This window comes from Flavobacterium salilacus subsp. salilacus, from assembly GCF_004634195.1.
Taxonomy (GTDB): Bacteria; Bacteroidota; Bacteroidia; order Flavobacteriales; family Flavobacteriaceae; genus Flavobacterium; species Flavobacterium salilacus.
In genome coordinates, this window is sequence record NZ_SKBP01000003.1 from 1 (window position 1) to 56,350 (window position 56,350).

The following is a 56,350-nucleotide window of genomic DNA, read 5'->3' on the forward strand; positions in this document are numbered from 1 at the left end:
AGAAGCCACCAATGCCGCAGGCTGTACCAGCTTCCCTATAGACCCGGTAACCGTAACACAAAGCGGACCCGCAAGCCAAGCACTTACAGCGTATGTAGTGAGCAATGCCTTTAGTGATAACCAAACGATTACCATCAGTACTGAAGGGTATGGTGAATATGAGTATCAATTGGATTATGGCCCATGGCAGGATAGTAATGTATTTACGAATGTAGCACCGGGATTGCATGAGGTACATATCAGAGATACAGGAGCATGTTCGGAGCATATTGTAACGATAACGGATGTGAGTATCATTGATTATCCAAGATTCTTTACTCCGAATGGAGACGGTTACAATGATTACTGGAACATTTATGGATTATCTAACCAGGGCGGTGCGGAGATATACATCTTTGACCGTTACGGCAAGCTGATCAAACAAATCAGTTCGCAAAGTGAAGGATGGGACGGTACCTACAACGGCAGTCCATTACCAGCAGATGACTACTGGTTTACGGTAACCTTCAATGAAGAGACAATCAGTATACAGCCATTGAGAGATGCAAGCGGAGCCATTGTGAATGACCCTGTAACCAATGAACCGATTATGGTGGAAGTACCCTTAGAGGTTACTCGAGAGTTTAAGGCGCACTTTGCAATGAAACGATAAACTTGTAATTCTATTTTAAATACCAAAAACAAAAACGGTTGCCAATTGGCAACCGTTTTTTTATTACATAAGGATGATACATAAAAAAGCCCAACCTAAAGTCGGGCTTTTTTAAAAATATGATTTAAAGGAAATTTATTTACTGTTATATTGTTTTATAGCTTCTTTTAAAATGGCTATAGATTGTATAAGGTCTTCTTTCTTTAGTACATAGGCTATCCGTATCTCGGTAGTACCTACGTTTGGCGAAGAGTAAAAACCTGCTGCGGGTGCTACCATTACAGTTTCGCCGTTAAATTCAAAGCTTTCGAGCAGCCATTGTGCGAATTTGTCAGCATCATCTACAGGTAATTTTGCTATGCAATAAAATGCTCCTTTTGGTGTAGCGACTTTAACGCCTTCTATTTCGCTGAGTCCTTTTATGAGGGTGTCGCGCCTGTCTTTATATTCTTTTATTACTTCATCAAAGTATTCTTTGGGAGTATCCAGTGCCGCTTCGCTTGCTATTTGTGCCAGCGTTGGAGGGCTTAGTCGTGCTTGTGCAAATTTCATGGCTGCAGACATTACTGCTTTGTTTTTTGAAACAATACAGCCTATTCTTGCTCCGCACATACTATAGCGTTTTGATACAGAGTCTATCATTATAGCGTGTTCTTCTATACCCGGTATATTCATGACAGAGTAGTGCCTGTCTCCATCATAAGTAAATTCGCGATACACTTCGTCAGCAATAAGGAAAAGGTCATGTTTTTTTACCAGTTCTGCCAGTTGCTGCATTTCTTCTTCTGTATATAAATAGCCTGTTGGATTACCGGGATTGCATATCAGTATTGCTTTTGTTTTGGGTGTTATCAGTTTTTCAAAATCGGCAATAGGGGGTAAGGCAAAGCCATTTTCAATAGTGGAAATAACCGGTACTACATTAACGCCTGAAGCTACTGAGAAGCCATTGTAATTAGCATAAAAAGGTTCGGGAATGATAATTTCATCGCCTGCATCCATAGTACTGCCCATTGCGAAAAGCAAAGCTTCAGAGCCTCCTGTGGTTATAATTATGTCCGCTTTATCAACCTGTATTTCGTGTTGCTGATAATAGTTTGCCAGTTTTTTTCTATAGCTTTCAAAGCCTGCTGAATGGCTATATTCAAGTATTTCGGGTATATTGTTTTTTACAGCATTAAGTGCTACTTCGGGTGTTTTAATGTCGGGTTGTCCGATGTTAAGGTGATAAACTTTTAAGCCTCTTTGTTTAGCTGCTTCTGAGAAAGGAACTAATTTTCGTATGGGTGATTCAGGCATTTGTTGCCCTTTTATGGATACTTTAGGCATAACGTAAAATTTTTATAAATGAGTTGGGCAAATTTGCAATAAATTTTACATATTTTATAATTTTTGCTTTATCAAATTTTATATAATTATACATATGTTGTTATAAATATAAAAAGCCCATGCTTAGCATGGGCTTTTTATATTGAGATGATTTTTATTATTGATTGGGTAACGCTTTTTTCTTTTCGAGAATGTTTACCGTTTCGGGAGATTTTACCTCTCCTTTTATTTTTACGGCTACTGTTCCGTTCTCATAGTTAACGGCGTTAGACATTATGGTTATCGTTTTTCTGATAGGACCGGGCTTCATGTTGTATTTAATCTCTATTTTACCTGTTTTTCCCGGCATAATAGGGTCTTTTGGTTTAGAGGGTATAGTACACCCGCATGTAGATTTTACATCTTTTATAATAAGCGGTTCATTACCGGTGTTGGTAAATTCAAATTCGCGTATGCCACTGTCTTCATCTTTATATACAGTTCCATAGTCAACAGTATCAGACTTAAATTCAATTTTTGGTCCCGTTTGTGCGTATGTAGCAGCACTGATTAGTATAGTAGCTATTAAACCTAAAATTTTTTTCATAACCTAAGTTTTTAATGTTCATGTAAAAATACTCTCTTTAATTTAAAGTGCAAATATTACTTGTGCTTTTTTTTAAATTCTACTTATATAGTTACTTTTGCATACGTTAGAACAAAAATTACACCACGATTTTTGGAATACATTATAGATTAACTGATTATGACAATTCCATCGCAATTTGATGCCAAAGTGGCAGAACAGAAATGGTATGACTACTGGATGAAAAATAATTATTTTCATTCAGAGCCCGACCAAAGACAGCCTTATACTATAGTAATACCGCCACCTAATGTAACCGGAGTATTGCACATGGGGCATATGCTTAATAATACCATACAGGATGTACTGATTCGCCGTGCGCGCCTGAAAGGATTTAATGCCTGCTGGGTGCCGGGTACTGACCATGCCTCGATAGCAACCGAAGCAAAAGTTGTTGCTAAACTGAAAGCGGAGGGAATCAACAAAAATGATCTTACCCGTGAGGAATTTTTAAAGCATGCTTGGGAGTGGACTGATAAATATGGCGGAGTAATACTGGAACAGCTTAAAAAACTGGGCGCATCGTGCGACTGGGAGCGTACTAAGTTTACTATGGATGATGACATGAGCGCATCGGTAATCCGTTCGTTTGTAGATTTATATAATAAAGGTTTGATATACCGAGGTTACCGAATGGTAAACTGGGATCCTGAAGCGAAAACTACGTTATCTGATGAAGAGGTTAATTATGAAGAGCGTCAGGGAAAACTGTATTATTTACGATATAAAATTGAAGGTAGTGAAGATTACCTTACTATAGCCACAACGCGCCCCGAAACGATATTGGGTGATACCGCCATTTGTGTAAACCCTAATGATGAGCGTTACAGCCACCTGAAAGGTAAAAAAGCCATTGTACCTATAGTTAATCGTAGTATCCCGATTATATTTGATGAATATGTGGATATGGAGTTTGGTACAGGTTGTCTTAAAGTAACTCCTGCGCATGATGTTAATGATAAAGAGCTTGGCGAAAGGCATAATCTTGAAATTATAGACATTTTTAATGACGATGCTACGCTGAATAGTTTTGGGTTACATTATGAGGGTAAAGACCGCTTTACAGTTCGTGATGAGATAGCCAAAGAGCTTGAGGCTGCCGGGCATATGGAGAAAGTTGAAACCCATATTAATAAGGTAGGGACATCTGAAAGGACTAAGGCGGTTATAGAGCCACGACTTTCTGACCAGTGGTTTTTGAAAATGGAGGATCTTGCCAAGCCGGCTATTAAAGCGGTTTTGGAAACAGAGGAAGTAAAACTGTACCCTAAGCGTTTTGATAATACCTATCGTCATTGGATGGAGAATATTCGGGACTGGAATATATCGCGCCAGTTATGGTGGGGGCAACAGATACCAGCCTACTACTATGGTGAGGGTAAGGAAGATTTTATAGTTGCCGAAACGAAAGAGCAGGCACTGGAATTGGCTAAGGCTAAAACAGGAAATAATGCACTTACTGTTGAAAACTTAAAACAAGACCCTGATGCATTAGACACTTGGTTTTCGTCTTGGTTATGGCCTATGGCTGTTTTTGGTGGTATAATGAACCCTGATAACGAAGAGTTTAAATATTATTATCCTACTAACGACTTGGTTACAGGTCCTGATATTCTTTTCTTTTGGGTGGCACGAATGATTGTTGCCGGATATGAATATACGGGAGAAAAGCCTTTTAATAATGTGTATCTAACAGGATTGGTGCGTGATAAACAACGCCGTAAAATGTCGAAATCATTAGGCAATTCACCCGATCCGCTTGACCTGATTGAAAAATTTGGTGCCGATGGTGTTCGTGTAGGGTTATTGCTTAGTGCATCGGCAGGTAATGATATTATGTTTGATGAAGAGCTTTGTAATCAGGGTAAAGCCTTTTCCAACAAAATATGGAATGCGTTTCGCCTGATAAAAGGGTGGGAGGTAAGCGATACAGAGCAGCCCGACCACAGCAGGAAAGCTGTAGCGTGGTATGAAGCTAAGTTGCAAAAAACACTTGCCGAGATTGAAGACCATTTCGAAAAATACAGAATATCCGACGCCCTGATGGCAATATATAAACTGGTATGGGATGATTTTTGCTCGTGGTTCCTGGAGATGATTAAGCCTGCATACCAAGCTCCTATAGACAGGGTTACTTATAATAAAGCTATCGAGATGCTGGAAAATAACCTGAAACTGTTGCATCCGTTTATGCCATTCCTTACTGAGGAGATATGGCAGTATATTACTGAAAGGAAGCCGGAAGATGCGCTTATCGTATCGGAATGGCCGGAACTTAAAGCTGTTGATAATGATATTATAGCAGGTTTTGATGTTGCCGCCGAGGTAATTTCGGGTATCAGAACGATACGTAAGGATAAAAATATTCCGTTTAAAGATGCTATATCGCTTAAAGTGGTAAATAATGATAATACATCAGATTATTTTGATACTGTAATAATCAAATTAGGCAATATAGATACCCTTGAATATGTAAGCGATGCTGTAAACGGTGCGCTAACGTTTAGGGTAAAATCTAACGAATACTTTGTTCCTGTAGCGGGTGCTATAAATGTAGAAGAGGAAATAGCAAAGCTAACCGAAGAGTTGAATTATAATAAAGGTTTCCTGAAATCGGTACAGGCAAAACTGAGTAATGAGAAGTTTGTAAATAGCGCACCTGAAAAGGTGGTAGCCATGGAAAAGCAAAAAGAAGCTGATGCATTGGCTAAAATAGCGACTATAGAACAAAGTTTAGCTGCTCTTGCTAATTAGGAAGATAAAACGAATTATACATAAAAAAAGGGCTGCCATTGGCAGCCCTTTTTTTATGTATAATTCGTTTAAATCAGTTATAATAAGTTATCTCTCTTTTTTCAATAAATTTATTTTCACCATTTATAATAATTATTTTTTCTGTCCAGTTACCCTTATCGTCATAAGTATATATATATGTTCGGGTATCTACAGCATTTTCGGTACTGTCTGTCATAATTAATTTTTCCAGAAGTCCCTTTTCATTATAGGTATAACTCACTTTCATATAAAGTTCATTATTTTTTTCTACACTTAGTGCTGTTTTGTTGCCTTTATCATCATACATAAAACGTTCAATAGTTTGAGTATTATCAAAGTTATCTATAGTGGTTTTTATTTCAAGCTCACCTTTTGGGTTATAGCTCATTTTTTCCATATATTCTATTTCTCCGTTTCCGTTGGTAACTTTTTTAACAATTAGCTTATCATTGTTATATTCATATTCCGTGGTATATATTATGTTGGAGTCTTTATCATATCGGGATTCTGCTACTTTTTGATTCTTATTGTTGTATTTATAGAGGTTTTTTATCTGTATAAATTCAGTACCCAAATAAAGGTTTTCCCCAGTAAGATTTCCGTTTTTGTCATATACATAGGATATCTTGTCTATAGGATTGTTTTGCCGGTTGTAGGTTGTTTTTTCTGCAAGTTTTCCTTTTTTATATTCCATCGCTTTACGATCAATCTGGCTATTGTCAGGATTTCTTCGCGTAATGGCGGTATTATGTTTTCCTGTTTCATCCCAAGAAAATTCGGTTTTAATACCCGGATTGTTATTTACATATTGTATTTGTTCCAATTTTTGCTCCCTCCCGTTATAGGTAATTTCCTCATACGGTCCGCCCTGTGCATTTAGTTTTTTTTCCAGTATCAGCATACCTTCTTCATTAAAAGTAAGCTCAGTATCATGATCTGTAGGATTTTCATGCTTTACTCTTCCCGGTTCGAGATTATTATTTATTAGCTCGTTCGATTTTGTAAAAACAGATTTTACGCTGCCTTCCAGTTTATAGAAAGCCCAGTCTGTAGTAGTTCTGTCAAGTGGCTTTACTCCTTTATCATTACAGGCAGTCAGTAATAATACAATTGCAGCAAACGGATATATGTACTTCATTTTAAATTATAGTTAAGTATTTCAAAAATCTGCTTTTTTTTTCAAACGGACAATAGTATATAAAAGAAAATCCGCCATGGAGGCGGATTATTCTCTATTCTTGATTATACTATTTAGCTATGGCAGCATCATATTTTTTACCCACAGCTTCCCAGTTTATTACATTATAAAAAGCTTCAATATATTCAGGTCTTCTGTTTTGGTAGTTCAGGTAGTATGCATGTTCCCATACATCAAGAGCAAGTACGGGCTTGCCTGCTATACCTGTATTTGGCATCAATGGGTTATCCTGGTTAGGCGTATCGCCTATTGCCAGCTTTCCTGTTTTATCAACAACAAGCCATGCCCAGCCCGAACCAAACTGTTTTGCGGCAGCATCAGAAAACTGGTTTTTAAAGTTTTCAAACGAACCAAAATCTTTGTTTATAGCCTCTGCAAGCGCGCCCTTAGGCTCTCCGCCACCGTTGGGGCTCATAACTTCCCAGAAAAGGGTATGGTTATAATAACCGCCACCATTATTCCTTACGGCTGTATTGTTCATATCAAGCCCTTGCAGTATTTCTTCGATGGTTTTGTTCTCAAGGTCAGTACCTTTTATGGCGCTGTTCAACTTATTAGTATAGCCAAGGTAGTGCTTAGAGTAGTGCAGTTCCATAGTTTTAGCGTCAACATGCGGTGCAAGAGCATCATACGCATAGCCTAATTTAGCTATCTGAAACGTGCCTTCGTCAGCTTTTACATCATCAGGATTACCCATTGCAGGAGCTTCTTCCTGTGGTGTTTCGGGTACTTCAACCACTTCTTTCAAATTATCTTTTTCTTTACATGATTGTAACGACGCTATTATTACTAACGCTGAAAGGAAAACTTTTACTTTTTTCATAATTACATTTATTTAATTACCGAGTTAATAGTTTCTATATATAATTTCTTTGCTTCGTCTGCCGATAAGTGTTTTACCTGCATCCAGGCATTCATTTTAAAACCGTCTCTCAGGTCAAAAGTTTGAAATTGCCGTAACTGTTCTTTTCCTTGTGTTGCCTGCTTATAGTAGGCATATATCCTTAACATAACATCGGGCGGTAATGCCTCGGTCATATTGGATGCTTTTTCATAAGCCTCCAGAAAAAGGGTATCAAGATCCTTCTCCTGCATCTATTCTTTTATTGCTATTATTGTTTTTCCTCCTATGGCTTTATCGTTCAGGTTTACCTTTATAGCTGTACCGAGAGGTAAAAACAAATCTACACGCGAACCGAATTTTATAAACCCCGCATCCGTTCCCTGTATTACCTGCATATCTTTTTTAGCATAGTTTACAATACGCCTTGCCAATGCTCCGGCAATTTGGCGGTACAGTATTTCACCAAAAAAGTGATTTTCTATTACCACTGTAGTACGCTCGTTTTCTTCGCTCGCCTTCGGGTGCCATGCCACGAGGTATTTACCCGGATGGTATTTGCTGAACTTTATAAGCCCACCGATAGGATAACGTGTTACATGGACATTGATAGGCGACATAAATATAGATACCTGTAACCTCTTGTCTTTAAAATACTCAGGTTCAAATACTTCTTCTATAACTACAACTTTACCATCTACAGGCGCTATTACATGGTGGTCGGCTATGGTTACCACACGTTTTGGGTTTCTGAAAAACTGCAATACCAGTATCAGGAATATAAATGCAGCAACTTGTATTGTTTTTAACAGCCATATATTTGTGATATACTTATCTGCCAGTATTACGGCTACTAAAGTTACTGCTAAGGTAGCAATAATGATTTTGGCTCCTTCTTTATGAAACATAATTTATGATTTGATAATACAAAAATAAGAAAGGTATTGCAAATATGATGCTATCCAACCTATCTAATATTCCGCCGTGTCCCGGCATTATATTGCCGCTGTCTTTTACTCCGGCAATTCTTTTAAATTGTGACTCTACTAAATCGCCCAAACTCCCGAAAATTACGAGTATTACAGCCGTTCCCATCCATACTATTGGCGATAAAAACAGGTAGTACCGGCTAATGATATAGCTTGCAATAATGGTAAATATTAAACCGCCCGCAAAGCCTTCTATAGTTTTTTTAGGCGATATACGTTCGTAAAGTTTATGTTTACCCAGTGTTTTACCCACAATATAGGCAAAGGTATCATTTGTCCACATTAAAATAAACATTCCTGTTATTATATACGGATTATATTTCCCCTCTATGAACGGAAGTTTTATAATGAGTAAAAAAGGAATAATTACATAGCCTGTAATAACTGCAAGTTTACCCCTTTTATCTCGCTGTGCGGGAGTGCCTTTTTTAAAAAGAGATACCAGCAGCGGAACTAAAATAAATATAGATGCAGCAACGAGCAATATGTTATTAAGAGGTTCATTATTGATGAGATAGCCAAAAATAAAAAAGCCTGTTACTGCCATGCCTATAGGCGCAATAACGTTAAGTTTTACTAAACGGCAAAACTCTGTTACGGCAATAATTAAAAAAATACCGAATAATATTTCAAAACTAACAGGCGAGTAGAGGGTAGCCGCTAAAAGCAGTATAATATATATAATGCCCGAAAGTGCCCTAACGATGCTTTCATTCATGTTACAGGTCTTCTAACAGCAGGAGGTAAAGATTTTTTGCAGAGCTTCCATAGTGCAGGAAATCTTCTTCTTTTGCTTTTTCAAAATATTTAATAGTAGTGATGTTAGTAGGATATTCTTTACTGTACTTATTTTTTATTACCCTGAGCCCATCACTTTTAGTAGTTACAATTTGGCTGGTAGTGGCAAATATTACAATGTTTGCAGGCAATTCGTTGGGTTTGTTTTGTTTTATTTGATTGGATGATAAGAGTACCGATCCTTCATCGGCTATTAGGTTTTCGCATCCTGCTAATATAAATTTAGGTTCTTTAGGATTGTCATACGTCAATTTGTTTTCATCCAAAAGGCTAAATAGTTTTGGGTCATAGCACAAAGCCTCGCATTCAAACCAATCATTCTCTTCGAGTATGTTTAAAAACTGCTCATGAACCTCTGACAGACCATCGCAATAAAGAAATTTACCGCCATTTTTTTTGAAATTTGATGTAAACATCTCATCAGCAGGTAATTGTTCTTTAGGGAGAAAAGGACTGGATTCCAAATTTTTTTCTTCATTTGTAACATCATTCGCACCGCCAAAAATTTTTTTGAAAAGACTCATATACTATAAAATTCCCTTTATTTATTCAGAAGTAACCCAAAGATAAAAAAATCTTAATTCAATCATGTGATTGAATTAAGATTTTTATAAATTTTTATGTTATAATTAGTCTTAAACTTCTGTAATGACCTCTGCTTCTGTACTATCGAAAGGACGTTTTCCAAAAATTACTTCAAGGTCATCTTTAAATATAACTTCTTTCTCTATCAATATATCAGCAAGCTTAATCAGTTTGTCTTTATTTTCTCCTAATATGGTGATGGCTCTTTGATATTGCGTTTCTATTAAAGTAGATATTTCCTCATCAATAGTCCTTGCTGTTTCTTCAGAGTAAGGTTTAGAAAAATTATACTCAGTTTGTCCGCTGGAATCATAGTAGGTTATGTTACCCAGCTTGTCATTAAGCCCATAAATGGTAACCATAGCGCGCGCCTGTTTAGTAACCTTTTCTAAGTCGCTCAATGCCCCTGTAGATATTTTATCAAATATAACCTTCTCGGCAGCACGTCCTCCCATAGTAGCGCACATTTCGTCAAGCATCTGTTCAGGTCGCACTATAAGGCGTTCTTCTGGTAAGTACCATGCTGCGCCAAGGCTTTGCCCACGCGGCACTATTGTTACTTTTACCAAAGGGTGAGCGTGTTCCAGCATCCAGCTAATGGTGGCATGACCTGCTTCGTGTATGGCAATGGCTCTTTTTTCCTCTTTAGATATAATTTTGTTTTTCTTTTCAAGACCACCTACAATCCTATCTACCGCATCAAGAAAATCTTGTTTATCTACTGCTTTTTTATCTTTTCGGGCAGCAATAAGTGCAGCCTCGTTACATACGTTAGCTATATCAGCGCCCGAAAAACCGGGAGTTTGTTTCGCTAAGAAATCAGTATCAAGGCCTTCCGATTTTTTAAGAGGTTTTAAATGTACTTCAAAAATCTCTTTTCGTTCACGGATGTCCGGCAGGTCAACATAAATTTGTCTGTCAAAACGTCCTGCACGCATTAATGCTTTATCCAGTACATCTGCACGATTAGTTGCGGCAAGTACTATAACATTTGTATTTGTACCAAAACCATCCATCTCGGTAAGTAACTGGTTCAGTGTATTTTCACGCTCATCGTTAGAGCCGGAGAAGTTGTTTTTACCTCTGGCACGACCTACGGCATCAATTTCATCAATAAATATAATAGCAGGTGATTTTTCTTTAGCTTGCTTAAACAAGTCACGCACTCTGGATGCACCTACACCTACAAACATCTCTACAAAGTCAGAACCTGATAGTGAGAAGAAAGGTACTTTGGCTTCGCCCGCTACTGCTTTTGCCAGTAAGGTTTTTCCTGTTCCCGGAGGTCCTACAAGTAGTGCTCCTTTCGGTATTTTACCACCTATATTGGTATATTTTTCAGGATTTCGCAGGAACTCTACAATTTCCTGTATCTCCTCTTTAGCTCCTTCAAGTCCTGCAACATCTTTAAAGGTAACTTTGATATCATTTTTCTCGTCAAACAGTTTTGCTTTTGATTTACCGATATTAAAAATTTGTCCGCCACCTCCGGCAGCACCTCCGCCAGACATACGGCGCATCATAAATATCCATAATGCCACAAGTATAAGTATGGGCAGCAACGTTAGTAAAACATCGCCCCACATACTTTCCGGCTCAGGGTTATAATCATTTATTTTACCTGCCTGCAAAGCTTCGTCCAGTTTTTTCTGGAAAAGTTCAGAGTTACCGATTTCAAGGGTATAATGCGGACCTTTTTTATTAGGCTTATCAAAAATATCTTTACTTACTTTTTCGTGCTCTTTTTTGGTAAGAGCCTCTTCTTTAAGAAATACTTTGGCTGTAGATTTATTAAAAACTACTTTATCTACCTCATTGTCGTCCATAAATTTATAAAATTTAGACAATGATGTAGGTTTAGGGTCGTTCCACGTAGTGCCGCCTCCAAAAAAGTTTATAGCAAGGAATATTACTAATATTCCTCCATAAATAAGCCATGGGCTTACACGGGTTTTATTGGGTTTATTATCTTTTGACATGAATAGTTATATGCTTGTTAATAGTTGTTTCCTATAGATGTAATTCTTGCATCACCCCACAGGCTTTCTATATTGTAGTATTCTCTTACGTGTTTCTGGAAAACATGAACCACAATGTTCACATAATCCATAAGTACCCACTCGCCGTTATCTGTACCTTCTACATGCCACGGCTTGTCTTTTAATTCTTTTGAAACTGTTTTTTGAATGGAATGAACAATCGCGTTCACTTGTGTATTAGAAGTACCGTTACAAATTACAAAATAGTCGCAAACGGTGTTATCAATAGCTCTTAAATCCAGAATATCTATATCATTTCCTTTTACCTCTTCTATGCCCTTGATGATATTCGTTAGCAAATCATCGTTACTTATACTTTTTTTCGCCATTTAAAAAATTTATATATATCGCAAAGTTATCATTTTTTGTATTTACTTTTGAACCTTAATGCAAGTTTAAAAGGTTATTCCTTATTATTTTTAATGAATATAATCAAACTCAGTGCCATTCATTCTACCAACGACTATTTAAAAGAGTTATCCGCTATGCGGCACGTGGATAACTTTACTATTGCAATAGCAGAACACCAAACGCAGGGCAAGGGACAAATGGGCACCCGATGGGAAGCAGAGCACGGTAAAAACTTAACCTTTAGCGTATTGGTGAAAGATTTACTGCTTGAAATAAACGCTATTTTTTATCTTAATGCCGCAGTAGCCGTTAGTATTGTTGAGACGCTCGAAAAATTTAATATGCCCGGACTGGCTATAAAATGGCCTAACGACATTTTGGCAGGCAATAAAAAGCTGGGCGGCATACTTATAGAAAATAACATTAGGAGTAATGGCGAAATACACTCGGTAGTAGGTATAGGCATTAATGTAAACCAAACTGAATTTGAAGGGTTGCCTAAAGCAACATCATTAGCTTTAATTGCTGCAAAGGAGTTTGATAAAAACGATGTAATGATTGCCGTTGCCGAAAACCTGAAGCGAAACCTGTCGCTATTATTACATAAAGATACTGATGCCATATGGGATAAATACTTGCTAAAGTTGTATAAAAAAAATGTTCCTATGACTTTTGAAAGAGAAGGCATGAGGTTTATGGGTATAATAAAAGGGGTGTCTAAAAGTGGCAGCCTTGAGGTGCAACTGGAAGACGATAGTATTGCCCATTATAAAGTAAAAGAAGTACAATTATTATACTAAGATGGATTTATAAGTCTTGTTCCTCCTCCTCATCTTCAAACTCGTTAATAAGAAAATCAATCACAAGTTCTACAATATCACCATTTTCATTTAATCCCCAGTAGGCAGGGTAGTAGCCATCGCCCCAACCGGAGGAAAACATTATGGCATTATTATCAGAATCTTTATTAGGGCGGTGGTCGTTCCAGTCGCCTAAAGCTCTGGAAAATTTATTTTTCCCTGAATATTCGCTAAACTCATCGGCAAGAACCGCATCATAGTAATTAGCCTCAGGATCTTTTTCCTGTAGTTCGTCTATTTTTGCAATCAACTCTTTATTAGTTTCTTCGTCAAGAAAACAAGCTAACCCCGATTCTACAGGGAAACCGTAAAATTCATCTTCATTAAGTTCTTTTATTTCTTTGGCTGTAATATCATCAGTAAGTGCGAGTATCCATTTAGCAGCCGTTTCAGGTCTGAATTTTATTTTAGCATACGCTATTCTGTGGTGTAATGCATCAATTTCGGACACGTAAATAAAAACAGGATATTTGTCAGGCTCTACTGTATGGGCAAAAGGTCTTTGCTCTACCGTAAAAAATGGATCGGCAACAATAATTTTACCTGTGGGGAGGTTTACATCGCCTATATGAATTTCAATAAGTTCCTGATCATTCATTTCGTCATTAAGTTCGAATTGAATTTCGTAGTCTTTTATATTTTTCATAGCCTAACGTATTTAGTTTAAATCTAACTGTACTAAAGTACAAAATGTTTAACCGGATAAAGTAATACTGCAATATTTTTTACTGAAACAGGGAGTTGCTCTTAATCTTCGGTAAAAGAGGGATCGACACTTACAGGTATTTTTAATGCAGGGCTTAATGTGGGTATTATTTTTCGCATGGTAGCTATATCGTTACCGGTGGGGTCTATAAAATACCATTTGGCACCGTTATCCATAGATACGGCTATAAGTACGGCATTGGCAGTAACTGTTCCGTTATCTACTTTCATGTCAATCATTTGTGGCAGTGTGCATTGCAGTTGTCCTTCATATTGTATTATTTCTGAAGGTGCGCCATAGCTTACATTTTTAAAAGACACCCCTTCTGATTTTATCTGATCAAAACTGCGGGCTATTTCGCTTATCATTTTTTCTTTACCTCCCATCATTATAACAATGGTAGGATGGGTAAACTCTGCAAAAGCATCATATTCTGCACTTACGAATGCTTTTCCCATTTTATCGGCTTCCTGTAAAATTACGGTATCCATATCCCCGTTTGCAGGTTGTCCTTTTGCAGCAGGCATAACTAACAGAATTATAAATAATAAAAGTATTCTTTTCATAGTATTGATAGTATTATCTGTAATTTGCCTAAAAGTAACAAAAAAGCCTTTAAATATTTATATTTAAAGGCCTTTATCTGTATAATTTATACTTTTTTTATAATTTATGCATGTTATTGGCTAAGGTTTCTATAAACTTGCTTATAGGTCCTTTTACCATCATAGCCATCATGGCATTAAACTCACCTTCAAAAAATAATTGTACTTCGCTCGAAGTATCGGATAGTGCATTTATATCACCCGTAAGGGTAAAAGGAAGTTTGTCGCTGGCAGCTCCTAATACTATTTTGTTATGAGGTGTTTTGTCTTTCATTTTCAGTTTTATCTCCGGCATTCCTTTAAGACCAAAAATAAAAGAGTCATCGCCTGTAACTTCAAACTTTGCAGTATTTTCGGGCATCAATTTTTCAAAATTCTTTACATCAGATAACGATTCGAAAATGTATTGTGCCGATTTTTCAACCGTAACCTTTGGACTTTGTAAATTCATAATATTGTTGTGTTAGTTATTTAGTACCATTTATGTTTATTGTCCCCACTCCGATGGGTTTTTACGCCATTCTTTCAGCGTTTCCTGTTCTTCTTGGGTAATATAATTTTTGGCAACGGCGAGTTGCAGTAAAGTATCATAATTGCCCAAGGTATTTAGGGTAATATCAGCGTTTTTAAAATTCTCGACAGATACATCAAAACCATAGGTAAATATAGCAACCATGCCTTTTACATTAGCTCCCGCAGCTTTAAGCGCTTCTACAGCTTGCAGACTACTGTTTCCGGTACTTATAAGGTCTTCTACCACCACTACATTTTGACCTTCTTCCAAGTAGCCTTCTACTTGGTTTTGACGACCGTGTTTTTTAGCCTCCGGGCGCACATATACAAACGGCAGCCCCATAAAATCGGCTACCAGCATGCCTATGCCTATAGCCCCTGTAGCCACTCCTGCAATTACATCGGGTTTTCCGTATAATTGTTCTATATTACGAGAAAACTCTTCACGAATGTAGTTTCTTACTTCTGGAAATGAAAGGGTTATCCTGTTATCACAATATATGGGCGATTTCCATCCGGAAGCCCATGTAAAAGGATTTTTGGGATTTAATTTAATTGCGTTTATTTGCAAAAGCAATTCGGCTGTTTTTTCGGCTGTAGCTGTGTTAAAAATCATATTACAAATGTATAAAGTTTTTGTAAACGATAAACCTCTTTTTTTAACAAATAAGGTGGAGAAGGAAACCGATTTTCAGTTGTTTTTACTGGAAAGCGTAGATATAGAGCAGCTTATCGTGAAGATGTTTAATAATAAAGTAAACAAAGCTTTTTTATACTACCCTGACGAAAAAGAGATATTAAAAAAGATGAAAGAAAAACTGCCTGTTGCCAAAGCGGGAGGCGGTTTTGTATATAATGATAACGGCGAAGTACTTTTTATTTTCAGGAACGGTAAATGGGATTTACCCAAAGGAGGTACGGAACGTGGCGAAGAAATAGAGGAGACGGCGATACGTGAAGTAGAGGAGGAAACAGGGGTTAAAAACTTAAGAATTGTAAAAAAATTACCGAAAACATATCACGTTTTTAAACGCAATGGGCAATATAAACTAAAAATTACCTATTGGTTTGAAATGAAAACGTCCTATAAAGGCAAGTTGCAAGGACAGGTAAATGAAGGTATTGAAAAAGTGGAATGGCTAAATCCTGAGCAGGTAAAAGTGGCTCTTACCAATTCATACGAAAACATAAAACTACTTTTTGAAGATATGGTATTGGTTAAGGAAGAATAACAGGGCCTAATTTTACTAACCACAACCAGAATCCTAATGCACAGCCAACAATACCCGAGCATATAAAAGTGAGTCTTTTATTTTTCGGGATAAGGTAAAACGTAATCCATAGTAATAGTATAGCTCCTATAGTTGCCGTTATTAAACCGATAGTTGGCTTAGGCAGCTCTAAAAACATTGAAAGTCGTGGTTCGTCACCTCTTGTAGAAAACTTTTTACCTAAAAGAACTGAAGTTATTGAAACCAAAAAGTTTAATACCTGCCTTGCCCAGAAAAAAGCTAATATTACTAATACCCAATCTATAAATTTTAAACCTTCGAGTTTTATTTTTTTTCTCCGATAAAATAATAGCACAAGCCCTAAAGTTCCTGTAATTATGGTTTGTACAGGGCCTGCAAGCGTGATTAAAAAATATTTTTGTTGCATGCCTGTAAACCAATTTGTAAAACGCTCCTTTTCGGGCGATGATTCTTTTGAAACTATCTTTTTTTTATTATTATCATAGAATGCTTCCATTTCTGCCTGTTCGGCAGACTCTCCATAACTTACCGAACCATAATGTAATGTAGGATTAAAACCAAAATATTTAGCGGCAACATAATGCCCCATTTCATGGGTTTGGGTTCCTGCTATTGTAGCAAGAACAAACCCTAAGAAGAGATAAATAGAAAGACGCGGTTTAAATGAAAACTCCATACTGATTTTATGGAATTATTTTACCCTTACAGAATCCGGAACAAGAATAGTATAATCGCCACCATTGCGTAAAACATCACGCACTATACTCGAACTGATGTAGGATGTTCTTGCTGCTGTAAGCAGGAATACTGTTTCTATTTTCGACAGCTCCCTGTTGGTATGGGCAATAGCTTTTTCAAACTCAAAGTCAGCAGGGTTACGCAGCCCGCGCAGTATAAATCCGGCACCTACTTTCCTGCACAAGTCTATTGTTAATCCCTCATAGGTTATTACCTCTACTTTTGTTTCGCCCTTAAACGCTTCTTCTATAAAACGCTTTCGCTCTTCTATCGGGAACATATATTTTTTCTCTGCATTAACCCCAATGGCTACAATTACTTTGTCAAAAAGGCTTATTCCTCTTTTTATAATATCGTAATGCCCAAGGGTGATGGGGTCGAATGATCCGGGAAATACAGCTATTTTCATATTACTTTATTTCAAGACAAGCATAATCGGTATATTCAACTTTGCTTATAAAGTCCTTTATTATTACTGCTTTGTCATTTATCAAATTTGCCAAAAACTCAGTAGTTGTGTTACCCAGTCGTAACCAAATTATTTTAGGAGGATGCCCTTTAATATTACTGAAATCGAAAAAATCAGAATCGAAGGTTATAATCGTATAATCATTTATTCTTGCAAATTCCCAAATTTCAACATCTGTCGCGTTCTCTAATTGTAATTGACGAACCTGCTTTGCTTCGGGAAAGGCTATATTTATTTTAGAAATTATCCTGAACGAAATATTTTGGTCGAAAAGCAATTTCACGATGCAATACTTATTTTATGCTCTTTATCTGCGGCATAAGCAAAACAAGCCTTAATTTGATTTTTATTCAATTCAGGAAAATCCTCAAGCACTTCATCAGTAGTCATACCATTGGCGAACCAACTCAAAACATCATATACAGAAATTCGTGTACCAATAATTATTGGTTTGCCAAACCTTACACTCGAATCTATAGCTATATATTCCTTATAGTTAATCATATAGCAAATATATCAATTATTATTTAAAGCCTGTTCTATGGCATTGCCAAAAAGTTCAGGCAGCGTTATCCCCGCTGCACGTGCTTGTTGTGGTAGTATGCTTTCGGTAGTAAGTCCGGGTACGGTATTTAATTCTAAAAGATGTGGCTCATCTTCCACAATAATAAACTCACTACGCGAAAATCCTTCCATTTTCAATATTTCATAAATGCGCTTGGCAATAGCAGCTATCTTTTCCGTCATTTCATCTGATATGCGTGCAGGGGTAATTTCCTGCGACTTACCCAAATATTTAGCATCATAATCAAAAAATTCGTTTTCAGACACAATTTCAGTTATTGGCAGTACGGTAACTTTACCTTTATAGTTTATAACGCCTACCGATACCTCTGTACCGTCAAGAAAACTCTCTATCAATATCTCACTATCTTCTTTAAAAGCCTTCGCTATCGCCGGCATAAACTCCTCCTTTGTCTTTACTTTAGAGATACCAAAACTTGACCCTGATTTATTAGGTTTTACAAAACAGGGTAAACCTACTTTATTGAGTATAGCTTCCTGATTAATAGCGTCACCTGTATTAATATAATGAGAAACCGCTGTTTTTATACCATAAGGTTTTAAAACCGATAGTAGGTCACGTTTGTTAAACGTTAGTGCTGCCTGATAATAATTGCATGAGGTATGAGGCATACCCAACAGTTCAAAATAAGCCTGAATAAGCCCGTCTTCGCCCGGTGTACCGTGTATGGCATTAAAAACTACATCGAATGTTATTACAGGACCATCATAATTTACCGAAAAATCGTGTCTGTTTATAGGATACTCATTTTCATCATCGTCCACCATAACCCATTTGTCTTTCAGGATGTGTACCCTATAGGGGTTATATTTCGATTTATCCAGACTACGGTACACTACGTCTCCGCTTAGTAAGGATATTTGGTATTCGCTGGAATACCCGCCCATTATAATGGCAACATTTTTCATTGGCTATCGTTAAATAATACAATATTAGTTAACACAAAAATATCATTATTTATTCAAAGTTATAAGTTTGGTATAATTTATATCTTTGCCAAAACTACATTACATGAGCCTTAAAAATTTTGTGACCAGCAAAACCTTTGCTATACAACTTGCCATTGCGTTGGGTATTATTATAATAACGGTATATGCAGCACTGAAATGGTTGCAAAATACCACCAATCATGGGCAGGAAATACCTGTGCCAAATCTCGCTAAAATGTCGGTGGAAAAAGCAGGGCAGTCGCTCGAAGCCATAAACCTGCAATATGTAGTACTCGATACTATGGATTTTAATAAAGACTATCCGCCTTATAGTATAGTGCAACAGGATCCGCTGCCTAATGTAAATGTAAAAGAAAACCGAAAAATATACCTTAAAGTAAATGCCGGAGGGTATAACGACATACGCTTGCCCGATTTAATACAAAAAACCTACAGACAGGTTGTGCCTAACTTAAAGTCAGCAGGCTTACAGGAAGGTAAAAAAACATATAAACCCTATCTTGCTAAAGACGTTGTACTGGAAATGTGGCAAAATGGCAAAAAACTGAAAGCAGGCGATATGGTAAAAAAAGCCTCCAAAATAGATTTGGTATTGGGCGACGGAAAAACAGGCTATGAAGAAGATTCTGAAATGGAAGATTCTGATATAGAAGAAACAGATGTTAATGGAGCAGACGAAGAAGAAAATAAAACAAATTAATGAGTAATCCCGATATAGAAAACGATTTACAAGAAGAAGAATTATACGAACATCACCGTTTTGAAGCCGGTAAAGGGCAGTCGCCCCTGCGTGTTGATAAATTTTTGATGAACCTGGTAGAGAATGCTACCCGTAATAAAATACAACAGGCTGCTACGGCAGGGAATATTTATGTAAATGATATTCCTGTAAAATCGAACCACAAGGTTAAAGCTAATGATGTGGTGCGTGTGCTGTTGTCACACCCGCCCTACGAACATTTATTAGAGGGAGAGAACATTCCTATTGATATTGTATATGAAGACGACCAACTACTGGTAGTTAATAAAGAGGCAGGTATGGTGGTACATCCCGGGCATGGCAACTACTCGGGTACGCTGGTAAATGCACTTGCCTATCATTTTGATAATTTACCGCTTAACAGTAGTGAAAGACCGGGACTGGTACACCGAATTGATAAAGACACCTCCGGTTTACTGGTTATTGCCAAAACCGAACTGGCTATGGCATACCTTACCAAACAGTTTGCCGATAAAACATCTGAAAGGGAATATGTGGCATTAGTATGGGGTAATGTAGAAGAGGAAGAAGGTACTGTAGAAGGACACATAGGGCGACACCCTAAAGACAGGATGCAAAACACGGTATATCCTGATGGTAACGAGGGTAAACCTGCTGTAACGCACTACAAAGTACTGGAGCGTTTGGGCTATGTTACGCTGGTTTCCTGTAAGCTGGAAACGGGACGTACCCACCAGATACGGGTACACATGAAATATATAGGGCATACCCTGTTTAACGATGCCCGCTATGGCGGAGATAAAATACTGAAAGGTACTACGTTTACCAAGTACAAACAGTTTATAGACAACTGCTTTAAAACATTGCCAAGACAGGCACTACACGCCAAAACATTAGGTTTTGAACACCCTGTAACGAAAGAGTTTATGCGTTTTGATACCGAACTGCCACAGGATATGGTAGATTGTATTGAAAAATGGCGCACCTACTCGCAATCAAGAGATTTGGAGGGGGAGGAGTAGTTAAAAGTCATTTTTATACTTTTGGTAATTATCATTGTTTTTCCAAAAAGCATAGCATTTTTTCATTTCTTCAATTTCAAAACTTTCATCTGCTTTATACTCTTGCCATGTTTTATCGCCATAAAGTTGGGCACATAGTTTATAAAATCCATCGCCTTGTTCTCGGTCAGGTCCTTTATGAATTATTAGAGAACTTAATAACGGTCGACCTCTTTCAAATTCGTGATATGAAATTTCACCAAGTAATTCTCCTATTAACTCTCTATCAAGTGGGTTTTTAAAATTTAAGTTGAGTTGTAATTGCTCGTTTAGTTGCGAATAGCTCCAAGGAGTTTTTAATCTAGCTAATTCTATTAGCTCTGTGCGTATTTCTTTTTCCATAAGTTCAGTAAATTAAATTAGTTAAGTTAAATTTAATAAAAATAATTAATATTTAGATTATTTTCTTTTTTTTAGAATTAGATTAATTTAAGCATAAAAAAACCTGCCTTACTTTTGTAAGACAGGTTTTTTATATATAAAACAATTATTTATGCTTTTGCAAACTGTAATTCAATATGTAGTTTTACCTCTTCACCTACAAGTACACCGCCAGTTTCTAAGGCAGCATTCCAGGTAAGCCCAAAGTCTTTACGGTTTATTTTTCCTGTAGCCGATAACCCTGCTTTTACATTACCCCAAGGATCTTTTGCCGTACCGCCAAATTCTACATCAAGGGTTATGGATTTTGTAGTTCCGCTAATGGTAAGATCCCCCGTAAGGGTATAATCGTCACCACTTTTTTGTGTAAAAGCTGTTGAGGTAAATGTTATTTCAGGATGTTGTTCTCCGTCAAAGAAATCACCGCTTTTCAAATGCTTGTCTCTGTCGGCACTACCTGTATCTATCGAATCAATCTCCGCGCTGAAATCAAATTTTGCATTCTCGAAGTTATCACCTTCCGTTACTGCTGTAGCGTCAAATTTTTTAAAACTACCGGATAGGTTAGTAAACATCATGTGCTTTACTTTAAAAATAATTTCTGAATGTGTTGGGTCTATTACCCATTTTGTTGTACTCATAATTTTTTGTTTATTTAAGATTAATAGTATTTAAGAATTAAGAAAGTTGTTATAACTCTGTTCGTAATTCGTAATTTACAATTTATAATTGTCGTAATGCCATAGGTACTTCCATAAGCAGTATTTCGGCATCCTGAGAATCAGCTTTTAGCGTTATGGAGTCAGTATCCCATATACCCAGCCCATCACGGCGGTTTAGTGCAATGTTGCCAATAGTAAAGTCGCCTTCCAGTACAAAAGCATACACACCGTTACCTTCTTTTTTAATTTTATATTCGGTAGTTACCCCTTTATCAAATTTACCCATATGGAACCATGCATCCTGGTGTATCCATACACCTTCATCATCAGGGTTAGGCGACAGCACTTGTTGCAGCTTGTTGTGCCTCTCGGCTTCATTAAGTGTTATCTGGTCATAACGAGGCGCTACATTACGTTTTTTAGGAAACACCCATATCTGTAAAAACTTGGTCAGCTTGTCAGTATTACGGTTGTATTCGCTATGCTGAATACCGGTACCCGCACTCATAACCTGTATATCACCTTTTTTTATTACAGTGTTAGTACCCATATTATCTTTATGTTCCAAATCGCCTTCTAAGGGAATAGAGATAATTTCCATATTATCATGAGGGTGTGTGCCAAAACCCATTCCTGCATCTACACGGTCGTCATTCAATACCCTAAGTACACCAAAGTGCATTCTGTCAGGATTATGATAACTGGCAAAACTGAATGTATGATGAGAATCAAGCCACCCGTGATTGGCATGACCTCTGGTTTCGGCTTTGTGCAAAACTGTATTTTCCATAATTAAAGATTTAGCATTAGGTAAATGATTGTAGCCAATGGGTTCGAGTGGCTGTATCTCGTCGATGTCGTTTTTAAGGGCATTGCCCACAGCCGCCGAAGTAATGAACATTCCTGTGCCCATAAGTCCTTTTTTTATAAAATCTTTTCTGTCCATGGTAGTGGTTGTTTTAAGATTACAGTACAAATTTCGCACTTTTAAAAAGCCTGTACATTGAACTGGGACAAGAAAAAAGCCCCTAACCCCAAAGGGGAAATTATAAGGCAGTTAACGGTTTACAGTTTACAGTTAGCAAGTTATTAAACTAATGGCTACTTTCTATTCGCTTTTACCTTTTATTAACTTTTTGCTAATTTTGTTCGGACTTTACTTAAAAATTCGGCAGAAATACCTAAGTAGGAGGCAATATAGTGTTGTGCTACGCGCTGAGGCAGCGTAGGGTAGTGTTCTAAAAATTCCAGATACTTATCGGTAGCTGATTTTGATATGGTATTAAAAAGCCTTTTTTGGGTAACGGTTAAGTGCCGTTGCAACAGGATACGGAAGGCATGCTCAAAGCGGGGTGCTTTCGCAAAAAGTTCTTCTTTAGTTTCGGGGGTAAAAACCAGAAAGTCGCAGTCTTCCAGCGTTTCTATAAAAATGGCACTGGGTTCATCTTCATATATACTGAATGATATATCGCTTACCCATGCATCCTCTATTGCAAATTGTATGATTACTTCGAGTCCGTTTTCGTCAATGTAATATTTGCGTACACAGCCTTTTACCACAAAGGCTTCAAAGTTGCACATCTCGCCTTCGTGCAGCATTATGGTTTTTTTGGGTACGGTTTTGTATTCCAACAGCGAGTTTAATATATCAAGCTCTTCTTTAGTAAAAGAAACATAGCGGCTTATACTCTCGTTAATTTGGGAATACATATCCATAACAGCAAGGCTTTATGGCAAATATAATAAAATGAGGATAATAAAAAAGGAGCCATCTCAAAAGTGTCATTCTGACAAAGGAAGAATCTCTTATTTATCAAATTATTGAGATTCTTCACTACATTACATTTCGTTCAGAATGAAAAAAATGCTTATTCAGCGACTTTTGAGACAACTCCTTAGTATGAACTACTTTTATTTATGCGGCTCACTTTCATTAACGGGCTCCCAAAGCTCTATTTTATTTCCCTCAGGGTCATACACCCAGGCAAACTTTCCGTAAGATTCGTTCATGCGTTTTTCATCCGCTTTTACGCCATCTGTAATCAACTTTTCCATCAATCCGTCAAGATCTTCCACCCGCAGGTTCAGCATAAATTGCTGGTTGCTGCCAAAATAGTCGGTATCTTCTTTGAAAGGAGAAAAAACGGTTGGTCCTGCTTCCTGTTCCCATATATACCCGGTTTGCATAGAGTTGATGCCAAAATGCTTTTCGTACCATTGTGCCAGTGCACTGTTATCTTTAGAGCGGAAGAAAAACCCGCCTATGCCTGTTACTTTTCCCATAATTATGCTATTTGCGGTGTTTGTGGTTTACGTTTTAATATCGCAGCGGCTATTAATGATATTACAATGCCTAATGGTAAAATTTCAGTATAGGTTATTAATCCGGCAAGCAATGGATTATTATCATAAAGCTCTTTATATCCATCTATGGTAGCCATTTCTGTAGCTATTTTTTCTTGGGACAATCCTTCGGCTACTAAATTAGCCTGATGCATTTCGGCATACTTACCCCAAAAATTGTCGAGAATAAAATAGTACTCTACAAGCCATACCGCTACATAAATAGAGGAGGCTATAAGGCTAATGTATAACCCAATCAGAAATGCTTTTTTAAAAGATACCGCTCCGCCGTTATACTTATCTCTGTAGTTTTTTATGGCAACAAAAGTGAGCGAAAAGGCAAGTATCATGGAAGCAAACCCATATATCATGCCTTTTTCCATGTCTATCGTATCAGGATTAATTGTACCGATAACGAAACCTATCGTACTGATAAAACCGGCAATGACGCCAAATGTCCATACATTTTTTTTCATGATGTTTTTTGTTTTAATGTTTGTTGGGCAAAGTTGTATATAATCTGCCTTTTAGCACTCATCCTTTTGGGTGATTTACTAATCAATAAGGAGTTTTTAGTACTTTAGTACTATGCAATAAGTTTGAGTTGTCTTGCTTTTTCTACCGCTTGTGTACGTCGTTTCACCTCCAGTTTTTCATAGAGTTTAGACGAGTGGGTTTTGATAGTGTTGAGTGATATAAACAACTTTTCGGCAATTTCGGCATTGCTCATGCCTTTTGCCATTAGTTCCAGTACTTCCATTTCGCGGGTACTTAGGTTTAGTTCTGTTAGAGCTGTTTGATTCAGTATAAATTCTTTTTCAGGTTGCAGATAGATTGTTTTTTCTACTATGATGGTCTCTTTTTTAGGTTTGGCTATTTTCAGGGCAATCCAAATGCCCAGAATAGTAAATATAAGTGCTATGGCTCCGTTATAAACATCCTGCGTATGGCTTAGTATTAAAAAACGAAGTTCCAGCCAGCGCATTAATAGAAGCAGTACTGCCAGGGAGCAACCGTATAGTATGACAAGTTTATATTTAAAAAAAGCCCTAAACATTTTTAAAGTGTTTAGGGCAAAGATAAAATTATTTTTGCTCTTCGAGTCCTAAAGCCTGCCTTAGTAGCTGCTCAAAAGTCTGGTCATCAGGAAAAGGCATCTCGGCGTTTACCAGGTTACCTTCCGGGTCTATCAATATAAACCTTGGTATTCCTGTAACATTGTAATTTTTACTAAATTCGTTTTTGTTATTAATGTGCAATTGTAGTACTGACTTGGATTTTGATTTTGCCTCAACATACCAATCATCCATTTTATCGTCTGTACTTACTGCAACAAACTGTATGTTCTCGTTTTTATATTTAACTGCAAATTTCTCGAAGTAAGGCGACTGGTATTTGCACGGTGCGCACCATGTTGCCCATACATCTATAGCTACATATTTACCTCTCAGGTCGGCAAGGTTAACAGGTTTATTATTTATAGTAATGGCATCAAATAAAGGTGCTTGTTTGCCTTTTGCCAGCTTTTCGATAATTTGTTTTCTGTATAGTATAATATCGGTATAACGCTTATTGGAAAAATTATCGGCATATAATACCGCCAGGCTGTCGCGTTCTTTTTTGTCCGACGCCTCTTCCATACTTTTTTTAAGTTGTTTAAAAAGCATCTTGTCCTTAAAAGAGCCTGGCTCAAGCTTCGCTATGGCGCGCAATGATTTAGTATTCTGGCTCACATCTTCTGTATCTTCAGCCGTAATCTGAGAAGACACATAATTAAAGTAATCGGCATTACTCAGTAGTCCTTCATCATTTAGTGCAACCACCTTTTTCATTTCGGTTATTTCAGGAGTTTCTTTCGTTTCCTCGTTAGGGTATAGTGCAGCACGTTTTTTCAGGAAATCGTTCCACATATTCAGGTAGTTAAGAGTAAGCAGTTTTTTATTTTTCTGCTTAAAGTCATCGCGAGGCACGTAGTTATCTACTGTTTTAAATTTATCAGACTCTGCCATTGCTTCTTCCCAACCGCTTACCAGTTCTTTTGTTATAAAATCAGGTTTATCAAGATAAACATTTTCGCGTATATAATAATTTACACTGCTCCAACCTAATTGATTATCTTTTTTATAAAGATTTTCGGCAAGACGTGTACCCGTCAGGGCTATATCTGTACTTTGTTTACGTTTTTTAAAATCTAAAAAAGTACTGTCATTAGTTGCCATAGTAAGCGTTATAGACCCGATACTGCCCAAGGCAAGTTCATAGGTGTCCAATGGCATGTTTTTAGTAAAGGCATAATGAAATTTATTATCCTTTACGGTTATTTCAGCAATGGTATCGCTGATAAAAATATCCCTTATGTAAATTTTATCAATCGGCATATCAGAGTCTATTATCCCTGCAATAACGGTACGGTTATGAGGTTCCATTACCCTGGGTGTAAGGGTATAGTATAACAAACCGCCAAAAACAATAAGCACAGCAACTAACATAGCAGCACGCTTGCCGGTACAGAAAGCCAGTTTTATTTTTTTGTGCTTATACCATTCAAAGCCAATATAGAGTGCTATTATGGCACAAATACAACTTACAGCAGCAGAGTAGGTAAACCAATACCCAAGATCGCTGCCTTTTTTATAAGTAGCTATTTTGCCTAACAACTCTATTGGATACCAGTCGGGTACTACTTTAAATGCGGTTAAGAACAGGTAGGCTAACAACAGGAAGAACCCTATGAGGATAGACCATATAAAACTTGGCAGTAAAACAGAAATAATGTACTGTAATGCCGTAAAAAACAATCCTGCAATAAACAGCCTTGCCGCTACAAGCAATACTGAGCCTATTTCGAAAGACAGCGATGCATTTTCGGGTACTTCAATGATAAGGCTTGCTATATATCCAAAAAGGAAGCAGCCACTTATTAGTGAAAAAATACTGATGAGGTTGGCAATAAGTATTACCGAAAATTTTGAAAAGTATATAGAAATTTTCTTTACAGGTTGGGTTTCCATAAGCTGCCATCCGCCATTTTTGTGGTCGAGTTGTGTTATCCTGCTAACGGTTATGATAATCATTAACGGGAAAAAGAACGTGGAGAAAGGGTCAAGGCAATTCTCTATAAATTCGGTAAAATAGTTATAAGGTAGCTTATTTTGATTGGGAGTATCCTGTATTATAGTTACAATTGTCCAGATTAGCGGAGAAATAGCTCCCAGTATTCCGGCAACTACATACAAGCCTGTGCCTTTTTTCTTTATATGTTCTGCCTTTAGGGCAGTAGTAAAATTTTGCATTGCGATGGGTTTAGTTGGTATATTATTTTTGTCGTATCAGTGTCATGAACCATTCTTCAAGTCCGTTAAGTACTTTTAGTTCGTAGAGTTCAGCACCATGGTTTATAAGCTCTTTAGTAAAAGCAGGAATTTGCTCACGGTCGCTAAGCTCAACGCTAAGCTGCGAATTGCTTTCTAATGTTACCGAAGGATATGCTGCCAATAGCTTTTCCTGCCAAAGCGCAGCATCCTTAAGGGTGAATTGTATTTTGCAGGCTCCCGATTGTTCTGATAATTGTTGTATAGTACCCTCAAAACGCAATTTACCGTTACTGATGATACCCACATGAGTACACATTTTCTCAATTTCTGCCAAAAGGTGACTCGATACAAAAATGGTAACCCCTTTTTCTTTATTCAGTTTTACTAATAACTGCCTGATGTCGCGCATACCGTTAGGGTCAAGCCCGTTTACAGGTTCATCAAGTAATAGCAACTCCGGTTCATCAAGCAGTGCCATCGCAATGGCAAGGCGTTGTTTCATACCCAATGAGTACTGTTTTACTTTGCGTTTGGCATCTCTGGTAAGATCTACAAGTTCCAGCACCTCGGTAATCCTGCTTTGGGGTACATTGCGTAGCTCCGCAAGGTATTTAAGATTATTATATCCGCTAAGGTGCAGGTACAGCGCGGGGCTTTCTACCAGTGCACCAACATTGTCAAACACCTGTGGTAATTGTGTTTTTAAAGGTTTTCCAAAAAGAGAAATGGCGTCTTGCTGTTCGGGCAGTATGCCGGTAAGCAATCGCATGGTTGTCGATTTTCCTGCTCCGTTAGGACCTAAAAAACCATAAATAGCTCCTTTAGGGATATTTAATGAAATATCGTCAAGTACTTTTTTGTGCTTCGAAAATCGAAAATTGAGCGATTTAGTCTGGATAATATAGTCTGTCATTTGCAATGGTTAGTTGGTTAAATTGCTAATATAGGAAATTACTATTACAGTTGTAATAATGATCTTTGGTTAGTACTTTTGGTATATAAACATAAAAAAATGAAAATTGTTATATCGCCCGCAAAATCATTAGATTTTGAAACTAAGCTACCTACCCGTAAGCATACACAACCTGCTTTTTTAGAGCAATCAGAAATGATACAGGAAACCCTGAAAGAAAAATCGCCTGCTGATTTGATGGAGCTGATGAGTATATCAGATAATCTTGCTCAGCTCAACTGGGAGCGTAACCAGGAGTGGCAAACGCCTTTTACCACCAAAAATGCCCGCCCTACCCTATATGCTTTTAATGGCGATGTTTATACCGGGCTGGATGCTTATACTATACCTAAAGGTAAAATCAACAAGTTGCAAGACACACTACGCATACTTTCGGGACTTTATGGTTTACTGAAACCGCTCGATTTGATACAACCGTATCGCTTAGAGATGGGTACTAAACTGGAAGTAGGACCGAGTAAGGACTTATATGATTTTTGGAAAAAAACAATTACCGATACCCTTAATGAGGAACTGAAAGATGACGAATTGTTTATTAATCTTGCCAGTAAAGAGTATTTTGATGCTGTAGATGTTAAGGCATTAAAAGTACCTGTTATTACTCCTGAGTTTAAAGATTACAAAGATGGCGAATTGCGTATGGTGAGTTTTTTTGCCAAGAAGGCGAGGGGTATGATGGTAAGGTATATTATCGATAAAAACATACGTTCATTCAGCGGATTGAAAAATTTTGATTACGAAGGTTACAGTTATGATGCTAAACTGTCCAAAGGAAATAAACTGGTGTTTACACGGTAAAAAAACTAAAGAAAAACAGTTATAAATAAAATCTATATTGAATTTATTTTTATCTTATAACCAAATACTTAAAATACTTTTTTTAAAGCTTTTGTTTATGATAAAATCCAGTTTTTAATAATCTGTTTTCCTTGCGGGGTAAGTACCGATTCCGGGTGAAACTGTACCCCTTTTACATCAAACAGGGTGTGGCGCAACGACATAATGTTGCCCCTTCCGTCCAGCGAGGTAGCTTCAAGCACGGGGGGTAAATCAGCAACATTTACACTCCATGAGTGGTAGCGTCCCACCTCTATTTCTTTCGGTATTCCGTCAAACAAAGTTTCGTTATCTACTATAATTGTAATCTTGGCAGCCACGCCATGATATACTTTATCAAGGTTGGTAAGCGAGCCTCCAAATACTTCGGCTATGGCTTGCTGCCCTAAACATATACCCAGTATGCTTTTAGTACGTGCATAGGTGCCTATAACCTTTTTTAGCAAACCGGCTTCGTCCGGTACACCCGGCCCGGGAGAGAGCAATATTTTATCATAATCAGCAACCTCATCAATGTCCAGTTGGTCATTGCGTATTGTGGTTACTTCGCAATCAAACTCTTCCAAGTAATGTACAAGGTTGTAAGTAAAGCTATCGTAATTATCAATAACAAGAATTTTTTTCATAACAGAATATAGAGTGGCTACAAATGTAAAAAAACATTTTACCCCTGTTTTGATTTATTATTACTAAAAAAATACCCTCTGCCGGAATAGGCAGAGGGTATATTGAAATTCAATTTATATCTAAAGATTTAGAATTGTAAGTTTACAGTAAGTTCAAAATCATCATATATTACTTTGTCACCAAGACCGTCAAAAATACTACCTGAGTTATACTCAATGCCATATTTAGTTCTGTCAATCTTAAACTCGGTAACAGCAGAGTTTTTAGCCACAGTAATATCAAAACTTACAGGTTTTGTAATTCCTTTAATAGTAAGGTCGGCAGTAACGGCATACTTGTTTCCGCCGGCAGATTTTACTGTCTTAAATACCAGTTTAGACTCTTTGTGAGTATCAGTACCAAAAAAGTCAGCAGCTTTTAAGTGCCCTTCCAGTTTTTCTTTTCCTTCGCCTGCCTTAAGGTCTGTTACCTCAATAGATGTCATATCTACAGTAAAATTACCACCTGTAAGCTTACCGCTTTTAAAGTTAAGTACACCCTCTTTAAAGTTGATAGTACCACTGTGCTCTCCGGTTACTTTTTTACCCACCCATTCTATTTTACTTTTAGAAGTGTTAATCTTCTTGTCTTGGGCTGTAGCGGTAACTGTACTTAAAACTGCTACTAATGCAATTGCGATTGTTTTTAGATTCTTCATTTTTTTAATCATTAAAAGTTTAGTTATATATTAAATTGTTACAAATAATTCATTTTCAGTTTTTCTCACTTTTTTCATGTGCTGGAAAGCATCTTCTTTATGGCGGTATCCTACTGTAGCTACTACGGCAGCATTAAGCCCCATTTCGTCAAGCCCCAGTATTTTGTTAAACTCAGCTTTGTCAAAACCTTCCATAGGGGTGGCGTCTATTTTTAATACAGCGGCGGCTATAATAAGTGAGTTCATTGCCAGATAAGCCTGTTTAGCGGTCCAGAATTTTTTATCAGTATCGTTCAATGTTCCAACAAAATTTTCCATTGAACTTATAAAAGGAGCTATATTTTCTTTTGTAATGCCTCTTGTTGTTATGATGTTATCAACATAGTCATCTATATGTTTCTTGCCAACGTTTACCTCATTGGCAAACACAAAAATGTGCGATGCATCGGTTATACCGTTTTGGTTATAGGCTGCGGGCTTTAGTTTTTGGCGTACTTCAGGGTCTGTTATAACCAGTACTCTATAGGGTTGTAACCCCATAGATGACACACTTAGCCTTACTGCTTCTTTAAGTGTTTTAAGGTCTTCTTCTGATACTTTTTTATCAGGATCATATTTTTTAGTGGCATAACGCCAGTTGAGATTCTCTATGTAGTTATTCATTGTATCGGTTTATTTAATTTAATTCTCCTCTGAATTTTTCCAGAAGTTTGTTCAATTGTTCCAGTTCTTCATGGCTCAGGTTTTTTGAGTAGCCTTTTTCATGTTCCTCTACTTTAGGATCGAGTGCTTTTAATAATTCTAAACCCTTTTCGGTTATTGTTATATCCATTTTACGGCGGTTTTCGCTGCACACTTTGCGCGTTACCAATCCTTTATTCAGCAATTTATCAACCAATCGTGTGGTATTGCTGGTGGGGGCTATCATTCTTTCCTGTATTACAAACATATTAGCCGGTCTCCCTTTTTGCCCTCTCAATATTCGCAATACGTTAAACTGTTCCGGCGAAATATCAAAAGGTTTAAGTATTTCATTAAAATTTTCACCAATTATGTTTTGCGTGTACATTATATTCAACATGGTTCTTTTACCTATGGGTAAAGGAGCTTCTGATTTTATTACATCTTCTATTTTCATAATTACAGCTACAAAATTTGTATGTACAAATGTAATATATATTATTGTTGTATATACAAATGTTAGGTTAAAAAAGTGTTAAAGATTCCGGAACTATATTTTTTACCTTATTTTTAACTGTTTAAATAAAAAGACAATGAAACTTATATTTAGTAAACTACCAATTTTTATAGCAATATTAGCAATAGTATCATGCAAAGAGGTGAGTAATGAAGTAGTAAAGGAAGCACCTGCTCCCAGCCCCGTAAAAGTATATACAAACCAGGATATTAGTGTAAAAGCCTATGAGTACGAAGGTTTACAGTATTTTCTTAACCGGGATAATGATACTACTTATGTAATTAACTTTTGGGCTACGTGGTGCGTACCTTGTATAGAGGAATTGCCTTATTTTGAAAAACTGAATACCAAGTATAAGGAGGATAAAGTAAAGGTATTATTGGTAAGCCTTGACATGCGCAAAATGATAGAAAGTAAGTTGATGCCTTTTTTAAAAGAAAAACAACTTAAAAGTGATGTAATTGTAATGACTGATCCTGACGCTAACTCATGGATACCTAAAATAGACTCTACATGGAGCGGTGCTATACCTGCAACCATTATTTATAATAAAGAAAAGCGCAAGTTCTACGAGCAATCATTTACTTATGATGGGTTGGAAACTGAATTATTGAGTATTAAATAGTAATAAATAAAAAAGTTTAATTTTTAAATAACAAAGAATGAAAGCAAGTAAATTTTTAGGTTTTTTTACAGTAGTAAGTCTTCTTACATTAAATGTGGCATGCAAGGAAAGCTCGAATAAAGAAGAAACTGACCAAACAGCAGAAACTGTTGAGGTAGCAGATAATACTGCTGAAGAAGCTGCCGAAGAAACTCGTACAGGTTATAAAATAGGAGATGTGGCAACAGACTTTAGTTTGAAAAATACAGACGGGAAAAATGTAGCACTTAGAGATATGGCAGATGCCAAAGGGTATATTGTAATATTTACCTGCAACCACTGCCCGTATGCAAAGGCTTATGAAGACAGGATTATAGCACTTGACAAGAAATATAAAGCAAAAGGCTATCCTGTAGTGGCGATAAACCCTAATAATCCTGAAAAAATGAAAGACGACAGTTTTGAAAAAATGCAGGAAAGAGCCAAAGAAAAAGGATTTACTTTTCCATACCTTTTGGATGACGGACAAAAAATATATCCGCAATATGGCGCTACCAAAACCCCTCATGTATATATACTGCAAAAAACAGATAATGGCAATGTAGTAAAATACATAGGCGCAATAGATGATAATTATGAAGATGAAAGCGCTGTTGAAGCTAAGTATGTAGAAGATGCCGTTGACGCTTTATTAGCAGGGAAAGACGTGCCTGTGAAAGAAACAAAAGCTATTGGTTGTTCTATAAAAGCATAATATCTTTGAAGAAAAGAAATAAATTATGAATTTATCAGAACAGGAATGGTGGGAAAAAGTGCAGCAAGACAATAATGCTGTGATTCTCGATGTACGTACCCAAGACGAATGGAACAGAGGCATTATACCCGGAGCTATAAATATAGATATTTATAAAGGACAAGGTTTTATATATGCAATAGAGGAGTTGGACAAAACCAAAAATTATTATGTGTATTGCGCTGCCGGAGCCCGTAGCGGGCAGGCATGCAACATCATGAGTCAGCTAGGTTTTACTACTACTTATAATCTTGCCGGAGGAATTTCTAAATGGACAGGCGCTGTTGTAATGCCTGAATAATAAAACTAATGAGATAAAAAAAAACAGCCGAAAGGCTGTTTTTTTGTTTTTATACCGTAATAAAATTATATTTTTCTTAATTTATCACTGTCAGTAATTATTATTTTTTTACCGGATAATGCTATCAAACCACTTTTATTAAATTCCGAAAGCAGTCTTATACAACTTTCGGTAGCAGTACCTATCATACCTGCCAGTTCTTCACGCGACAGTTTAACCATTAGGCTTTTATCTTCCTCATTTATGCCGAATGTATCATGCAGATAAAGTAACACTTCGGCAAGACGTTGCTTTACCGATTTTTGCGCCATAGTTACCAAATGGTCGTCAGCCTCTTTCAGGTCACCACAAATAGTGCGCATTACATTCATAGAGAACTGATTGTTTTGGTTAAAAAACTTCATCACTTCTGCTTTGGGTATAAAGCAAACCTGCATATCATCAAGCGCCACCGCACTAAGGTTTACAGGCTCTTCACTAATTAGTGAGCGTTGCCCTAAAAGTTCTCCCTTCGAAATCAGCTTTACAATTTGCTCATTGCCGTTGGCATTCAGCTTAGTCATTTTACAAACACCGTCTTTAATACAAAAAACGCCCTGTAGTTTCTCACCTTCATTAAAAACGGGCTCTCCTTTTTTAATTGTATATAAAGTTTTACAATCAGAAAGGTTTAGTAATTCCTCTTTAGTTAAAGCCTTCAGGGAGCTGAATTGTCTCACAATACATTGTTCACATTTACTCATAACGTTCAGTACTCCTGTTAAAGTTTTATTGGTATCACAAAGATATTCAATATTTGGCATACATGACAAAAGTCATATTTTATTTTTTATACCTGTCGCACCTTTGCCTAAGGTAAAAGAGCAGATACTATGGATACTAAAAATTGTTTCCATTGTGGGTTAACTATTGAGGTTAAAGAAGAAATTGTTTTTGACGAAAAATCGTTTTGTTGCAACGGTTGCAAAACCGTATATGAAATATTCAGCACCAACGGGCTTTCTTGCTACTATGATTTTGAAAATGCACCCGGAGCAACCCCACAAGATATAAAAGGCAAATATGATTTTCTTGATAATGAGGGTATAGCCGGGAAACTTCTTGACTTTAAAGAAGAAGATACCCATATAGTTACATTGTATATTCCGCATATACATTGCAGCTCCTGTATTTGGATACTCGAAAACTTAAACCAGCTTCAAGAAGGAGTCAACAGTTCTCAGGTTAATTTCTCCCAAAAAAAAGTACGTATTGTATTCAACCCTAACCAGATTACTTTAAAAACCATAGTTCATGTACTAAGTTCCATAGGCTATGAACCCTACATAAGTCTTGAAAATTATGAAGGTAAAAAGGCTGACATCAACCGCGAACTTACCTATAAATTAGGCGTAGCATTTTTTTGCTTTGGTAATGTAATGTTACTCTCGTTTCCGGAGTATTTTGATGTAGATGAGTTTTGGCTCGATAAGTACAAAGGATTTTTCCGTTGGCTCATTTTCGGGCTATCGTTACCCTCATTCCTGTATGCAGCAAGCGGCTATTATGTCTCGGCTTGGAAAAGCATCCGTTCCCGAATGCTCAATATCGATGTGCCTATAGCCTTAGGGCTTATAGTAATGTTCATAAGGAGTACGGTAGATATAGTGTTTGGCTATGGGCAGGGCTTTTTTGACAGCCTTACCGGTTTAGTATTCTTTATGCTGCTGGGCAGGTTGTTTCAGCAAAAAACATACAATTTCCTGTCTTTTGAACGCGATTTTAAATCTTACTTTCCTATTGCTGTAACCAAAATTACTGCGGATAAGCAGGAAATATCATGCCCGGTATATGACGTTGTTGCCGGCGACAGGCTGCTTATCCGTAATCAGGAATTAATACCTGTAGATGGCATACTGATAAGCGAAGAAACAGCTATTGATTACAGTTTTGTAACCGGAGAAGCTATCCCTATCAGTAAAAAATCGGGCGACAGGATATTTGCCGGAGGCAGGCAAACAGGCAGGGTAATAGAGATGGAAGTAGTAAGCTCAGTATCTCAAAGTTACCTTACACAGTTATGGAGTAACGATGTATTTACCAAAAAAGACAATCGTAGCTATAAAACCCTTACCGATACCATAAGCCGATATTTTACCCCCGCAATATTAGCTTTGGCAGTAGCCACATTTTTATACTGGATATTTATAAATGTTAGCACGGCTTTTACTGTATTTACCGCAGTACTCATAGTCGCCTGCCCCTGTGCATTAGCACTAAGCGCGCCTTTTACACTGGGCAATGTGCTGCGTATTATGGGTAAACGCAAACTATACCTGAAAAATGCTACAGTAATAGAACAGATGGCAAAAATAGATACCCTTGTTTTTGATAAAACAGGTACTATTACTACCAATAAAAAATCGTTAATAGTTTTTGAAGGAGCATCAATAAGCAGCGAAGAAACTGCTGCAATAAAAAATTTGCTGCGAGGCTCTAACCACCCGCTAAGCAGAAGACTGTACGATTTTTTACCGGTGCAGGATATTATATCGGTAAACGATTTTCAGGAAATAACGGGGCAGGGCATACAGGGCAGTGTAGGCGACTATTTTATAAAAATTGGATCGGCTCATTTTGTAGGTCAGGATTTAGCACCATCATTTCAAACCAATGTACACATTGCCATAAACGGCAATTATAAAGGTAAATATGTTTTTAACAATCAATATCGGGAGGGATTGGCAGCACTTTTTGAAACATTAAGTAAAACCTATAAGCTAAAAATACTATCTGGAGATAATGAAGGGGAGCGTGATGCCCTTACAAAATTGTTACCCGAAGGCACAGAACTGGTTTTTAACCAAAAACCCGAAGATAAGCTGGCCTTTATAGAAAACCTGCAACAACAAGGCAGTAATGTAATGATGATAGGCGACGGGCTTAATGATGCCGGAGCATTGGCGCAGAGTAATGTGGGGATTTCCATTCCAGAGAATGTAAATGTTTTCTCTCCCGCGTGCGATGGCATACTCGATGCCGGGCAGTTTAGTCAATTAAGTTATTTTCTTAACTATTCTAAAAAAGCGGTAAAAACCATTAAGATGAGTTTTGCACTTTCATTGCTGTATAATGCTGTAGGACTGTCTTTTGCTATTGCAGGAAAGCTATCGCCGCTGGCTGCTGCTATACTCATGCCGCTTAGTACCATTACCATAGTGAGCTTTGTAACAGTAACCAGTAATTATTATGCTGAAAAGTGTAAAAAAACAGTATAAAAAACCCGAAGTATGACAAATATCATATTTTAAGAAGTAGGACTAAAGTAGCTTTGTTAACATAAATTTAAGAAGGTATGAGCGTAATCTATTTATTAATTTCCATCAGTATCGTAGTGGCTGTGGGTTTTTTCTTTGCCTTTGTAAAGGCAGTAAAAAGCGGACAGTATGACGATGACTATACCCCATCCGTCAGAATGCTTTTTGACGACGAGTTAAAGAAATCTAAAACCAAAACCAAAATTAAATAACAACACATATCATGGAAGTGCAGCAATTTTATTACGACAATAAAATAGTTAAAAAGTTCCTCTATGCTACCATTATATTTGGAGTAGTAGGAATGCTTGTCGGTTTACTGGTAGCAGCATTGTACCTGTTCCCGAACATGACCGACGGAATTTCGTGGCTAAGCTACGGAAGGTTAAGACCATTACACACTAATGCGGTAATATTTGCCTTTGTGGGTAATGCTATTTTTGCAGGGGTATATTACTCATTGCAAAGATTACTTAAAACCCGAATGTACAGTAACTTTTTGAGTAATGTAAACTTTTGGGGCTGGCAGCTTATTATTGTTGCGGCAGCTATATCATTACCGTTGGGTTATACCACATCAAAAGAATATGCCGAACTGGAATGGCCTATAGATATAGCCATTGCCTTAGTTTGGGTAGCCTTTGGTGTAAACATGATAGGCACTATACTGAGAAGAAGAGAACGCCACCTGTATGTAGCCATTTGGTTTTACCTTGCCACATTTGTAACGGTAGCGGTACTGCACATATTTAATAGCCTTGCGCTTCCTGTTAGCGGAATGAAAAGCTACTCAGTATACGCAGGGGTTCAGGATGCATTAGTGCAATGGTGGTATGGGCATAATGCGGTAGCATTCTTCCTTACTACACCATTTCTTGGGCTTATGTACTATTATTTGCCAAAGGCAGCCAACAGACCTGTGTATTCCTACAGGCTTTCTATTATTCACTTCTGGTCGTTAATATTTATATATATATGGGCAGGACCACACCACTTGTTATACTCAGCATTGCCCGACTGGGCGCAAAACTTAGGCGTAGTATTCTCTGTAATGCTCATTGCACCATCATGGGGTGGTATGATAAACGGTTTGCTTACGCTTCGAGGAGCATGGGATAAAGTGCGTACCGACCCGGTTTTAAAATTCTTTGTGGTAGCGGTTACCGGTTATGGTATGGCAACTTTTGAAGGCCCCATGCTTTCACTTAAAAATGTGAACTCTATTGCCCACTTTACAGACTGGATTATTGCTCACGTACACGTGGGGGCTTTAGCCTGGAACGGTTTCCTAACCTTCGGTATGATATACTGGTTAATACCTCGCATGACCAAAACTTCACTGTACTCTACTAAACTGGCTAACTTCCATTTTTGGATAGGTACATTAGGTATTATACTTTATACATTACCTATGTATGTGGCAGGATTTACACAAGCCAGTATGTGGAAACAGTTTAACCCCGATGGTACATTAGTATATGGTAACTTTTTGGAAACTGTAAAACAAATAATGCCCATGTACTGGATGCGCGCCATAGGCGGTACCCTGTTTGTAATAGGATTACTGGTATTAGTATATAACATTATTATGACTGTAAGACAAGGTGAACCTATTGAAGATGAACTTGCCGAAGCACCTGCACTGCAAAAAATAAGCAAAAGAAGACTTAAAGGAGAAAAATTCCACCCATGGCTGGAAAGAAAACCAATACAGCTTACTATACTGGCAACTATAGCCATACTTATAGGTGGTATTATACAAATTGTACCCACCATCATGGTAAAATCCAACATACCCACCATATCAAGTGTTAAGCCTTATACACCATTAGAGCTTGAAGGGCGTGACCTGTATATAAGAGAAGGTTGTGTGGGTTGCCACTCTCAAATGATACGACCTTTCAGGAGCGAGGTAGAACGTTATGGCGAATACTCTAAATCAGGTGAGTATGTGTACGACCACCCGTTCCTGTGGGGTTCTAAACGAACCGGTCCCGACCTGATGAGGGTAGGAGGTAAGTATAGCGATAACTGGCATTTTAACCACATGTGGGATCCGCAAAGTACATCGGCAGGATCAATAATGCCGGGCTATAAATGGCTGTTTGATAATACAAAAATGGACTACTCTGATATAGAGAAGAAAATGGAAGTAATGGCAAAACTCGGAGTGCCTTATACGGAAGAGGACATAGCTAATGCACAAAAATCTATTAGTGAGCAAGCAGCCAAAATAGAAGCTAACCTGCATAGTGATCCTGATTTTGTAAAGAGTTATGAAGACAGCAAAAAAGCTGCTGCTACAAGAGGCGAAGAGTTTGTGCCCATGAAAGAAAGAGAGATTGTAGCACTTATTGCTTACCTGCAACGCCTTGGTACAGATATCAAGATAAAAAATACAAAAACAACAACCGCTGATAATTCTAAATAACGAGCTATGCTAAAGTTTGTAAAACATAATATGGATACCATCTCCGGTATAGAGATATATCCGATAATATCGCTACTTATATTCTTTATCTTTTTTGTAGGACTATATACTTGGGTGTTTACCTATAAGAAAGAGAAAATAAGCGAAATGAGTCATTTGCCTTTTTCTGACGAGGGAGATGATAACCAAACGTTTAACTATTAAAAAACAGGAATCATGAAAAAAATAATTCCGGTATATGTAAGGGTACCCGTTCTGTTTGCCCTTGTATTTATGGCTTTAGAATATTTTATAGACTCAGGCGATAAACCTGCATTCTTAAAATATCCAATGGTATCCGTATTCCTGTTTGTGTTTCTTTTCATACAAATAGCTATAGAAATTGTTATCAGTGCTATGGATAAGATAACCTATGCGATACTTACTGACGAGCAAAAGAAAAAGCTTGCGATGGAAGAAGCCAAGGGAGTAGGAGAGAGTGAGTGGTATAAAAAACTAAAACGCTTTTTTACCAAAAGCAAATCTATTGAGGAAGAAGGCGAAATTATGCTCGACCATAATTATGATGGTATTAAAGAGCTTGATAATGTGTTACCGCCATGGTGGGTGTACCTTTTTTATGGAACTATAATATTTGCGGTTGTCTATTTGGTACGATTCCACATCTATGGCGATTATACCCAAAAAGAAGAATTTGAAACAGAAATGGCAGAAGCCAAACTGGCTGTAGAAGAATACAAAAAAACGGCTAAAGACCTTGTGGATGCCGAAACAGTAACATTACTTACTGATGCGGGAGATTTAGCACAGGGTAAAACCATATTCGAAACCAATTGCGTTGCCTGTCACAAAGCTGATGGTGGAGGTAGTATTGGTCCTAACCTAACCGATGAATTTTGGATATTGGGCGGAGGTATTAAAAACGTTTTCCACACTATAACCGAAGGCGGTAGAGACGGTAAGGGTATGGTGGCATGGAAAGGAACATTAAAACCATCTGAAATACAACTGGTGGCAAGTTATGTACTCTCTTTACAAGGTACAAACCCGGCAGATGCTAAAGCGCCTGACGGAGATATATGGAAAGAAGAGGGAGCAGAAAAGACGGAAGAAGGTGCAGAGGAAAACAAGGCAACAGAGAAAACCGAAACGGTACCGGAAGTAGCCCAAAACTAAAATTATAAAAACAATGGCAGCACAAATGGATGAGGGATTTCGTGATACAATAGCCACGATTGATGAAGAAGGTAAACGTTCATGGCTTTATCCTAAAAAGCCATCAGGCAAGTTTTATAAGTACAGGAAACTGGTAAGCTATTTTCTGCTGGCATTTCTGGTATTAGCGCCTTTTGTAAAAATAAACGGCAACCAGTTCCTGATGTTTAATGTACTGGAACGCAGGTTTAATATTTTCGGGTTTCCGTTTTGGCCACAGGATTTTCACCTTTTCGTAATCTCTATGATAATAGGGGTGGTTTTTGTAGCCCTTTTTACAGTAGCCTTTGGGCGCATATTTTGCGGGTGGATATGCCCGCAAACTATATTTCTGGAAATGGTATTCAGGCGCATAGAATACTGGATAGAAGGCGACAGAAATGCGCAGATGAAGCTGGACAAAATGGAATGGAACGCTGAGAAAATCAGGAAAAAAGCATTGAAGTGGAGTATATTCTTCATCATTTCATTTGGTATTGCCAATGTGTTTTTAGCCTACCTTGTAGGTAGCGATAAGCTTATAGCTATGGTAGAAGACGGTCCGGCGCAGCACTTGGGCAACTTAATAGCACTATTGATATTTACGGGAGTCTTCTATTTTATATTTGCTTGGTTTAGAGAGCAGGTTTGCATTATTGCCTGTCCTTATGGTAGGTTGCAAGGAGTACTGCTCGATAACAAATCAATTATTGTGGCGTATGACCATGTTAGGGGTGAAGCAGAGGCGGGACGTGGCAGAATTGTTAAAAATGAAGACCGTGCTGCCGTTGGTAAAGGCGATTGTATAGATTGTAAACTGTGTGTACACGTTTGCCCTACAGGTATCGATATCAGGAATGGTACTCAGTTGGAATGTACTAACTGCACCGCCTGTATAGATGAGTGTAATACTGTAATGGAAAAAGTAGGTTTGCCAAAAGGACTCATACGGTATGCCAGCGAAGATGAAATAACCAAAAAAGAAAAATTCACCTTTACTGCCCGAATGAAGGGTTATACAGCCGTATTACTGATACTGTTCGGAGTATTTTCGGGAATGCTGTTTTTAAGGAATGATGTCGAGGCTACTGTTTTGCGACTGCCGGGGCAACTATACCAGCACAAGGGCGAAAATATAAGTAATGTATTTACCTATAAAATAGTGAACAAGACTACGAAAGAGTTTAACAATGTTCACTTTAAATTAGTAAAACCACAGGGTACAGTAAAAATGGTAGGAAACGAAACATTTAATGTGCCTAAAGAAGGACTTTCACAGGGGACACTTTTTATAGAAATAAACCCTGCTTTCCTGAAAGGAGATAAAACAAAAATAACCCTTGAGGTGTATGACGGTGACAGGCTTATAGAAACAGAGACTACTAACTTTTTAGGACCTCGTACATTTAATTAAAACTATAGCATTATGAATATTAAATTCAATTGGGGTACAGGAATTGTTATTGCATTTACCTTTTTTATAGGCTTTATACTATTTTTTGTTATAAAAGTTCAAACAAATCATCAGTATGATAATGAGCTTGTTGTAGAAGATTATTATAAAAAAGAGCGCATACTCCAGGCAAAACTGGACAGAGAGCAAAACGCCGCTGACCTTAATGATAAAGTTACGGTTACGCAGGATGACAAAAATATAAAAATAGAATTTCCGAGTGATTTTGATGCCACTCAAATAACAGGAAAAGTGTCCTTATACAGACCGTCTGACCAAAAACTGGATTTTGAACTCCCCGTTTCAATTTCAGTCCCTTATCTGCTCATACCTAAAAGCAATTTGGCAGGCGGTCGTTGGGACATTTCTGTAGAATGGCAATATGAAGATACCGACTACCAGAATAGTGCTATGCTAACACTGGATTAATTTTTTTGGATATAATTTAAATACAGATGCTGTATTCAGCTTTCATATTAGGTTTACTCTCCAGCCTGCATTGCATAGGCATGTGTGGTCCTATAGCCATGATGCTGCCTGTTGACAGGAATAACCCCGCAAAAAAAGTATTCCAAATAATGCTGTACCACCTGGGCAGGCTTACTGCCTATGGCAGCTTAGGACTTGTTTTCGGTATTATGGGCAAAGGTTTGTACTTGGCAGGTATGCAACAGCAAGTATCTATAATTGCAGGTATTATAATGATTAGTATTGTAATGATTCCTGAAAAGGTATTTATGCGCTACAACTTTTCCAAACCTGTATATAGGCTAATTGCTAAAGTAAAAACGGGCTTGGGCAGTCAGTTTAAAAAACGAAGTTATAAAGCACTCTTTATAACAGGGCTTTTAAACGGTTTCTTGCCTTGTGGCTTGGTGTATGCTGCTTTATTTGGTGCTATCGCCATGCAAAATGCCACACTGGGTGTTAGTTATATGGTATTGTATGGCGCGGGTACTATCCCTATGATGAGTGCCGTAGTATATGTTTCTGGCTTCATGTCAGGGCATTGGCGCAATAAAGTATCCGGTTTAGTACCTTATGCGGCTGTTTTTATAGGCATGCTGTTTATAGTGCGGGGGCTTGGTCTTGGCATACCTTTTATATCTCCGTCAGATGCCGGTCTTTTTGTACAGAGCAATCCTGATTGTGTACTAATAAATCATTAAAAGAGCCGCTATTAACAGCGGCTCTTTCGTTTTTAGTTTGAGTTGGTTTTATACTGTCATCGAAAACAGTTTCGTTTGCGGAGCTTTACGTTTTAACCTCAAATCGAAAGCCATGCATATATTCCTTATAAAAGGTTTGCCCTTTTCGGTTACTGTTATGGTATTTTTTCCTATTATGAGTAATTCGTCGTTTTCCATTTCGTGAAGACTCTCCAGTACTTCGGTCAATTCGCTAAAGTATTCTGATTTTTCCTGCCACGATGTTTTAAAAGTACACATAAGGTTAAGTATATGTTTACGTATTATAAGATCTTCATCAGTAAGTAAGTGCCCTCTGAATACAGGAAGTTCGTTCATCTCCAGTTTATGATAATAATCCTCTAAGTTTTTTTCATTTTGAGCAAAACTGTACCAGCTATCGCTTATGGATGATACTCCCAAACCAACCATTAGCTGCGTTTTACTGGCACTGTACCCCATAAAGTTTCGGTGCAGTTTCCCTGACGTAAAGGCTTTATACATACTGTCAGTCTCTAAAGCAAAGTGATCCATCCCAATTTCATGAAACCCTTTTTGAGCCAAAAGTTTTTTGCCTATTTCATAAAGCATTCTTTTTTCTTGATCTTGAGGGAGATTACTTTCATCAAAACCACGTTGTCCGTTACCTTTTATCCAAGGCACATGCGCATAGCTGTAAAAGGAAATTCTGTCAGGGTCTAATGACTTTGTTTTTTCTATGGTATCTACAATATTTTCTATGGTTTGAAAAGGTAATCCAAACACCAAATCGTGACTTATAGAGGTATAGCCTATCTCTTTTGCCCAGAAAGTTACTTTTGCCACATTATGAAACGGTTGTATTCTGTGTATAGCCTTCTGAACCTTTTCATCATAATCTTGTACTCCAAAACTCACTCTTCGAAAACCTAAGTCATATAATTTTTGCAGATGCTGTCTTGTAGTATTGTTTGGATGCCCCTCAAAGCTAAACTCATATTCGGGAGCTTTTTCGGCAAGTTTTAAAATACCTGTAATTAGTTTTTCCAGATTTTCAGGACTAAAAAAGGTTGGTGTACCACCACCCAGGTGTAATTCTTTTATTTTTGGTGTTTCGGGCAATAGGTTGCAATATAGTTGCCATTCTTTCAGTACGGCTGCTATATACACCTCCTCTACATCATGACGTTTGGTTATCCGCTTGTTACACCCGCAAAAAGTACACATACTATCGCAAAAAGGTAAGTGTATGTACAGACTAATTCCCTCTGCAGTATTACTTTCATTAAAAGCCCGCTGCATGGTTTGTATCCATTGCCGGGTTGTAAATAACTCCTCTTCCCAATAAGGTACTGTAGGATAGCTGGTATACCTCGGGCCGGGTACATTGTACTTTTGAATTATTGAATTTTCCATAACAGTACTATTTTCAGTACTCAAAAGTAAGGGGGAGCGCAGTGCAAAAAAATGATAATTGTCATGCTACCATTTTTTATGTTTTTTATATCTTAGTGCTTTACACTGATAGCAATGAAAAAAATAGTATACATCTTTACATTACTGCTAATAGTAATAGCATGCGATGAACCAAAAAAGCAAAGCGTAATGCTTGTAAAACCTACTGTTTTTTATGAAAAAATGGCTGAGCAGAAAGGTAAGGTGGTAGATGTACGTACTCCTGAAGAATATAAAGGGGGACATCTTAAGGAAGCTGTTAATATACATTTGTATGATAAAGATTTTGAGCAGCGTATAGAAGAGTTAGATAAAGAAAAACCTGTTTATATATATTGCAAAGTAGGGGGCAGGAGTGCCGAAGCGGTTAAAATTATGGAAGAAAAGGGCTTTAACAGTATTGTAGAGCTTGAGGGTGGTATAGATGCCTGGACACAAGCAAAAAAGCCTATTACTAAATAAGTAAAAGAGCAATCGAGAGAAAGAATTATTAAACAGACTGCTCTTTTATTTATACTATTGCCGGATTACTGATTATATCCAGCCAGTCCATAATATAATCTGCTTCTTCTTTCCACGAACATAACCGATAAGAAAAGTGATTTTTATTTTTAAACTCTTTATAATCGGTTATTGAACTATTATTCCTGTTATACATTATATAATTACTATAGTTAAGCGCGGTAGGAGTTATTCTGTCTGTAGTACCCGAAATTATAAGTAAAGGTTCGCGAGAGGCAGAAAAATCTACCTTTGCACCCTTTGTAAAAAGATCCCTCATTATTTGTTTTGATTGTGGTACAACATCTTTTTGATAGGTATATTTTTGCTCTTCATAAGGAGCACCGTTTGTATAAGCATGTTGCCACTCTTTAAAACTGATTAAATGAGAATTGCTCCCTGAACTAAAAATTCCCGTTATTTTTAACGGTAACCATTTAAAAAAAAACTTTAATGTATATATACCTCTTGGCGGCATAGAGTGTAGCGCTATGCCGGCTGCCATAATGTTATGTTGCAACAGTAACTGCGCAACAAGCCCTCCCATAGAATGTCCTATTACAATAGGTTTTTCAGGCTGTTGTTCTATAATTTTCTTATAATATTCTACGATTTGCGAAAGCCTTGTGTTTGCCAATGAAACATCATTAGGATGCCTGGTTCGCAAAACTTGCGGAGTTGCATTTTTGTATGGCCAGGGCGGGGCTATACAACTATAGCCCCGCCCCTCATAATAGGATATCCATTTATCCCATGTATGATGCCCCGCAAAAGCCCCGGTAATAAATACCACGGATTTTGATTTTATAGGTTTCATCCGGTTAAATTTTTTAGTGCAGGATGTTGTGATGTTTACTATGCGAGCGTATCATGGATTTCTTCCATGCGGTCGAACATTTTTTTAGCGAACGGGCATAATGGTATTATTTTTACCCCTTTTTCACGTGCAAATGCTACGGCTTTATCCAGTAGTTTTATTCCTACCCCTTTAAAAGCAGGGTTTCCAACTGTGTGCTCTATAATAAACTTGTCTTCTCCTGCCCATACATACGTCATTAGTCCCGCTTCGGTTTTTCCATCCATTGCCTTAAAATGTCCTTTTTTTCCATCGTCAAAATGCTCAATGTTCATAGTATTTATTTTTTTAGTTTAAAGTTGGTGTTTTGTTCCGGTAGTGGCACATATCCTGTTTCGCCGGGTATGCGGGGGAATGTCTGTGTTATCCAGCGTTCCTTAGCATCTTCTATAGCCTCTTTTGTAGAGGCTACAAAATTCCAGTATATGTGTCTGGGTTCGGCAAAAGGTTCACCTCCAAAAATGTATATTGTAGTATTTTCGTTCATAGTAAATTGGCATAACGAAGTATCTTTAGCTACCAATAGTTGCTTTGGAGAGAAGGTAGTATCTTCAGCTTCTATGCTTCCTTCCAGTATATATATTGCGCTTTCGCCATACAGGCTGTCGCCAATGCTTACTGTCGTTTTTTCAGTGCTTTTCAGTTCAATAAAATAAAGAGGGCTATATACCGGCACAGGCGATTTTTTCCCAAAGGCTTCTCCCGCAATAAGTTTTGCTTTTACACCATCAATATTCCAAACAGGCATTTCATCTTCCTCTATATGGGCAAATGAAGGCTCTGTATCTTCAAGATGTTTGGGTAAAGCTACCCATATTTGAAGCCCGTGCAACATTTTTTCGGAATTCCTGAGGTAATCAGGAGTCCGTTCAGAGTGTACTATACCCTTGCCTGCGGTCATCCAGTTTACCTGTCCGGGTTTAATTTCTACTACCGTACCCAAACTGTCGCGGTGCATAATACTGCCTTCAAACAGGTAGGTAAGGGTAGATAGTCCTATGTGCGGATGCGGACCTACATCGAGGTTTTCATGGTCGCTCAGCGCGGCGGGACCCATATGGTCTATAAAGGCAAAAGGACCTACCATACGTTTTTCTCTAAAGGGTAATAATCTGCCTACTAAAAAATTACCTATATCGCTGGGGCGTTCTTCTATAATAAGGTTGATATTAGACATGAGTGTTTCTTTTTTAGACTGTTAATTTACGATATATTTTTATATAAAAACACTACTACCTCCCACAAAAACTATTGGTAAAATAACTGAGATATAGTTGTTGAGTAATATTCATGTTGTAAATAATTACTATATTGCACATCAGATAAATACAGAAAAGCTATGAAAAAAAATTACTTTATTTTCCTTTTATTATGCACTTTTGCCAATGCCCAGCAGGCATTCATAACCACTTGGAATATAGAAGAGTCTGATGATTATATTGAGATAGAGGTATTAGGAGATAATGTCAATTATACTATCGATTTTGGCGATGGTACTGTTCTTACAAACCAAACAGGTAATGTATTATATTACTATTCCTCTCTTGGTACACATACTGTTACCATGACGGGTAGTTTTCCGCATATTAAAATTCACAGTTCTTATTTGTCAACGGTAGAGCAGTGGGGTAATAACGTATGGCAGACTATGGAGAGTATGTTTGAATCTTGTAATAATTTTGTTGTTAACGCATCTGATGTTCCTGATTTAAGCCAGTGTACTAGTATGAAAAGGATGTTTTACCAAGCATATGAATTCAATTCCCCCATTGGCAATTGGGATGTCTCTAGTGTTACCAATATGTCGGGAATGTTTAGTAATACATATGCTTTCAATTCGCCTCTTGATAATTGGGATGTTTCCAATGTTACAGATATGTCATATATGTTTGAGTATAGTGATAGTTTTAATCAGCCTCTTGATAGTTGGGATGTTTCCAATGTTACCAATATGGAGAGGATGTTTTCTAACGCAGCCTATTTTAATCAATCATTAAACAATTGGGATGTTTCCAATGTCACTAATATGGGATGGATGTTTAATGAAGCATATTTTTTCAATTCTCCCATTAGCAGTTGGGATGTATCCAATGTTATCAATATGGTAAGTATGTTTGCTGATACTTTTAATTTTAATCAGCCATTGAACAATTGGGATGTTTCAAATGTTACTGATATGAGTTACATGTTTCAGTATGCGACGGATTTTAATCAACCATTGGACAATTGGGATGTGTCAAATGTTACCAATATGAGTAATATGTTTAATAATACAGATGATTTTAACCAACCATTGGGCAACTGGGATGTGTCGAATGTTACCAATATGGAAAGCATGTTTAGAAGTTTGTTTTATTTTGATCAACCATTAAATAATTGGGATGTGTCAAATGTTACCGATATGTCGGGGATGTTTAATGGTACTGATACCTTTAATCAGGATCTCTCTGATTGGAACTTTAATAATGAGGTTATTTTGGATTCGTTTGTTAGAGCGTCAGCATTAGATACCCACAATTATGATGTACTATTGTTGCGTTTCGTCCAATTACAATTGGAAAATAAATCTATGGACTCCTATTCATTGCACTACTGTAATGAAGGAATTAGAAACTATTTGATTGATGTTTTAAACTGGACTATCACCGGAGACAGCTTGGGCGAAGATTGCGAAGGCAATACCATAACAGGAACAGTATTGTATGACCAGGATGCTAACGGTTGTAGCGAAGATGATACTCCGGCTTATAACATGCTGGTAAAAGCCACTGACGGCACGTATAACTTTGCTGCTGTTACCGCTGCTACTGGTGCCTATAACCTGAGAGTACTGGAAGGTACTTATACTGTTGAACCACTAAACCTACCCAGTTATTTTACCGCAAGCCCCGCAAGCACTAACGTAACCTTTACAGGTTTTGATAACGAAGAAGAAATCAATTTCTGTCTTACGGCAAATGAAACGGTGGAAGACCTTAACATAACCCTGTTGCCTTTAGAAGAAGCCCGCCCGGGATTTGACTCCAACTATAAACTTATTGCAGAAAATATAGGCACACAAACCGTAGCCTCGGCAACAGTGACCTTTGTTTATGATGAAGCCATACAGGCGTTTGTAAGTTCGAGTGAAACTCCTGTTACTAATACCACAGGACAGCTTACCTTTACGCTAACGGATATACTGCCACTTCAAACTAAGAATATCAATATTACCATGAATACCTTTGCCCCGCCAACCGTAAATGGTGATGAAGTAATTGAATTTATAACTTCAGTTATACCCGATACTAATGACGCTACTCCTGAAGATAATACATTTACATTAGAGCAAATAGTAGTAAACTCTTTTGACCCAAATGACAAGCGAGTACTACAAGGTGAAGAAATTTTTATAGAGCAGGCAGGCGAATATCTTGATTATATCATCCGATTCCAAAATACAGGAACAGCCAGTGCCATAACTGTAAGAATAGAAGACGAGTTAAGCCCGATGTTGGACTGGACAACTTTTCGCCCTATAAGCGCGAGCCATGATTATGAATTGACATTAACCAACGGTAACGAGCTTGAATTTATTTTTAATAACATTAATCTGCCACATGAAGCAGCCGATGAACCGGGAAGCCATGGGTATATAGCCTATAAAATTAAGCCTGTTGCAGGATTAGAAATAGGTGATATCATCAATGCCAATGCAGCAGAGATATTTTTTGATTATAACCTGCCAATAATTACTAATAGCACCACAACAGAAATTGTGGAAACTTTAGGAATCCACCAGGTTGCAGCCGATGCAGTACAGCTATATCCAAACCCTGCAGGAGATATTTTAAACATCATTGTAGCTAATGGCACTCAGGTTAATGAAGTAATCATTTACAACATGCAGGGAAGACAGTTACTATCAAAGCAAAACTTTACAGAACCCATAGATGTAAGAAGCCTGAATATAGGAATGTATATGGTTTCGGTAAAAACAAACAAGGGTTTAAGTACTTATAAATTGATTAAAAATTAAAATTAATTAATATTCTTCAAAGAAAAAGCCGCAACATTTGCGGCTTTTTCTTTTGTATCACTTTTTCTCAAGAGAGAGAGTAAATTACTTATTATAAAGTGTTACTTCGTCGCGGGTAAGTACTTTATCGTTATTATAGACTTCCAATACTCTTTCTTTTGAGTTATGGTCTGTAAGCCAGTTGCTCCAAACCATAAACCAACTCCATTTTGGCTGTACATCCAGTATGTTTTTTTTGGGCAGCTCGCCAACCTCGCCCAGTGTTACAATTTTACCTTGCGCCAATTCCAGTATTTCATTATAATCTTTTTGTTCATAATCAAAATGGTAAATATCAGTAGCTATAATATCTACGTAGGCATTGCCCGGATAAAAGTCGATATAAGAAAAAGCTTCATCTTCAGGTATATCCCTTGGGGCATTAGCATTCCATACCCAAATCAGGTTGTTTAGTTTATGATGATTTACAAATCTGTCATACATAATGTGCCACAGTTTTTGATAACCGTCTTTACCTTTTTTATTACCCCACCAAAACCATACTCCGTTCATCTCATGAAGTGGTCTCCACAATACAGGAATATTAGCATCTCGTAGCTGCTTAAGGTAACCTGCCACGATATCCATTCGAGCCATAAAGGTAGTATAAAGTGGTGTGCCGGGTGTGGTTAGCTCTTTCCACTCTTTGTCGGTAACTTTTCCCTGTATGCTTTCCAGCCAGCCGAAAGGAGGCTCGTCAGTCGGTCTTCCCGCATGCCACATCAGGGTGATGATAGTTCCTTCTTTATGTTTTTGTATCGCATCATCAACTATCCGTTGTCCCGGATCTTCAGTACCATTCCATATAAAATCAGTACCCCATATGGCAGGATATTTACCTGTCATATCATGTACCATATTGTAGTACTTATCGGAATCTTGGTTGTAGCTATGCTGTCCTGACAGCAGGTATTTCCCGTTGATACTATACAAATAACTCAATAAGGCTTTTGCTTCTTTTGAAGCATTTTTATTTACAGGTGCTATTTGAGCACTTGCAATAATGGTAATAAAATAAAGGACAGAGGTATATAAATTTTTCATTTTTATAGATAATTAATTCATCCATAAAAATAGGGTTATGTTAGAGTTGAGGGTAATAGGATACTGTCAAATTAATGTACAAAACGATTAGAATAACAGTATTGCTGTTATATTCTTATTTGAGCATTAATTTCCATATTGTTTTTTTTAGACTAATTTTACGCCTTTATCGTTTTTTAGATATATTTCTTTAAGAATTAAAAACCAGTATGAGCAGAGCAGGAGCAAGCCCAAAAATAAATGTTATTTTCAGATCGTGCGATTTGGTTAATGCAGTTCATAATGCGCCAAGACCTTTTAATCTTGATAAAAAAACACTTATAAAAATTTGTTTCAAGAGCTTGTATAATGCTTTGCAAGGATTTAATTATCATATTGTGGTGCTGGGCGATAACCTTTCGCCTGAAATGAAGTCATTTTTTTCAGGCTTTGATATTGAGTTTATAGAAGGGGTGTTTGGTAATGATAATTCGATAAGGGAAACGATTAAAATTGCCGAACGATTTAATGATGATGAGTGGGTTTATTTTTGCGAAGACGACTACTTGCATACTAAAGACGCGATGCAAAAAATAATAACTCTTATTACTGAAAAGGAAACAATAATACCGGGAAATATCAGGGTAAATCAGCTTTTAAGAAAACGCCAAATCACATTATTGTCTATCCCTCGATTTTTTAAAAAACCTAATTTGGTTGTTTTCCCTGCGGATTACCCTGACCGTTATATGCAGGAGTTTAGTAAGCGTGATTTTATATTTCATACTACCAATAGTCATTGGAGGCAGGTATACGATACAACCTTTACTTTTTTAATGCAGGTAAAAGACGTGAAAAATAAAAGACAAATTTTGTGGAAGTCAGCAAATAAAGCCAATGACCGCTATTTGAGTAGTAACTTATATGGCAAGTCATTCTTTTTTAATAAGCTGTTATGCCTTTCACCACTGCCATCGGTTGCTACTCATATGCATGAACAAACCATGTCGCCCCTGCAAGACTGGGAAGGAATAGTTAATGAACTGAAAGCGGAAATTTCCTCATGATAAAAAAACTGCTGGCTGATAAAGAGGCTTTACACTATGTACTTTCTAAGGGAGGGATAAATTTTTTATTCCGAATGGTGGCAATGCTTTTCAGCTTTATAGTAATGTGGTTTATGACCAACTATTATGGCGGAACTGTTTGGGGAAACTATTCTCTTGCGCTTACGGTTATGCAAATAGCGGCTATGTTTTTTGCATTAGGTTTACCCAATGCTTTTATAAGCTTTTCCGGAGCATTTACTTCTGCCGAGCAATCTAAAGGGTTATTAGTAAAGTCTATAAAACTGGTACTGTTATCATCTATAGTACCCGTATTGCTTTTTTCGATGGGTGCCGGTTTTATTGCGTCGTATATTTTTGAGAAAGAGTATATGTACAACTATATACTCATTATTGCATTAGGCGTGCCCTGTATGATGGTTCACGAAATTATGTGCTATTACTTCATGGCGGTAAAAAAGTTTATACTCTACGGGCTTTCTATATTTATATTGCCTAATGTGTTTCTTATTACTGCATTACTATTCTTGTATTACAATAACATAGGCGATTATTTTACTTTTTATGCCTATATAGGAGCTTATCTGGTTACGCTTATTATTGGGCTTGTTTATATTTTCGGGAAAAGAGCCAAGATTATTTATCCTGATATAACAAAACGTGATATTTTCAGAAAATCGTTCCCGATGATGATGAGTGGTATTTTTCTGCTGTTGTTAAACTGGACAGATATGCTCATGTTAGGGCGCTATGTAACTTCCGAAATGATAGGAATTTATAATACGGCTTTTAAAATAGGGTATCTGTCGCTCTTTTTTGTAGTATCAATGAACGCTGTAATACTGCCTAAAGTATCAGAATTGTACCATCAAAAAAATACAGTAGAGATGAAAAAGGTAGTACATCGCTCCACACAATTAGTTATATTGCTGACATTGCCGTTGGCTTTCGGACTTATTTTCTTTCGAGATATGATACTCGGCGTGTTTGACGACCATGCCGGGGTGGGAGGTGTTACTTTAACCCTGATTACACTTGGAGGTTTATATAACGCTATGACAGGAAATGTTGACCAGATATTAAATATGACTAATAACCATAAGAGCGTTAGTGTAATTTTCTTTTCAGGATTTGTCGTCAATGTGATACTTAACCTCTTCCTCATTCCTGCCTATGGTATAGAGGGCGCAGCAATAGCAAGTTTAGTTACCAATATTTATGTAAATACCGTATTTGTAATTATCATCCGCAAAAAACTGGGCTTTTATACCTTTATATAGAGACAAACAGGCAAATAACATCTGTTTTTCATCATGTAACGGTAGTTGTTACAGCGAAAAAAGCAGCTAACCAAATCATTCCCGAACACGTGCATAAATGTGCACCAAGTATATACTTACTGTACCGTTTCCCCACTCCATGCGTTAATACCGCCCTTAAGGTCATAAATCATGCTAAAGCCCGCCTTTTCCATTTTTCGCGCTGCCATATTACTTCGGTGACCGCTCCTGCAGTAAACATATATTGGTTTATTTTTGTCGAGTTGCTGAATTCTTTTTTCAAAATCAGCATTACTCACATCAACGTTTTTAGCACTTTTGATGTGCCCCTGCCGGAATTCGGCAGGCGTTCGTACATCAACCAGTTGGATTTTATCTTTCAACGCTGAATCCAGCTCCTTAGCCGTTATCTTTTTTACATTATTTTTTTCCTGCCCTTTACAGCTTAAAAATAAAAGCGGGCAAAAAATTAAAAACAGTATCCTTTTCATCGTTATTTTTTATTTCTGTTTATCGAATTTTTACCGGGTGTGCAGGTACCGGAGTTGCACCCGGCGTTAAACAGCGGTAATAAGCACATAATAGCAGCCAGACCAATAAGCAATAAAGAGCCTGACATGAAAGCCTGGTATAAAAGAGCTACCCCTATCAGCAGGCGTACTATTCTTATCAGGCTCCAATTATTAAAAATTGCATCAAACATTATTTAAACAATTTTTCCTGTCCAACCGGAGATACCACCCAAAAGATTATAAGTTTCCTTAAACCCCATTTCCTCCATCACCTGGCAGGCATTGGCACTCCGCTGACCGCTACGGCAGTACACATAATAATTTTTATTTTTATCCATATTGCCCAATGCCGCCAGGAAGCTGTCTTTTTGGAAAATATCCAGGCATTGTGCATGTTCCAGCACGCCGTGTGCGCATTCATTTTCGGTACGCACATCAAGTACAACAGCATTAGAGTCGGAAGCCAGTTTCTCTTCCCATTCTTTCTGAGATAAATTTTTCATGACTTAATGATCGTTAAGATTTTACCGTTTCGTTCCCCTTTTCATTCCACTCCTTCATCCCGGCAGAATAATTTTTCACTTTAATACCATGTTTCTCAAGCAGCGATTGCGCTATGGCAGCCCTGTCGCCACTCTGGCAGTGAATAACCACCTGCTTATTTGTATCAATCTTATCGAGGTTCTTTTCCAGTGTACCTACAAAAACATTTTCAGCACCTTTAATATGCCCTTCCTTATATTCGCTTTCACCACGAACATCCACTATTTGAGCATCATCCTTATCAATATACGATTTAAAAGTTTCTATATCAATTATCTCGCTATTCTCTGTTTTTATGTCAAGAGAAGTTATATCCTCTACAAAGCCGTAGATATTATCCAGCCCAATCCTCATCAGTTTGCGGGTAAGGTCGTCCATTTGGCTTTGGTCAGCTACCAGTATAAATTGTTCTTCATAATTAAGAATCCATCCACACCAGGTTGCAAAGGAATTATTGCCTTGTATGTTAATTGAATTTGGAAGATGTTCTTTGGCAAAATCAAATTTGTTGCGGGTATCAATCACTTTGATGCCCTTATTGTAGGCATCGGTAAACTGCTCTTTTGTCAGTTTACTATGTTTTGGAACTTCGATAAGCAGGGGTCGGGATACTTTATTGAGATGTTTCATCATGGCAAAATATTTTGGAGGCTCAGGTTGCCCATCTAAAAGGTAATCCACAAATCCCTGCTCATTATTTTCATATTGAAAAGCCCAGTTCCGTATCATTTCATAACCTACCGTTGAGCTTGGCACTGCTCCCAGTGCCTTGCCACAGGCAGAACCGGCACCATGTCCGGGCCAAACCTGTACATATTCAGGAAGCGTTGCAAAACGCTGTATAGACTCATACATCTGCTTTGCGCCTTTTTCCTGAGTGCCGGTAAATCCGGCAGCTTTCTCTAAAAGGTCAGGACGACCTATATCGCCCACAAATACAAAGTCGCCGGTAAATATCATAATGGGTTTATCGGTAGCAGGATGGTCGGTCAGCAAAAAGCTGATACTTTCCGGGGTGTGACCCGGTGTGTGCAACACCTCCAATGTAAGGTTACCTACTTTAATGGTATCGCCATGTTTTAATCCAATGTGGTCAAACTCATATTGCCAGCCTTCACCACCTTCATCCGACAGGTACATTTTTGCTCCTGTAGCGGCTTCCAGTTCGCGAGAGCCTGCAAGGAAATCGGCATGAATGTGTGTTTCGGCAATATGGGTAATTTTCATATTGTTTTGTTTGGCAATCTCAAGGTAAGTGTCAATATCCCTTTTGGCATCTATTACAATAGCTTCGCCTTTTGCCTGACAACCTATAAAGTAACTGGCCTGTGCCAGTGATTTATCATATACGTGTTGAAAATACATAAGTGTTATTTTAAGTTGATATTAATCTGACTTTTAATTTAAAAGGTAAAGTTACCAATGTTGTATAGCCTGTGCAGTAACAAAAGTTACATAGGGTATATTTATTTTAAAAGTTCAATAGTATTGCGGTTAAGTTTTATGATCCCTTCATTTTCAAGGGCTTTCAGAAGGCGGGATATTACCACACGCGAGGTGTTAAGCTCATAGGCAATTTCCTGATGGGTGTTGGCAATTACTGATGACCGATTTACTTTTGCTTTCTCCCTAAGATAGTTCAGCAGGCGCTCGTCCATCTTCATAAAGGCAAGATTATCTATAGCAGAGAGCATTTCACTAAGTCTTTTATTGTAACTGCTAAAAACAAAGTTGCGCCAGCTTTTGTATTTACCCAGCCATTCCTCCATTTTTGTAATGGGTATCATGGCTACAGTACCATTAGTTTCGGCTATAGCGCGTATTTCGCTTTTAGTATCGCCAAGGCAGCATGCCAAGGTCATGGCACAGGTGTCGCCTTTTTCGAGAAAGTAGAGTAGTAGCTCACCTTCGGTACGGTCTTCACGCAATATTTTTATAACACCATTTATAAGTAACGGCATCTGCCGTATATATTGCCCAATTTCAATCAGATGGTCGCCTTCATTAAAATCCATCAATGTTGCAACGCTTTCAATTTCTTCAATCAGCTTGGGTTCAAATATTGTGCTGTATGCTTCTTTGAGTAATTCATTCATAATTTAGAAATAGTTGGCATTTCTGTAAAGGTACAAATTAATGAGG

66 protein-coding genes (1 of these 66 cut by a window edge) are annotated in these 56,350 nt (G+C 37.5%); 22 read left to right on the forward strand and 44 right to left on the reverse strand.

Annotated features, from left to right (window positions below; translation table 11 throughout):
• Positions 1–652, forward strand: a 652-nt coding sequence (locus tag E0W68_RS04675; RefSeq protein WP_135218257.1) for a T9SS type B sorting domain-containing protein, incomplete at its 5' end; no start/stop codon positions are given.
• A 135-nt stretch (positions 653–787) separates the two neighbouring features.
• Here E0W68_RS04675 and E0W68_RS04680 read toward each other — a convergent pair.
• Both E0W68_RS04680 and E0W68_RS04685 read right to left on the reverse strand, forming a co-directional pair.
• Positions 788–1,981 (reverse strand): pyridoxal phosphate-dependent aminotransferase, encoded by a 1,194-nt coding sequence (locus E0W68_RS04680; RefSeq protein ID WP_135218258.1) that lies wholly within the window; start codon positions 1,979–1,981, stop codon positions 788–790.
• Between the two features lie 157 nt (positions 1,982–2,138).
• The gene (locus E0W68_RS04685; protein ID WP_135218259.1) at positions 2,139–2,567 is read right to left on the reverse strand and encodes a DUF1573 domain-containing protein; all 429 of its coding nucleotides are present in this window, start codon (positions 2,565–2,567) and stop codon (positions 2,139–2,141) included.
• A 159-nt stretch (positions 2,568–2,726) separates the two neighbouring features.
• Between E0W68_RS04685 and E0W68_RS04690 the strand changes: the two genes are divergently transcribed.
• Entirely contained in the window at positions 2,727–5,360 is a 2,634-nt protein-coding gene (locus E0W68_RS04690) for a valine--tRNA ligase (protein WP_135218260.1), read from the forward strand.
• A gap of 73 nt (positions 5,361–5,433) precedes the next feature.
• Here E0W68_RS04690 and E0W68_RS04695 read toward each other — a convergent pair whose 3' ends face one another.
• From E0W68_RS04695 to rsfS, 8 genes are all read right to left on the reverse strand, one after another.
• Positions 5,434–6,519: an RHS repeat protein gene (locus E0W68_RS04695; protein WP_135218261.1), complete on the reverse strand. Its 1,086-nt coding sequence runs from the start codon at positions 6,517–6,519 to the stop codon at positions 5,434–5,436.
• A gap of 109 nt (positions 6,520–6,628) precedes the next feature.
• Complete coding sequence (locus tag E0W68_RS04700) at positions 6,629–7,402, reverse strand: superoxide dismutase (protein WP_135218262.1); 774 nt, start codon at positions 7,400–7,402, stop codon at positions 6,629–6,631.
• 8 nt (positions 7,403–7,410) lie between these two features.
• Positions 7,411–7,674, reverse strand: a complete 264-nt coding sequence (locus E0W68_RS04705) for an acyl-CoA-binding protein (RefSeq protein ID WP_135218263.1) — start codon at positions 7,672–7,674, stop codon at positions 7,411–7,413.
• Complete coding sequence (locus E0W68_RS04710) at positions 7,675–8,328, reverse strand: phosphatidylserine decarboxylase family protein (protein ID WP_135218264.1); 654 nt, start codon at positions 8,326–8,328, stop codon at positions 7,675–7,677.
• Positions 8,318–9,127 carry a phosphatidate cytidylyltransferase gene (locus E0W68_RS04715; protein WP_135218265.1) on the reverse strand — a complete coding sequence of 270 codons (810 nt, stop codon included), beginning with the start codon at positions 9,125–9,127 and terminating at the stop codon, positions 8,318–8,320. The genes E0W68_RS04710 and E0W68_RS04715 overlap by 11 nt, the downstream gene beginning before the upstream one ends.
• A gap of 1 nt (position 9,128) precedes the next feature.
• Positions 9,129–9,731 (reverse strand): LUD domain-containing protein, encoded by a 603-nt coding sequence (locus E0W68_RS04720; protein WP_135218266.1) that lies wholly within the window; start codon positions 9,729–9,731, stop codon positions 9,129–9,131.
• 111 nt (positions 9,732–9,842) lie between these two features.
• The gene (gene ftsH, locus E0W68_RS04725) at positions 9,843–11,771 is read right to left on the reverse strand and encodes an ATP-dependent zinc metalloprotease FtsH (protein ID WP_135218267.1); all 1,929 of its coding nucleotides are present in this window, start codon (positions 11,769–11,771) and stop codon (positions 9,843–9,845) included.
• A 17-nt stretch (positions 11,772–11,788) separates the two neighbouring features.
• Complete coding sequence (rsfS, locus tag E0W68_RS04730) at positions 11,789–12,160, reverse strand: ribosome silencing factor (protein WP_135218268.1); 372 nt, start codon at positions 12,158–12,160, stop codon at positions 11,789–11,791.
• Positions 12,161–12,253: 93 nt separating this feature from the next.
• On the opposite strand from rsfS, the gene E0W68_RS04735 reads away from it, so the two are divergent.
• Complete coding sequence (locus E0W68_RS04735; protein WP_135218269.1) at positions 12,254–12,982, forward strand: biotin--[acetyl-CoA-carboxylase] ligase; 729 nt, start codon at positions 12,254–12,256, stop codon at positions 12,980–12,982.
• 7 nt (positions 12,983–12,989) lie between these two features.
• Here the strand turns inward: E0W68_RS04735 and E0W68_RS04740 are convergent, their stop codons facing one another.
• The 4 genes from E0W68_RS04740 to pyrE all read right to left on the reverse strand — a co-directional run bounded on the left by E0W68_RS04740 (position 12,990) and on the right by pyrE (position 15,482).
• Complete coding sequence (locus tag E0W68_RS04740) at positions 12,990–13,688, reverse strand: DUF4241 domain-containing protein (protein ID WP_135218270.1); 699 nt, start codon at positions 13,686–13,688, stop codon at positions 12,990–12,992.
• A 101-nt stretch (positions 13,689–13,789) separates the two neighbouring features.
• Positions 13,790–14,314 (reverse strand): hypothetical protein, encoded by a 525-nt coding sequence (locus tag E0W68_RS04745; RefSeq protein WP_135218271.1) that lies wholly within the window; start codon positions 14,312–14,314, stop codon positions 13,790–13,792.
• 97 nt (positions 14,315–14,411) lie between these two features.
• On the reverse strand, positions 14,412–14,804 hold the full coding sequence (locus tag E0W68_RS04750) for an SRPBCC family protein (protein ID WP_135218272.1): 393 nt from the start codon (positions 14,802–14,804) through the stop codon (positions 14,412–14,414).
• 36 nt (positions 14,805–14,840) lie between these two features.
• A complete protein-coding gene (gene pyrE / locus E0W68_RS04755) occupies positions 14,841–15,482 on the reverse strand; it encodes an orotate phosphoribosyltransferase (protein ID WP_135218273.1) in 642 nt (213 codons plus the stop codon).
• A 7-nt stretch (positions 15,483–15,489) separates the two neighbouring features.
• Between pyrE and E0W68_RS04760 the strand changes: the two genes are divergently transcribed.
• The gene (locus E0W68_RS04760; RefSeq protein WP_135218274.1) at positions 15,490–16,098 is read left to right on the forward strand and encodes an NUDIX hydrolase; all 609 of its coding nucleotides are present in this window, start codon (positions 15,490–15,492) and stop codon (positions 16,096–16,098) included.
• Here the strand turns inward: E0W68_RS04760 and E0W68_RS04765 are convergent.
• From E0W68_RS04765 to E0W68_RS04785, 5 genes are read right to left on the reverse strand one after another with little or no spacing between them, the layout of a single operon-like run.
• Entirely contained in the window at positions 16,085–16,795 is a 711-nt protein-coding gene (locus E0W68_RS04765) for a hypothetical protein (RefSeq protein WP_135218275.1), read from the reverse strand. The genes E0W68_RS04760 and E0W68_RS04765 overlap by 14 nt on opposite strands.
• Before the next feature lie 15 nt (positions 16,796–16,810).
• On the reverse strand, positions 16,811–17,266 hold the full coding sequence (gene coaD, locus E0W68_RS04770) for a pantetheine-phosphate adenylyltransferase (protein ID WP_135218276.1): 456 nt from the start codon (positions 17,264–17,266) through the stop codon (positions 16,811–16,813).
• A 1-nt stretch (position 17,267) separates the two neighbouring features.
• Complete coding sequence (locus E0W68_RS04775; RefSeq protein ID WP_135218277.1) at positions 17,268–17,609, reverse strand: DUF5615 family PIN-like protein; 342 nt, start codon at positions 17,607–17,609, stop codon at positions 17,268–17,270.
• Positions 17,606–17,830 carry a DUF433 domain-containing protein gene (locus E0W68_RS04780; RefSeq protein ID WP_135218278.1) on the reverse strand — a complete coding sequence of 75 codons (225 nt, stop codon included), beginning with the start codon at positions 17,828–17,830 and terminating at the stop codon, positions 17,606–17,608. Before E0W68_RS04780 ends, E0W68_RS04775 begins: the two co-directional genes overlap by 4 nt.
• 12 nt (positions 17,831–17,842) lie before the next feature.
• Positions 17,843–18,820 (reverse strand): D-alanine--D-alanine ligase, encoded by a 978-nt coding sequence (locus E0W68_RS04785; protein ID WP_135218279.1) that lies wholly within the window; start codon positions 18,818–18,820, stop codon positions 17,843–17,845.
• A gap of 103 nt (positions 18,821–18,923) precedes the next feature.
• Here E0W68_RS04785 and E0W68_RS04790 point away from each other — a divergent pair, with 103 nt between their 5' ends.
• Positions 18,924–19,562: a PASTA domain-containing protein gene (locus tag E0W68_RS04790; RefSeq protein ID WP_135218280.1), complete on the forward strand. Its 639-nt coding sequence runs from the start codon at positions 18,924–18,926 to the stop codon at positions 19,560–19,562.
• Entirely contained in the window at positions 19,562–20,605 is a 1,044-nt protein-coding gene (locus E0W68_RS04795) for an RluA family pseudouridine synthase (RefSeq protein ID WP_135218281.1), read from the forward strand. The genes E0W68_RS04790 and E0W68_RS04795 overlap by 1 nt, the downstream gene beginning before the upstream one ends.
• Here E0W68_RS04795 and E0W68_RS04800 read toward each other — a convergent pair whose 3' ends face one another.
• The 9 genes from E0W68_RS04800 to E0W68_RS04840 form a co-directional block, all read right to left on the reverse strand.
• On the reverse strand, positions 20,606–20,986 hold the full coding sequence (locus tag E0W68_RS04800; protein ID WP_135218282.1) for a hypothetical protein: 381 nt from the start codon (positions 20,984–20,986) through the stop codon (positions 20,606–20,608). It lies immediately after the preceding gene.
• A gap of 149 nt (positions 20,987–21,135) precedes the next feature.
• A complete protein-coding gene (locus E0W68_RS04805; RefSeq protein WP_135218283.1) occupies positions 21,136–21,666 on the reverse strand; it encodes a YceI family protein in 531 nt (176 codons plus the stop codon).
• Between the two features lie 82 nt (positions 21,667–21,748).
• Positions 21,749–22,477, reverse strand: coding sequence for a pirin family protein (locus E0W68_RS04810; RefSeq protein WP_205435320.1), 729 nt, complete (start codon positions 22,475–22,477; stop codon positions 21,749–21,751).
• Positions 22,478–22,815: 338 nt separating this feature from the next.
• Positions 22,816–23,403 (reverse strand): Crp/Fnr family transcriptional regulator, encoded by a 588-nt coding sequence (locus E0W68_RS04815; RefSeq protein ID WP_205435317.1) that lies wholly within the window; start codon positions 23,401–23,403, stop codon positions 22,816–22,818.
• Between the two features lie 195 nt (positions 23,404–23,598).
• The gene (locus E0W68_RS04820; RefSeq protein WP_135218285.1) at positions 23,599–23,970 is read right to left on the reverse strand and encodes a VOC family protein; all 372 of its coding nucleotides are present in this window, start codon (positions 23,968–23,970) and stop codon (positions 23,599–23,601) included.
• 2 nt (positions 23,971–23,972) lie between these two features.
• Positions 23,973–24,506 (reverse strand): DUF4199 domain-containing protein, encoded by a 534-nt coding sequence (locus E0W68_RS04825; RefSeq protein WP_135218286.1) that lies wholly within the window; start codon positions 24,504–24,506, stop codon positions 23,973–23,975.
• Positions 24,507–24,616: 110 nt separating this feature from the next.
• Positions 24,617–25,087: a response regulator transcription factor gene (locus E0W68_RS04830; RefSeq protein WP_135218287.1), complete on the reverse strand. Its 471-nt coding sequence runs from the start codon at positions 25,085–25,087 to the stop codon at positions 24,617–24,619.
• Between the two features lie 28 nt (positions 25,088–25,115).
• Positions 25,116–27,323, reverse strand: a complete 2,208-nt coding sequence (locus tag E0W68_RS04835; protein ID WP_135218288.1) for a redoxin domain-containing protein — start codon at positions 27,321–27,323, stop codon at positions 25,116–25,118.
• Between the two features lie 22 nt (positions 27,324–27,345).
• Positions 27,346–28,257, reverse strand: a complete 912-nt coding sequence (locus E0W68_RS04840) for an ABC transporter ATP-binding protein (protein WP_135218289.1) — start codon at positions 28,255–28,257, stop codon at positions 27,346–27,348.
• A gap of 99 nt (positions 28,258–28,356) precedes the next feature.
• Between E0W68_RS04840 and yaaA the strand changes: the two genes are divergently transcribed.
• Complete coding sequence (gene yaaA / locus E0W68_RS04845) at positions 28,357–29,115, forward strand: peroxide stress protein YaaA (RefSeq protein ID WP_135218290.1); 759 nt, start codon at positions 28,357–28,359, stop codon at positions 29,113–29,115.
• A gap of 95 nt (positions 29,116–29,210) precedes the next feature.
• Here the strand turns inward: yaaA and E0W68_RS04850 are convergent, their stop codons facing one another.
• The 4 genes from E0W68_RS04850 to E0W68_RS04865 all read right to left on the reverse strand — a co-directional run bounded on the left by E0W68_RS04850 (position 29,211) and on the right by E0W68_RS04865 (position 31,616).
• Positions 29,211–29,780 (reverse strand): anthranilate synthase component II, encoded by a 570-nt coding sequence (locus E0W68_RS04850; protein ID WP_135218291.1) that lies wholly within the window; start codon positions 29,778–29,780, stop codon positions 29,211–29,213.
• Positions 29,781–29,908: 128 nt separating this feature from the next.
• Positions 29,909–30,478, reverse strand: a complete 570-nt coding sequence (locus E0W68_RS04855; RefSeq protein WP_135218292.1) for a YceI family protein — start codon at positions 30,476–30,478, stop codon at positions 29,909–29,911.
• Positions 30,479–30,508: 30 nt separating this feature from the next.
• A complete protein-coding gene (locus E0W68_RS04860) occupies positions 30,509–31,141 on the reverse strand; it encodes an NAD(P)H-dependent oxidoreductase (RefSeq protein WP_135218293.1) in 633 nt (210 codons plus the stop codon).
• A 13-nt stretch (positions 31,142–31,154) separates the two neighbouring features.
• Positions 31,155–31,616 carry a MarR family winged helix-turn-helix transcriptional regulator gene (locus tag E0W68_RS04865; protein ID WP_135218294.1) on the reverse strand — a complete coding sequence of 154 codons (462 nt, stop codon included), beginning with the start codon at positions 31,614–31,616 and terminating at the stop codon, positions 31,155–31,157.
• Positions 31,617–31,752: 136 nt separating this feature from the next.
• On the opposite strand from E0W68_RS04865, the gene E0W68_RS04870 reads away from it, so the two are divergent.
• Genes E0W68_RS04870 through E0W68_RS04880 form a run of 3 tightly spaced genes read left to right on the forward strand, consistent with a single transcriptional unit; the run spans position 31,753 to position 33,374 of the window.
• A complete protein-coding gene (locus tag E0W68_RS04870; protein WP_135218295.1) occupies positions 31,753–32,301 on the forward strand; it encodes a TlpA disulfide reductase family protein in 549 nt (182 codons plus the stop codon).
• A gap of 37 nt (positions 32,302–32,338) precedes the next feature.
• The gene (locus E0W68_RS04875) at positions 32,339–33,034 is read left to right on the forward strand and encodes a thioredoxin family protein (RefSeq protein ID WP_135218296.1); all 696 of its coding nucleotides are present in this window, start codon (positions 32,339–32,341) and stop codon (positions 33,032–33,034) included.
• Between the two features lie 25 nt (positions 33,035–33,059).
• Positions 33,060–33,374 (forward strand): rhodanese-like domain-containing protein, encoded by a 315-nt coding sequence (locus tag E0W68_RS04880; protein WP_135218297.1) that lies wholly within the window; start codon positions 33,060–33,062, stop codon positions 33,372–33,374.
• A gap of 65 nt (positions 33,375–33,439) precedes the next feature.
• Here E0W68_RS04880 and E0W68_RS04885 read toward each other — a convergent pair whose 3' ends face one another.
• The gene (locus tag E0W68_RS04885; protein ID WP_135218298.1) at positions 33,440–34,117 is read right to left on the reverse strand and encodes a Crp/Fnr family transcriptional regulator; all 678 of its coding nucleotides are present in this window, start codon (positions 34,115–34,117) and stop codon (positions 33,440–33,442) included.
• Positions 34,118–34,246: 129 nt separating this feature from the next.
• Here E0W68_RS04885 and E0W68_RS04890 point away from each other — a divergent pair, with 129 nt between their 5' ends.
• From E0W68_RS04890 to E0W68_RS04925, 8 genes are all read left to right on the forward strand, one after another.
• The gene (locus tag E0W68_RS04890) at positions 34,247–36,631 is read left to right on the forward strand and encodes a heavy metal translocating P-type ATPase (protein ID WP_135218299.1); all 2,385 of its coding nucleotides are present in this window, start codon (positions 34,247–34,249) and stop codon (positions 36,629–36,631) included.
• Positions 36,632–36,708: 77 nt separating this feature from the next.
• Positions 36,709–36,882, forward strand: coding sequence for a cbb3-type cytochrome oxidase assembly protein CcoS (gene ccoS / locus E0W68_RS04895; protein WP_135218300.1), 174 nt, complete (start codon positions 36,709–36,711; stop codon positions 36,880–36,882).
• An 11-nt stretch (positions 36,883–36,893) separates the two neighbouring features.
• Entirely contained in the window at positions 36,894–39,101 is a 2,208-nt protein-coding gene (gene ccoN, locus E0W68_RS04900; protein WP_135218301.1) for a cytochrome-c oxidase, cbb3-type subunit I, read from the forward strand.
• 6 nt (positions 39,102–39,107) lie between these two features.
• Positions 39,108–39,305 carry a CcoQ/FixQ family Cbb3-type cytochrome c oxidase assembly chaperone gene (locus E0W68_RS04905; protein ID WP_135218302.1) on the forward strand — a complete coding sequence of 66 codons (198 nt, stop codon included), beginning with the start codon at positions 39,108–39,110 and terminating at the stop codon, positions 39,303–39,305.
• 12 nt (positions 39,306–39,317) lie between these two features.
• A complete protein-coding gene (locus tag E0W68_RS04910) occupies positions 39,318–40,277 on the forward strand; it encodes a cbb3-type cytochrome c oxidase N-terminal domain-containing protein (RefSeq protein ID WP_135218303.1) in 960 nt (319 codons plus the stop codon).
• Between the two features lie 13 nt (positions 40,278–40,290).
• Positions 40,291–41,709 (forward strand): cytochrome c oxidase accessory protein CcoG, encoded by a 1,419-nt coding sequence (gene ccoG / locus E0W68_RS04915; protein WP_135218304.1) that lies wholly within the window; start codon positions 40,291–40,293, stop codon positions 41,707–41,709.
• 12 nt (positions 41,710–41,721) lie between these two features.
• Positions 41,722–42,177: a FixH family protein gene (locus tag E0W68_RS04920; protein ID WP_225990289.1), complete on the forward strand. Its 456-nt coding sequence runs from the start codon at positions 41,722–41,724 to the stop codon at positions 42,175–42,177.
• 26 nt (positions 42,178–42,203) lie between these two features.
• Entirely contained in the window at positions 42,204–42,917 is a 714-nt protein-coding gene (locus E0W68_RS04925) for a sulfite exporter TauE/SafE family protein (protein ID WP_135218305.1), read from the forward strand.
• A gap of 48 nt (positions 42,918–42,965) precedes the next feature.
• Here the strand turns inward: E0W68_RS04925 and hemN are convergent, their stop codons facing one another.
• Positions 42,966–44,330 (reverse strand): oxygen-independent coproporphyrinogen III oxidase, encoded by a 1,365-nt coding sequence (hemN, locus tag E0W68_RS04930; RefSeq protein WP_135218306.1) that lies wholly within the window; start codon positions 44,328–44,330, stop codon positions 42,966–42,968.
• 114 nt (positions 44,331–44,444) lie between these two features.
• Between hemN and E0W68_RS04935 the strand changes: the two genes are divergently transcribed.
• Entirely contained in the window at positions 44,445–44,831 is a 387-nt protein-coding gene (locus tag E0W68_RS04935; RefSeq protein WP_135218307.1) for a rhodanese-like domain-containing protein, read from the forward strand.
• Between the two features lie 49 nt (positions 44,832–44,880).
• Here E0W68_RS04935 and E0W68_RS04940 read toward each other — a convergent pair whose 3' ends face one another.
• The 3 genes from E0W68_RS04940 to E0W68_RS04950 are packed head-to-tail and all read right to left on the reverse strand — an operon-like array spanning position 44,881 to position 46,903.
• Positions 44,881–45,687, reverse strand: a complete 807-nt coding sequence (locus tag E0W68_RS04940) for an alpha/beta fold hydrolase (protein ID WP_135218308.1) — start codon at positions 45,685–45,687, stop codon at positions 44,881–44,883.
• Between the two features lie 38 nt (positions 45,688–45,725).
• Positions 45,726–46,001 carry a GNAT family N-acetyltransferase gene (locus tag E0W68_RS04945; protein ID WP_135218309.1) on the reverse strand — a complete coding sequence of 92 codons (276 nt, stop codon included), beginning with the start codon at positions 45,999–46,001 and terminating at the stop codon, positions 45,726–45,728.
• Between the two features lie 5 nt (positions 46,002–46,006).
• Entirely contained in the window at positions 46,007–46,903 is an 897-nt protein-coding gene (locus E0W68_RS04950) for a pirin family protein (protein ID WP_135218310.1), read from the reverse strand.
• 162 nt (positions 46,904–47,065) lie between these two features.
• Between E0W68_RS04950 and E0W68_RS04955 the strand changes: the two genes are divergently transcribed.
• A complete protein-coding gene (locus tag E0W68_RS04955; protein ID WP_135218311.1) occupies positions 47,066–49,744 on the forward strand; it encodes a BspA family leucine-rich repeat surface protein in 2,679 nt (892 codons plus the stop codon).
• Between the two features lie 84 nt (positions 49,745–49,828).
• Here E0W68_RS04955 and E0W68_RS04960 read toward each other — a convergent pair whose 3' ends face one another.
• Complete coding sequence (locus E0W68_RS04960) at positions 49,829–50,827, reverse strand: glycosyl hydrolase (protein ID WP_135218312.1); 999 nt, start codon at positions 50,825–50,827, stop codon at positions 49,829–49,831.
• 209 nt (positions 50,828–51,036) lie between these two features.
• Between E0W68_RS04960 and E0W68_RS04965 the strand changes: the two genes are divergently transcribed.
• Both E0W68_RS04965 and E0W68_RS04970 read left to right on the forward strand, forming a co-directional pair.
• Entirely contained in the window at positions 51,037–51,873 is an 837-nt protein-coding gene (locus tag E0W68_RS04965) for a hypothetical protein (RefSeq protein WP_135218313.1), read from the forward strand.
• The gene (locus tag E0W68_RS04970) at positions 51,870–53,153 is read left to right on the forward strand and encodes a flippase (protein ID WP_135218314.1); all 1,284 of its coding nucleotides are present in this window, start codon (positions 51,870–51,872) and stop codon (positions 53,151–53,153) included. Before E0W68_RS04965 ends, E0W68_RS04970 begins: the two co-directional genes overlap by 4 nt.
• Positions 53,154–53,269: 116 nt before the next feature.
• Here the strand turns inward: E0W68_RS04970 and E0W68_RS04975 are convergent, their stop codons facing one another.
• The 6 genes from E0W68_RS04975 to E0W68_RS05000 all read right to left on the reverse strand — a co-directional run.
• Complete coding sequence (locus tag E0W68_RS04975; protein ID WP_135218315.1) at positions 53,270–53,644, reverse strand: rhodanese-like domain-containing protein; 375 nt, start codon at positions 53,642–53,644, stop codon at positions 53,270–53,272.
• A gap of 2 nt (positions 53,645–53,646) precedes the next feature.
• The gene (locus E0W68_RS04980; protein WP_135218316.1) at positions 53,647–53,856 is read right to left on the reverse strand and encodes a hypothetical protein; all 210 of its coding nucleotides are present in this window, start codon (positions 53,854–53,856) and stop codon (positions 53,647–53,649) included.
• Positions 53,857–53,859: 3 nt separating this feature from the next.
• Positions 53,860–54,168, reverse strand: a complete 309-nt coding sequence (locus E0W68_RS04985; protein ID WP_135218317.1) for a rhodanese-like domain-containing protein — start codon at positions 54,166–54,168, stop codon at positions 53,860–53,862.
• A gap of 13 nt (positions 54,169–54,181) precedes the next feature.
• Entirely contained in the window at positions 54,182–55,573 is a 1,392-nt protein-coding gene (locus E0W68_RS04990) for an MBL fold metallo-hydrolase (protein ID WP_135218318.1), read from the reverse strand.
• Between the two features lie 101 nt (positions 55,574–55,674).
• Positions 55,675–56,304: a Crp/Fnr family transcriptional regulator gene (locus tag E0W68_RS04995; RefSeq protein ID WP_135218319.1), complete on the reverse strand. Its 630-nt coding sequence runs from the start codon at positions 56,302–56,304 to the stop codon at positions 55,675–55,677.
• Positions 56,305–56,341: 37 nt separating this feature from the next.
• A protein-coding gene (locus tag E0W68_RS05000; protein ID WP_135218320.1) for a DUF6691 family protein crosses the window boundary here: on the reverse strand, positions 56,342–56,350 show its 3' portion. It continues 405 nt past the right edge of the window; only the last 9 of its 414 coding nucleotides appear in the window; its start codon lies off the right edge, out of view; it ends in the stop codon at positions 56,342–56,344.

Coding starts and splice junctions, on each gene's coding strand:
- E0W68_RS04705 (WP_135218263.1), bottom strand. CDS start 7,674: ATGCAGGAGAAGGATCTTGATACCCTTTTTCTGGAGGCTTATGAAAAA.
- E0W68_RS04965 (WP_135218313.1), top strand. CDS start 51,037: ATGAGCAGAGCAGGAGCAAGCCCAAAAATAAATGTTATTTTCAGATCG.
- E0W68_RS04910 (WP_135218303.1), top strand. CDS start 39,318: ATGAAAAAAATAATTCCGGTATATGTAAGGGTACCCGTTCTGTTTGCC.
- E0W68_RS04865 (WP_135218294.1), bottom strand. CDS start 31,616: ATGAAAATAGAAGATGTAATAAAATCAGAAGCTCCTTTACCCATAGGT.
- E0W68_RS04800 (WP_135218282.1), bottom strand. CDS start 20,986: ATGGAAAAAGAAATACGCACAGAGCTAATAGAATTAGCTAGATTAAAA.
- E0W68_RS04870 (WP_135218295.1), top strand. CDS start 31,753: ATGAAACTTATATTTAGTAAACTACCAATTTTTATAGCAATATTAGCA.
- E0W68_RS04990 (WP_135218318.1), bottom strand. CDS start 55,573: ATGTATTTTCAACACGTATATGATAAATCACTGGCACAGGCCAGTTAC.
- E0W68_RS04710 (WP_135218264.1), bottom strand. CDS start 8,328: ATGTTTCATAAAGAAGGAGCCAAAATCATTATTGCTACCTTAGCAGTA.
- E0W68_RS04955 (WP_135218311.1), top strand. CDS start 47,066: ATGAAAAAAAATTACTTTATTTTCCTTTTATTATGCACTTTTGCCAAT.
- E0W68_RS04715 (WP_135218265.1), bottom strand. CDS start 9,127: ATGAATGAAAGCATCGTTAGGGCACTTTCGGGCATTATATATATTATA.
- E0W68_RS04950 (WP_135218310.1), bottom strand. CDS start 46,903: ATGTCTAATATCAACCTTATTATAGAAGAACGCCCCAGCGATATAGGT.
- E0W68_RS04745 (WP_135218271.1), bottom strand. CDS start 14,314: ATGAAAAGAATACTTTTATTATTTATAATTCTGTTAGTTATGCCTGCT.
- pyrE (WP_135218273.1), bottom strand. CDS start 15,482: ATGATTTTTAACACAGCTACAGCCGAAAAAACAGCCGAATTGCTTTTG.
- E0W68_RS04840 (WP_135218289.1), bottom strand. CDS start 28,257: ATGACAGACTATATTATCCAGACTAAATCGCTCAATTTTCGATTTTCG.
- E0W68_RS04860 (WP_135218293.1), bottom strand. CDS start 31,141: ATGAATAACTACATAGAGAATCTCAACTGGCGTTATGCCACTAAAAAA.
- E0W68_RS04825 (WP_135218286.1), bottom strand. CDS start 24,506: ATGAAAAAAAATGTATGGACATTTGGCGTCATTGCCGGTTTTATCAGT.
- E0W68_RS04835 (WP_135218288.1), bottom strand. CDS start 27,323: ATGCAAAATTTTACTACTGCCCTAAAGGCAGAACATATAAAGAAAAAA.
- E0W68_RS04685 (WP_135218259.1), bottom strand. CDS start 2,567: ATGAAAAAAATTTTAGGTTTAATAGCTACTATACTAATCAGTGCTGCT.
- rsfS (WP_135218268.1), bottom strand. CDS start 12,160: ATGGCGAAAAAAAGTATAAGTAACGATGATTTGCTAACGAATATCATC.
- ccoN (WP_135218301.1), top strand. CDS start 36,894: ATGGAAGTGCAGCAATTTTATTACGACAATAAAATAGTTAAAAAGTTC.
- E0W68_RS04970 (WP_135218314.1), top strand. CDS start 51,870: ATGATAAAAAAACTGCTGGCTGATAAAGAGGCTTTACACTATGTACTT.
- E0W68_RS04960 (WP_135218312.1), bottom strand. CDS start 50,827: ATGAAAAATTTATATACCTCTGTCCTTTATTTTATTACCATTATTGCA.
- E0W68_RS04700 (WP_135218262.1), bottom strand. CDS start 7,402: ATGAAAAAAGTAAAAGTTTTCCTTTCAGCGTTAGTAATAATAGCGTCG.
- E0W68_RS04740 (WP_135218270.1), bottom strand. CDS start 13,688: ATGAAAAATATAAAAGACTACGAAATTCAATTCGAACTTAATGACGAA.
- E0W68_RS04690 (WP_135218260.1), top strand. CDS start 2,727: ATGACAATTCCATCGCAATTTGATGCCAAAGTGGCAGAACAGAAATGG.
- E0W68_RS04855 (WP_135218292.1), bottom strand. CDS start 30,478: ATGAAGAATCTAAAAACAATCGCAATTGCATTAGTAGCAGTTTTAAGT.
- E0W68_RS04875 (WP_135218296.1), top strand. CDS start 32,339: ATGAAAGCAAGTAAATTTTTAGGTTTTTTTACAGTAGTAAGTCTTCTT.
- E0W68_RS04980 (WP_135218316.1), bottom strand. CDS start 53,856: ATGTTTGATGCAATTTTTAATAATTGGAGCCTGATAAGAATAGTACGC.
- E0W68_RS04695 (WP_135218261.1), bottom strand. CDS start 6,519: ATGAAGTACATATATCCGTTTGCTGCAATTGTATTATTACTGACTGCC.
- E0W68_RS04815 (WP_205435317.1), bottom strand. CDS start 23,403: ATGGATATGTATTCCCAAATTAACGAGAGTATAAGCCGCTATGTTTCT.
- E0W68_RS04780 (WP_135218278.1), bottom strand. CDS start 17,830: ATGATTAACTATAAGGAATATATAGCTATAGATTCGAGTGTAAGGTTT.
- E0W68_RS04830 (WP_135218287.1), bottom strand. CDS start 25,087: ATGTTTAGGGCTTTTTTTAAATATAAACTTGTCATACTATACGGTTGC.
- E0W68_RS04810 (WP_205435320.1), bottom strand. CDS start 22,477: ATGGAAAATACAGTTTTGCACAAAGCCGAAACCAGAGGTCATGCCAAT.
- E0W68_RS04680 (WP_135218258.1), bottom strand. CDS start 1,981: ATGCCTAAAGTATCCATAAAAGGGCAACAAATGCCTGAATCACCCATA.
- E0W68_RS04785 (WP_135218279.1), bottom strand. CDS start 18,820: ATGAAAAATGTTGCCATTATAATGGGCGGGTATTCCAGCGAATACCAA.
- ftsH (WP_135218267.1), bottom strand. CDS start 11,771: ATGTCAAAAGATAATAAACCCAATAAAACCCGTGTAAGCCCATGGCTT.
- ccoS (WP_135218300.1), top strand. CDS start 36,709: ATGAGCGTAATCTATTTATTAATTTCCATCAGTATCGTAGTGGCTGTG.
- yaaA (WP_135218290.1), top strand. CDS start 28,357: ATGAAAATTGTTATATCGCCCGCAAAATCATTAGATTTTGAAACTAAG.
- E0W68_RS04905 (WP_135218302.1), top strand. CDS start 39,108: ATGCTAAAGTTTGTAAAACATAATATGGATACCATCTCCGGTATAGAG.
- E0W68_RS04880 (WP_135218297.1), top strand. CDS start 33,060: ATGAATTTATCAGAACAGGAATGGTGGGAAAAAGTGCAGCAAGACAAT.
- E0W68_RS04885 (WP_135218298.1), bottom strand. CDS start 34,117: ATGAGTAAATGTGAACAATGTATTGTGAGACAATTCAGCTCCCTGAAG.
- E0W68_RS04920 (WP_225990289.1), top strand. CDS start 41,722: ATGAATATTAAATTCAATTGGGGTACAGGAATTGTTATTGCATTTACC.
- E0W68_RS04940 (WP_135218308.1), bottom strand. CDS start 45,687: ATGAAACCTATAAAATCAAAATCCGTGGTATTTATTACCGGGGCTTTT.
- E0W68_RS04985 (WP_135218317.1), bottom strand. CDS start 54,168: ATGAAAAATTTATCTCAGAAAGAATGGGAAGAGAAACTGGCTTCCGAC.
- E0W68_RS04735 (WP_135218269.1), top strand. CDS start 12,254: ATGAATATAATCAAACTCAGTGCCATTCATTCTACCAACGACTATTTA.
- hemN (WP_135218306.1), bottom strand. CDS start 44,330: ATGGAAAATTCAATAATTCAAAAGTACAATGTACCCGGCCCGAGGTAT.
- E0W68_RS04890 (WP_135218299.1), top strand. CDS start 34,247: ATGGATACTAAAAATTGTTTCCATTGTGGGTTAACTATTGAGGTTAAA.
- E0W68_RS04975 (WP_135218315.1), bottom strand. CDS start 53,644: ATGAAAAGGATACTGTTTTTAATTTTTTGCCCGCTTTTATTTTTAAGC.
- ccoG (WP_135218304.1), top strand. CDS start 40,291: ATGGCAGCACAAATGGATGAGGGATTTCGTGATACAATAGCCACGATT.
- E0W68_RS04935 (WP_135218307.1), top strand. CDS start 44,445: ATGAAAAAAATAGTATACATCTTTACATTACTGCTAATAGTAATAGCA.
- E0W68_RS04760 (WP_135218274.1), top strand. CDS start 15,490: ATGTATAAAGTTTTTGTAAACGATAAACCTCTTTTTTTAACAAATAAG.
- coaD (WP_135218276.1), bottom strand. CDS start 17,266: ATGAAAATAGCTGTATTTCCCGGATCATTCGACCCCATCACCCTTGGG.
- E0W68_RS04795 (WP_135218281.1), top strand. CDS start 19,562: ATGAGTAATCCCGATATAGAAAACGATTTACAAGAAGAAGAATTATAC.
- E0W68_RS04765 (WP_135218275.1), bottom strand. CDS start 16,795: ATGGAGTTTTCATTTAAACCGCGTCTTTCTATTTATCTCTTCTTAGGG.
- E0W68_RS04945 (WP_135218309.1), bottom strand. CDS start 46,001: ATGAACATTGAGCATTTTGACGATGGAAAAAAAGGACATTTTAAGGCA.
- E0W68_RS04925 (WP_135218305.1), top strand. CDS start 42,204: ATGCTGTATTCAGCTTTCATATTAGGTTTACTCTCCAGCCTGCATTGC.
- E0W68_RS04790 (WP_135218280.1), top strand. CDS start 18,924: ATGAGCCTTAAAAATTTTGTGACCAGCAAAACCTTTGCTATACAACTT.
- E0W68_RS04720 (WP_135218266.1), bottom strand. CDS start 9,731: ATGAGTCTTTTCAAAAAAATTTTTGGCGGTGCGAATGATGTTACAAAT.
- E0W68_RS04850 (WP_135218291.1), bottom strand. CDS start 29,780: ATGAAAAAAATTCTTGTTATTGATAATTACGATAGCTTTACTTACAAC.
- E0W68_RS04995 (WP_135218319.1), bottom strand. CDS start 56,304: ATGAATGAATTACTCAAAGAAGCATACAGCACAATATTTGAACCCAAG.
- E0W68_RS04805 (WP_135218283.1), bottom strand. CDS start 21,666: ATGAGTACAACAAAATGGGTAATAGACCCAACACATTCAGAAATTATT.
- E0W68_RS04750 (WP_135218272.1), bottom strand. CDS start 14,804: ATGAATTTACAAAGTCCAAAGGTTACGGTTGAAAAATCGGCACAATAC.
- E0W68_RS04820 (WP_135218285.1), bottom strand. CDS start 23,970: ATGGGAAAAGTAACAGGCATAGGCGGGTTTTTCTTCCGCTCTAAAGAT.